Source organism: Streptomyces sp. NPDC043876, from assembly GCF_056435825.1.
This window is the reverse complement of sequence record NZ_JBWKDV010000010.1, coordinates 1-57,671: the sequence shown is the minus strand read 5'-3', so window position 1 is coordinate 57,671 and position 57,671 is coordinate 1. Positions and strand designations below refer to the sequence as shown.

Annotated in this window: 45 protein-coding genes; 30 read left to right on the top strand and 15 right to left on the bottom strand. The window is 73.3% G+C overall.

Annotated features, from left to right (window positions below; translation table 11 throughout):
- Positions 1-103 precede the first annotated feature (103 nt).
- From AC0693_RS28210 to AC0693_RS28200, 3 genes are read left to right on the top strand one after another with little or no spacing between them, the layout of a single operon-like run.
- Positions 104-1,156 carry a hypothetical protein gene (locus AC0693_RS28210; protein WP_478803212.1) on the top strand — a complete coding sequence of 351 codons (1,053 nt, stop codon included), beginning with the start codon at positions 104-106 and terminating at the stop codon, positions 1,154-1,156.
- Complete coding sequence (locus AC0693_RS28205) at positions 1,153-2,364, top strand: hypothetical protein (RefSeq protein WP_478803211.1); 1,212 nt, start codon at positions 1,153-1,155, stop codon at positions 2,362-2,364. Before AC0693_RS28210 ends, AC0693_RS28205 begins: the two co-directional genes overlap by 4 nt.
- A gap of 14 nt (positions 2,365-2,378) precedes the next feature.
- Positions 2,379-3,710: a hypothetical protein gene (locus AC0693_RS28200; protein WP_478803333.1), complete on the top strand. Its 1,332-nt coding sequence runs from the start codon at positions 2,379-2,381 to the stop codon at positions 3,708-3,710.
- Between the two features lie 85 nt (positions 3,711-3,795).
- On the opposite strand, the gene AC0693_RS28195 is transcribed toward AC0693_RS28200, so the two are convergent.
- On the bottom strand, positions 3,796-5,313 hold the full coding sequence (locus AC0693_RS28195) for a peptide MFS transporter (RefSeq protein ID WP_356409896.1): 1,518 nt from the start codon (positions 5,311-5,313) through the stop codon (positions 3,796-3,798).
- Positions 5,314-5,803: 490 nt separating this feature from the next.
- Here AC0693_RS28195 and AC0693_RS28190 point away from each other — a divergent pair, with 490 nt between their 5' ends.
- Both AC0693_RS28190 and AC0693_RS28185 read left to right on the top strand, forming a co-directional pair.
- Positions 5,804-6,481, top strand: coding sequence for a response regulator transcription factor (locus AC0693_RS28190; RefSeq protein ID WP_226734440.1), 678 nt, complete (start codon positions 5,804-5,806; stop codon positions 6,479-6,481).
- Between the two features lie 76 nt (positions 6,482-6,557).
- Positions 6,558-7,823: an ATP-binding protein gene (locus AC0693_RS28185; RefSeq protein WP_356409899.1), complete on the top strand. Its 1,266-nt coding sequence runs from the start codon at positions 6,558-6,560 to the stop codon at positions 7,821-7,823.
- On the opposite strand, the gene AC0693_RS28180 is transcribed toward AC0693_RS28185, so the two are convergent.
- Complete coding sequence (locus AC0693_RS28180) at positions 7,820-8,413, bottom strand: GtrA family protein (RefSeq protein WP_478803210.1); 594 nt, start codon at positions 8,411-8,413, stop codon at positions 7,820-7,822. The genes AC0693_RS28185 and AC0693_RS28180 overlap by 4 nt on opposite strands.
- A gap of 157 nt (positions 8,414-8,570) precedes the next feature.
- On the opposite strand from AC0693_RS28180, the gene AC0693_RS28175 reads away from it, so the two are divergent.
- The 4 genes from AC0693_RS28175 to AC0693_RS28160 all read left to right on the top strand — a co-directional run bounded on the left by AC0693_RS28175 (position 8,571) and on the right by AC0693_RS28160 (position 12,804).
- On the top strand, positions 8,571-9,740 hold the full coding sequence (locus AC0693_RS28175) for a 5-(carboxyamino)imidazole ribonucleotide synthase (protein WP_478803209.1): 1,170 nt from the start codon (positions 8,571-8,573) through the stop codon (positions 9,738-9,740).
- Positions 9,737-10,297, top strand: a complete 561-nt coding sequence (purE, locus tag AC0693_RS28170) for a 5-(carboxyamino)imidazole ribonucleotide mutase (protein ID WP_356409904.1) — start codon at positions 9,737-9,739, stop codon at positions 10,295-10,297. Before AC0693_RS28175 ends, purE begins: the two co-directional genes overlap by 4 nt.
- 26 nt (positions 10,298-10,323) lie before the next feature.
- Entirely contained in the window at positions 10,324-11,508 is a 1,185-nt protein-coding gene (locus AC0693_RS28165) for a dipeptidase (RefSeq protein WP_469319699.1), read from the top strand.
- A 162-nt stretch (positions 11,509-11,670) separates the two neighbouring features.
- Positions 11,671-12,804, top strand: coding sequence for a membrane dipeptidase (locus AC0693_RS28160; protein ID WP_478739836.1), 1,134 nt, complete (start codon positions 11,671-11,673; stop codon positions 12,802-12,804).
- Between the two features lie 23 nt (positions 12,805-12,827).
- On the opposite strand, the gene AC0693_RS28155 is transcribed toward AC0693_RS28160, so the two are convergent.
- The gene (locus tag AC0693_RS28155; RefSeq protein WP_356409909.1) at positions 12,828-14,168 is read right to left on the bottom strand and encodes a UDP-glucose dehydrogenase family protein; all 1,341 of its coding nucleotides are present in this window, start codon (positions 14,166-14,168) and stop codon (positions 12,828-12,830) included.
- A 216-nt stretch (positions 14,169-14,384) separates the two neighbouring features.
- Between AC0693_RS28155 and AC0693_RS28150 the strand changes: the two genes are divergently transcribed.
- The 3 genes from AC0693_RS28150 to AC0693_RS28140 all read left to right on the top strand — a co-directional run bounded on the left by AC0693_RS28150 (position 14,385) and on the right by AC0693_RS28140 (position 17,957).
- Complete coding sequence (locus AC0693_RS28150; protein ID WP_356409912.1) at positions 14,385-15,557, top strand: acyl-CoA dehydrogenase family protein; 1,173 nt, start codon at positions 14,385-14,387, stop codon at positions 15,555-15,557.
- A 446-nt stretch (positions 15,558-16,003) separates the two neighbouring features.
- A complete protein-coding gene (gene manB, locus AC0693_RS28145; RefSeq protein ID WP_356409915.1) occupies positions 16,004-17,086 on the top strand; it encodes a mannose-1-phosphate guanylyltransferase in 1,083 nt (360 codons plus the stop codon).
- 49 nt (positions 17,087-17,135) lie between these two features.
- Positions 17,136-17,957, top strand: a complete 822-nt coding sequence (locus AC0693_RS28140; protein ID WP_478803208.1) for a polyprenol monophosphomannose synthase — start codon at positions 17,136-17,138, stop codon at positions 17,955-17,957.
- A gap of 92 nt (positions 17,958-18,049) precedes the next feature.
- Here AC0693_RS28140 and AC0693_RS28135 read toward each other — a convergent pair whose 3' ends face one another.
- Positions 18,050-19,339, bottom strand: a complete 1,290-nt coding sequence (locus tag AC0693_RS28135; RefSeq protein ID WP_478803207.1) for an LCP family protein — start codon at positions 19,337-19,339, stop codon at positions 18,050-18,052.
- A gap of 105 nt (positions 19,340-19,444) precedes the next feature.
- On the opposite strand from AC0693_RS28135, the gene AC0693_RS28130 reads away from it, so the two are divergent.
- The 3 genes from AC0693_RS28130 to AC0693_RS28120 all read left to right on the top strand — a co-directional run bounded on the left by AC0693_RS28130 (position 19,445) and on the right by AC0693_RS28120 (position 23,134).
- A complete protein-coding gene (locus AC0693_RS28130; protein WP_356409924.1) occupies positions 19,445-20,002 on the top strand; it encodes an acyl-CoA thioesterase in 558 nt (185 codons plus the stop codon).
- Positions 20,003-20,261: 259 nt separating this feature from the next.
- A complete protein-coding gene (locus AC0693_RS28125; RefSeq protein WP_478803206.1) occupies positions 20,262-21,347 on the top strand; it encodes an acyltransferase family protein in 1,086 nt (361 codons plus the stop codon).
- Positions 21,348-21,616: 269 nt separating this feature from the next.
- Positions 21,617-23,134 carry a glycosyltransferase family 39 protein gene (locus AC0693_RS28120; RefSeq protein ID WP_478803205.1) on the top strand — a complete coding sequence of 506 codons (1,518 nt, stop codon included), beginning with the start codon at positions 21,617-21,619 and terminating at the stop codon, positions 23,132-23,134.
- A 31-nt stretch (positions 23,135-23,165) separates the two neighbouring features.
- Here AC0693_RS28120 and AC0693_RS28115 read toward each other — a convergent pair whose 3' ends face one another.
- Positions 23,166-24,647, bottom strand: coding sequence for an LCP family protein (locus tag AC0693_RS28115; protein WP_478803332.1), 1,482 nt, complete (start codon positions 24,645-24,647; stop codon positions 23,166-23,168).
- 159 nt (positions 24,648-24,806) lie between these two features.
- Here AC0693_RS28115 and AC0693_RS28110 point away from each other — a divergent pair, with 159 nt between their 5' ends.
- A complete protein-coding gene (locus AC0693_RS28110) occupies positions 24,807-25,835 on the top strand; it encodes a glycosyltransferase family 2 protein (RefSeq protein WP_478803204.1) in 1,029 nt (342 codons plus the stop codon).
- 73 nt (positions 25,836-25,908) lie between these two features.
- Here AC0693_RS28110 and AC0693_RS28105 read toward each other — a convergent pair whose 3' ends face one another.
- From AC0693_RS28105 to AC0693_RS28090, 4 genes are all read right to left on the bottom strand, one after another.
- Entirely contained in the window at positions 25,909-27,621 is a 1,713-nt protein-coding gene (locus tag AC0693_RS28105) for an LCP family protein (protein ID WP_478803203.1), read from the bottom strand.
- A gap of 95 nt (positions 27,622-27,716) precedes the next feature.
- Complete coding sequence (locus AC0693_RS28100; protein ID WP_478803202.1) at positions 27,717-29,501, bottom strand: LCP family protein; 1,785 nt, start codon at positions 29,499-29,501, stop codon at positions 27,717-27,719.
- 224 nt (positions 29,502-29,725) lie between these two features.
- The gene (locus AC0693_RS28095; protein ID WP_469319680.1) at positions 29,726-30,937 is read right to left on the bottom strand and encodes an LCP family protein; all 1,212 of its coding nucleotides are present in this window, start codon (positions 30,935-30,937) and stop codon (positions 29,726-29,728) included.
- Between the two features lie 183 nt (positions 30,938-31,120).
- Positions 31,121-31,870 (bottom strand): TIGR03089 family protein, encoded by a 750-nt coding sequence (locus tag AC0693_RS28090; protein ID WP_478803201.1) that lies wholly within the window; start codon positions 31,868-31,870, stop codon positions 31,121-31,123.
- Between the two features lie 138 nt (positions 31,871-32,008).
- Between AC0693_RS28090 and AC0693_RS28085 the strand changes: the two genes are divergently transcribed.
- Together AC0693_RS28085 and AC0693_RS28080 are read left to right on the top strand one after the other, a co-directional pair.
- Entirely contained in the window at positions 32,009-33,445 is a 1,437-nt protein-coding gene (locus AC0693_RS28085; protein WP_478803200.1) for a peptidoglycan recognition protein family protein, read from the top strand.
- A gap of 472 nt (positions 33,446-33,917) precedes the next feature.
- Positions 33,918-35,012 (top strand): DNA-3-methyladenine glycosylase family protein, encoded by a 1,095-nt coding sequence (locus AC0693_RS28080; protein ID WP_478803199.1) that lies wholly within the window; start codon positions 33,918-33,920, stop codon positions 35,010-35,012.
- Between the two features lie 56 nt (positions 35,013-35,068).
- Here the strand turns inward: AC0693_RS28080 and AC0693_RS28075 are convergent, their stop codons facing one another.
- The 3 genes from AC0693_RS28075 to AC0693_RS28065 all read right to left on the bottom strand — a co-directional run bounded on the left by AC0693_RS28075 (position 35,069) and on the right by AC0693_RS28065 (position 38,012).
- On the bottom strand, positions 35,069-36,394 hold the full coding sequence (locus tag AC0693_RS28075) for a coenzyme F420-0:L-glutamate ligase (protein WP_478803198.1): 1,326 nt from the start codon (positions 36,392-36,394) through the stop codon (positions 35,069-35,071).
- Positions 36,391-37,350 (bottom strand): 2-phospho-L-lactate transferase, encoded by a 960-nt coding sequence (gene cofD / locus AC0693_RS28070; protein ID WP_478803197.1) that lies wholly within the window; start codon positions 37,348-37,350, stop codon positions 36,391-36,393. Before cofD ends, AC0693_RS28075 begins: the two co-directional genes overlap by 4 nt.
- Positions 37,351-37,412: 62 nt before the next feature.
- Positions 37,413-38,012, bottom strand: coding sequence for a cysteine dioxygenase (locus AC0693_RS28065; RefSeq protein WP_469319686.1), 600 nt, complete (start codon positions 38,010-38,012; stop codon positions 37,413-37,415).
- 674 nt (positions 38,013-38,686) lie between these two features.
- On the opposite strand from AC0693_RS28065, the gene AC0693_RS28060 reads away from it, so the two are divergent.
- The 3 genes from AC0693_RS28060 (at position 38,687) to AC0693_RS28050 (ending at position 44,269) form a co-directional block, all read left to right on the top strand.
- Positions 38,687-38,950, top strand: coding sequence for a WhiB family transcriptional regulator (locus AC0693_RS28060; RefSeq protein WP_003983763.1), 264 nt, complete (start codon positions 38,687-38,689; stop codon positions 38,948-38,950).
- Positions 38,951-39,164: 214 nt separating this feature from the next.
- Positions 39,165-42,776: a glycosyltransferase family 2 protein gene (locus tag AC0693_RS28055; RefSeq protein WP_478803196.1), complete on the top strand. Its 3,612-nt coding sequence runs from the start codon at positions 39,165-39,167 to the stop codon at positions 42,774-42,776.
- A complete protein-coding gene (locus AC0693_RS28050; protein WP_478803195.1) occupies positions 42,773-44,269 on the top strand; it encodes a DUF5719 family protein in 1,497 nt (498 codons plus the stop codon). Before AC0693_RS28055 ends, AC0693_RS28050 begins: the two co-directional genes overlap by 4 nt.
- A gap of 64 nt (positions 44,270-44,333) precedes the next feature.
- Here AC0693_RS28050 and AC0693_RS28045 read toward each other — a convergent pair whose 3' ends face one another.
- The gene (locus AC0693_RS28045; RefSeq protein ID WP_468470076.1) at positions 44,334-44,807 is read right to left on the bottom strand and encodes a metallopeptidase family protein; all 474 of its coding nucleotides are present in this window, start codon (positions 44,805-44,807) and stop codon (positions 44,334-44,336) included.
- 63 nt (positions 44,808-44,870) lie between these two features.
- On the opposite strand from AC0693_RS28045, the gene AC0693_RS28040 reads away from it, so the two are divergent.
- From AC0693_RS28040 to AC0693_RS28015, 6 genes are all read left to right on the top strand, one after another.
- Positions 44,871-45,362, top strand: a complete 492-nt coding sequence (locus AC0693_RS28040) for a DUF3499 domain-containing protein (protein WP_356410028.1) — start codon at positions 44,871-44,873, stop codon at positions 45,360-45,362.
- 97 nt (positions 45,363-45,459) lie between these two features.
- A complete protein-coding gene (locus tag AC0693_RS28035; RefSeq protein ID WP_468470074.1) occupies positions 45,460-46,827 on the top strand; it encodes a phosphomannomutase/phosphoglucomutase in 1,368 nt (455 codons plus the stop codon).
- A gap of 123 nt (positions 46,828-46,950) precedes the next feature.
- Positions 46,951-47,136: a Trm112 family protein gene (locus AC0693_RS28030; RefSeq protein WP_469319689.1), complete on the top strand. Its 186-nt coding sequence runs from the start codon at positions 46,951-46,953 to the stop codon at positions 47,134-47,136.
- A 107-nt stretch (positions 47,137-47,243) separates the two neighbouring features.
- Positions 47,244-48,377, top strand: a complete 1,134-nt coding sequence (locus AC0693_RS28025) for an SIS domain-containing protein (RefSeq protein WP_356409971.1) — start codon at positions 47,244-47,246, stop codon at positions 48,375-48,377.
- Between the two features lie 42 nt (positions 48,378-48,419).
- Entirely contained in the window at positions 48,420-49,586 is a 1,167-nt protein-coding gene (gene manA / locus AC0693_RS28020) for a mannose-6-phosphate isomerase, class I (protein WP_356409973.1), read from the top strand.
- 93 nt (positions 49,587-49,679) lie between these two features.
- Positions 49,680-50,648, top strand: a complete 969-nt coding sequence (locus tag AC0693_RS28015) for a cation diffusion facilitator family transporter (protein ID WP_356409976.1) — start codon at positions 49,680-49,682, stop codon at positions 50,646-50,648.
- 73 nt (positions 50,649-50,721) lie between these two features.
- Here the strand turns inward: AC0693_RS28015 and AC0693_RS28010 are convergent, their stop codons facing one another.
- Positions 50,722-52,770 (bottom strand): fructose-specific PTS transporter subunit EIIC, encoded by a 2,049-nt coding sequence (locus tag AC0693_RS28010; protein ID WP_478803194.1) that lies wholly within the window; start codon positions 52,768-52,770, stop codon positions 50,722-50,724.
- A gap of 334 nt (positions 52,771-53,104) precedes the next feature.
- Here AC0693_RS28010 and ahcY point away from each other — a divergent pair, with 334 nt between their 5' ends.
- The gene (gene ahcY / locus AC0693_RS28005; protein WP_478803193.1) at positions 53,105-54,556 is read left to right on the top strand and encodes an adenosylhomocysteinase; all 1,452 of its coding nucleotides are present in this window, start codon (positions 53,105-53,107) and stop codon (positions 54,554-54,556) included.
- Positions 54,557-54,655: 99 nt separating this feature from the next.
- Positions 54,656-55,279 (top strand): hypothetical protein, encoded by a 624-nt coding sequence (locus tag AC0693_RS28000; RefSeq protein WP_478803192.1) that lies wholly within the window; start codon positions 54,656-54,658, stop codon positions 55,277-55,279.
- A 24-nt stretch (positions 55,280-55,303) separates the two neighbouring features.
- Here the strand turns inward: AC0693_RS28000 and AC0693_RS27995 are convergent, their stop codons facing one another.
- Positions 55,304-56,197, bottom strand: a complete 894-nt coding sequence (locus tag AC0693_RS27995) for an RDD family protein (RefSeq protein ID WP_356409988.1) — start codon at positions 56,195-56,197, stop codon at positions 55,304-55,306.
- Positions 56,198-56,300: 103 nt separating this feature from the next.
- Here AC0693_RS27995 and AC0693_RS27990 point away from each other — a divergent pair, with 103 nt between their 5' ends.
- On the top strand, positions 56,301-57,308 hold the full coding sequence (locus AC0693_RS27990) for a stage II sporulation protein M (RefSeq protein WP_469319695.1): 1,008 nt from the start codon (positions 56,301-56,303) through the stop codon (positions 57,306-57,308).
- The last annotated feature ends 363 nt before the right edge of the window (positions 57,309-57,671 follow it).

The window sequence follows — 57,671 nt, the reverse complement described above, 5'->3', positions numbered from 1 at the left end:
GCGGTCCGGGGGCGGTCCGAAGCGGTCCGGGGGCGTGCGGCAGCGGTCCGGGGGCGGGCCGAGGCGGTCCGGCGCGGGGGCCGGGCCGTCGCGTGCGCTCGCCGTGGCCGGGGTGCTCGGGGCGCTGCTCCTCGCCGTCCTGCCCTGCGCCGCCCCGGCGCGGGCGGCGGACCCCGGCTGGAGCGCCGCGCCCGCCGCGGGACCGGCCGCCCGCCCCGGCACCGAGCGCCCGTACTTCTACCTGGAGGGACCCCCCGGCGCCGTGCTGGAGGACCGGCTGGCCCTGGCCAACCCCACCGACCGGGAACACACCGTCACCCTGCGCGGGGCCGACGCCTACAACACCGGGACCGGCGCCCTCGCGGTGCGCCCGGCCGCGGAGTCCACGGCCGCCGGCTCCTGGATCAGCTTCGGCGCGAGCCGTACCGTCACGATCCCGCCGCGCACCCGCGCCGTGGTCCCCTTCACCGTCACCGTGCCGCCCTCCGCGCTGCCCGGCGACCACCCCGTCGCCGTCGTCGCGGCCGCATCCGGTCACGAGGCCGCCGTACGGGCCCACCTGCGCGTCAGCGGTCCGGCACTGGCCGCCCTCACCGTCGAGCACGCCGCGGTCAGCGGCAGCGGCGCGGCCGCCGTCATCCACTACACCCTGGTCAACCGCGGGAACGTCTCGCTCGCGCCCGAACTGTCGGTGCGCGCCGAAGGCCTGTTCGGCGAGGTGGCGGGCCGCACCGCGCGCACCCTGCCGGTGGAACTGCTGCCCGGCCAGCAGGTCGAGCTGAGCGAGCCCTGGCCCGGGGCACCGGTCCTCGACGACGTCGACCTCACCCTCACGGTCACCGCCCCCGGCGGCGCGCGGGCCACGGCCACCGCCTCCGCGTGGTTCGTGCCGTGGGGCCTGGTGCTGCGGACCGGCGCGGGGCTGCTCGGCCTCGCCGTCACGGCCCTGGCCGCGCACCTCCTCGTACGCACCCGGCGGGCCGCCCGCGCGGGGCCCCCCGACGGACCGCCGTCCGGTGCGCCGCCACCGCAGGACGACCGGCGCCCGGCGGCCGGGCCGTCCCGGTCCGGCGCCGTCCCCGGCCCGCGGGCCGGACCCGGATCCGATGCCGAACCCCCAGTGTCAGAAGACGAGTTGACGGGAGCGCCCAGGTGAGCACGCGGTACGAGACCCCGCTCCCGGCAGCCAGCCGCGGCCGCCCCCGCGCGCACCGGCGCGGGCCGGGCCGCTGGGCGGCGGCGCTGGTGGCCGCCGTGACCGGCGCCCTGCTGGTGCTGGCGGCCGTACCGGCCTGGTCCGCACCGGCGGCCGACGGCAAGGCCACCGCGACGCTCTCCCTCCAGGAGGTCGCCAAGGGCACCGAGGTGACCGTCACCGGCGCCGGCTGGCGGCCGAAGACCATGGTGATGCTCCTGTTCTGCGGGCAGAACATGATCGGCGGGACCAACAGCTGCGCCAACGCGGACGGCACCGCCGCCGGCGTCGACGAGGCCGGGCACTTCACCGCCCGGCTGCCGGTGGTGGGACCGCCCAAGCCCTGCCCCTGCGTGGTCGACGTGGCCTCCGTCAACGGGGACCAGTCCACCGTCGCCGTCCCCGTCAAGATCACCGACCATCCGGTGGCGGACCTGCCCCCGGAGTCCGGCACGGCCCGCCTCGCGATCCTCACCGGCGTCCGGCTGGAGGGCGACGACGGGATCCTGACCTGGTTCGGCGCCCCGCCGGGGCGCAGGTTCGTGGTCACCGTCGGCAACCTCGGCTCCGCCCCGGTCACCGACCCCGTCTTCCAGATCGGCACCGCCCACGGGGTGTTCGCGCCGACCTGGGAGGAACACCAGTGGAAGGGCACGATCCCGCCCGGCCAGAAGGCCCGGGTCGCGATCGACGTCTCGCTGGACGCGGGCGCGTACGGCGACTACACGCTCTCGCTGAAGTACGGCGAGAAGGTCCTGGCCACCCAGCCCTGGGGGGTGGACCGGCCGTACGGCGTCCTCGTCTTCTGGGGCCTGCTGTGCCTGGTGATCCCGGCCGCGGTGTTCCGGATCGGCATGGCCGTCGTCGACCGGGTCCGCCCGCGCGCCCCCGGCTCCGGCCGCCACCGCGTGCCCGCCGCGGAGCCCCGCGACCCGGCGAACGCCGTCACCGCGCGGCTGCCGCGCATCCCCGGCGCCGTACGCCGCCCGGCCGCCGCGGCGCGCCGCCCGGCGCCCGCGGCCCCACCGACCGCCACGGCCGTACTGCCGTGGTTCACCCCGGACGCCGCCGACGCTCCGGGCGCACCACCCGCACGGAAGTCCGCACCGACATCCGCACCGACATCCGCACCGTCAGAAGACCATCCGACAACGAAGGGAACGACGTGAAGACCCAACGGAGGATGAGCGCGGCCGGGGTCGCGCTGATGCTCGGCGGGGCGGGGATCCTGCTGGCGGCGACCCCCGCCCAGGCCGCCGAGATCACGTTCAAGACCGAGTGCATCCCGCCCGCCATCGCCAATCTCCCCCCGATCCAGGGCGAGACGACGGTGGAGATCACGGCGCCGGCGACCGCGAAGGTCGGTGACACCGTCGACATCACCTGGAAGACGGTCAAGGCGGCCTCGAAGAACCCGGACCTGCTGGACCTCAACAAGGACGTCGTCCAGCCCAGCGGCAACGTCACCGTCGGCGGGGCCCAGAGCGGCACCGTGGCGGTCCAGGGCCCGCGGCAGAACCCGCCGATCCCCAAGGGCGCCCAGATGGTGCTGCCGGACATGAAGGGCAAGCTCAAGATCGAGAAGGCGGGCGACATCACGCTCACGCCCGACAAGTACACGATCAACGTCAACCAGATCATGACCACCGAGACCAAGTGCTCGCCCAAGGAGACGGTGAAGCCCGGGGCGACCATCAAGGTCGCGGGCGGCGCCACCACGGGTGGCACGACCACGGGCGGGGCCACCACGGGCGGCGCCACGACGACAGGTGGAGCGACGACCACCGGCGGGGCCACCACCACCGGCGGGGCGACCACGACCGGCGGCGCCACGACCACCGGCGGGGCCACCACCGGCGGCGGCGGGGGCCAGACCGACTTCCCGGGCAAGGCCGTGGAGGTCGCCTACGACTGCGGAGCGGTCGTCCCCGGCGGCATCAAGACCCCGGTCACGATCAGCGCCAAGAAGAACGGCGGCGCCTACGCCCTGACCGTCAAGACCGCCAAGGGCGCCATGGCCAGCCCGATGGCCCTGCCCGCGGGGGCCCTCAAGCCCTCGATGAACATCAAGCTCGGCGGCGCCGACAGCGGCACGGTCAAGGTCTCCGGCCCGGCCAACGCCGAGCCGATCCCGGACAAGGCCCCCGTCAGCCTGAGCGACATGAGCGGCACCTACACCCCCGGCAAGTCCGGCAAGGTGACGCTCAGCCCCGACCAGCTGACCATCGACGTCACGATGGCCCCGGGCGCCACGCCCATCACCGTGCCCTGCAAGGCCTCCAGCACCGGCGTCTCCCTGGAGCTGGACACGGCGGCCCAGCCGGGCGGCTCCGGCGCCTCGGGCACGTCCGGCACCTCCGGCGGCAGCGCGGCGGCCGCCGGCGGCCTGGCCGAGACCGGCTCCTCCGACGAGGGCGGGATCAAGGCCCTGGCGCTGGTCGCCGGAACCGTGGTCCTGCTCGGCGGCGCGGTCTTCACCTTCACCCCGTGGCGCCGGCTGCGCGGCACGAGGTAACCCCGGCACCCGCCTGGGAACGCCGAACGGCCCGGCACACCGTGGTGGTGTGCCGGGCCGCTGCGTGCGCCGTGGGGGGCGTGCGTCAGTGCACGGTGCCCATCATCTTCTGGACCCTCTTGCGGTACGTGTAGACCGCGAAGCCGGCCAGGGCGGCGGCGAGCGCCTCGAAGGCGATCACCCCGGTGCCGTTCAGGTCGACCCCGCCGATGGACAGGAGGCTGGTGATGCAGTCACCGGCGGTGACCGCGAGGAACCAGACACCCATCATCTGGGAGGCGTACTTCTGCGGGGCCATCTTCGTGGTGACGGAGAGGCCGACCGGGGACACGCACAGCTCACCGATGGTCTGGATCATGTAGATCGAGACCAGCCACATCGGGGAGACCTTCGTGCCGTCGCCCGCCATGTTCATCGGGACGATGAAGACGAAGAAGGAGGCACCGATCAGGACCAGGCCCATCGCGAACTTCACGATGGTGTTCGGCTCCTGGTTCTTCTTCGCCAGCCAGACCCACAGCCAGGCGAAGACCGGCGCCAGCGCCATCACGAACAGCGGGTTCAGCGACTGGTACCAGGTGGCCGAGAAGCCGAAGCCGAAGACGCTGTCGGCGGTCTTGTCGTCGGCGAACAGGGAGAGCGTGGAGCCACCCTGGTCGTAGATCATCCAGAAGACCGCGGCGGCGATGAAGAACCAGATGTAGGCGGTCATCTTCGACTGCTCGGCACCCGACAGCTCCTTGTCGCGCTTGATGCGCGTCAGGACGGCGATCGGGATGAACAGGCCGGCCAGCGTCAGCGGGACCAGCGCCCAGTTCAGCGTGTACGCGCCGAGGGCGACGACGGCGCCGTAGAAGACGGCGATGCCCAGGACCGCGAAGGCGACCTTCGTGAGGACGGCCTTGCGCTCCTCCGGGGACAGCGGGTTCGGGACCAGGCTGCTCTTCGGGCTCAGGTGCTTGGTGCCGAGCAGGAACTGGGTGAGGCCCAGGCCCATGCCGACGGCGGCGAGGGCGAAGCCCAGGTGCCAGTTGTGCTCCTTGCCGACCGTGCCCACGACCAGCGGGGCGACGAAGGCGCCGAGGTTGATGCCGATGTAGAAGAGGGTGAAGCCACCGTCACGGCGCGGGTCCTCGGGACCGTTGTACAGGTGGCCGACCATCGTGGAGATGTTGGCCTTCAGCAGGCCGGAACCGGCCGCGACCAGGACCAGACCGACGAAGAACATCGCCTGGCCGGGAACGGCCAGGGACAGGTGACCCGCCATGATCACGAAACCGGCGATGGCGACCGTCTTGCGGGCGCCCCAGACACGGTCTCCGAACCATCCGCCCGGCATCGCCATGAGGTAGACCATGGAGACGTACACCGAGTAGATGGCCGTGGTCGTGGCCGCGGTCATGGCCAGACCGCCGCCCTGGCTGCCCGTGGCGGCGTCGGCGCCGCCCGAAACCAGGTAGTACACCAGGAGGGCGCGCATGCCGTAGTAGGAGAAGCGCTCCCACATCTCGGTCATGAACAGAGTGGCCAGGCCACGGGGGTGGCCGAAGAAGGTCTTCTCGGTGGACGGGTCCGCCGAGCCCTTCGTCAGGCTGGAAGCCATGGTCGATCCTTGCTTGATCGGGACGCTTCGCTTCGTGAGCGGAACAGCGCCCGGTGGGGGGTGGCCGGCACCGGCGACGCGTGTCCCACCCCACGCCCGGGGGTCTCACCGCCGGTGAGGCGGCAAAGGAACATCGGTCACCGGGATCCACACCCTGTCGCGCACCTTCGCACGCAGGGCCCGGCCCACAGGTCATTCACTGTCATCAAGCCCGATGAGGGCGGTCTCCATGGGAGCGCCTCGCCGGTCAGGACAGAAGTGGAGACCTTCGGCTCGCTTTTCGGCGCAAAGGTCCCCGGGGTAGTGCATCAGGCGTCTCGACACCATACGACACGACACAGCGGGATATGAATGGACTTGAGAGATGGATCACAGGTTTCCAGGGAACCGTTTGATCACATTCAAAGGCCGCGCGCACCCACAAGGGTAGATCCCCAGGGGTGCCCCGGTGCAGCCCTGCGGCCTCCCGGCGCGGACTACCATCACCCACATGACGCGTGTACTGCTCGCCGAGGACGACGCATCCATCTCGGAACCCCTGGCCCGCGCCCTGCGCCGGGAGGGGTACGAGGTCGAGGTCCGCGAGGACGGACCGACCGCGCTGGACGCGGGACTGCAGGGCGGCGTCGATCTTGTCGTCCTGGACCTGGGCCTGCCCGGGATGGACGGCCTGGAAGTCGCCCGCCGGCTGCGCGCCGAGGGCCACGGCTTCCCGATCCTGGTGCTGACCGCACGGGCCGACGAGGTCGACACCGTGGTCGGGCTGGACGCCGGGGCCGACGACTACGTCACCAAGCCCTTCCGGCTCGCCGAGCTGCTGGCCCGGGTCCGGGCCCTGCTCCGGCGCGGTGCCACCGAACCCGCGCAGCCCCCCGCCACCCACGGCGTGCGGATCGACGTCGAGTCGCACCGCGCCTGGATGGGGGAGGAGGAGCTCCAGCTCACGGCGAAGGAGTTCGACCTGCTGCGGGTCCTGGTCCGCGACGCGGGCCGGGTCGTCACCCGCGACCAGCTCATGCGCGAGGTGTGGGACACCACCTGGTGGTCCTCCACGAAGACCCTGGACATGCACATCTCCTGGCTGCGCAAGAAGCTGGGAGACGACGCCGCGAACCCGCGCTACATCGCGACCGTCCGGGGCGTCGGCTTCCGCTTCGAGAAGAGCTGACCGCACGGACCGGCCGCAGCCCGCGGCCGCCGCAACCGGCGGCCGCGGCGGCACCCGTTAGGGCATCCTCTAAGGCATGCGCCGCCGCCTGATCAACTCCACGCTCGCCGTGGTGCTCGTCGTCATCGCCGTCTTCGGGATCTCCCTGGTCATCGTGGAGACCCGGACCATCACCAGCAGTGCCCAGGACAGCGTCGAATCCGAGGCGCTGCGCCTCGTCGGCATCGTCGAGTCGAACGTGCTGGAGAAGAAGGCGATCGACGCCCGGTCGCTCGGCGAGCAGCTGGAGGCCGGGCGGCACGCCCGCATCCAGGTCCCCGGCCAGCCCCCGATCGAGATCGGCGCCCCCCTCGACGGCAGCGTCCTGCGCGGCGCCGCCAAGGGCGAGACGGGCGAGAGCGTGGTCGTCGAGGAGTCCCGCTCGACGGTCACCAAGGAGGTCGGGCGCACCCTCGTGGTCGTCGGCGCCGTCGCCCTGCTGGCCGTCGTGGCGGCCGTCCTGCTCGCCGTGCGCCAGGCCAACCGCCTGGCCTCCCCGCTCACCGACCTCGCCGAGACCGCCGAACGCCTGGGCTCGGGCGACCCGCGGCCGCGCCACAAGCGGTACGGGGTGCCCGAGCTGGACCGGGTCGCGGACGTCCTGGACGCCAGCGCGGAGCGGATCGGGCGGATGCTGACCGCCGAGCGGCGACTGGCCGCCGACGCGTCCCACCAGCTGCGGACCCCGCTGACCGCGCTGTCGATGCGGCTGGAGGAGATCACCGTCACGGACGACCTGGAGACCGTACGGGAAGAGGCCAGCATCGCCCTCACGCAGGTCGAGCGGCTCACGGACGTGGTGGAGCGGCTGCTGACGAACTCCCGCGACCCGCGCACGGGCTCGGCGGTCCCCTTCGACCTGGACGAGATCGTCAAGCAGCAGGTGGAGGAGTGGCGGCCGGCCTACCGCAGCGCCGGGCGGGCCATCGTGCGTTCGGGGAAGCAGGGGATGCGGGCCGTCGGCACGCCGGGCGCGGTGTCCCAGGTGCTGGCGACGCTGGTCGAGAACGCCCTCATGCACGGGGGCGGCACGGTCGCCCTGCGCACCCGGGTGACCGGGAACCAGTCGGTCATCGAGGTGACGGACGACGGCCCGGGCGTCCCCCCGGATCTGGGCAACCGGATCTTCGAGCGGGCGATCAGCGGGCGGAACTCCACGGGGATCGGCCTCGCGGTGGCCCGGGACCTCGCCGAGGCGGACGGCGGACGGCTCGAACTGCTCCAGGCGCAGCCGCCGGTCTTCGCCCTGTTCCTGAGCCGGACGGCCCCGGAAAGGGTGGAACAGGAACAGCCGGTGCGCTAGCGGGCGGCGGGCGCGGGGGTGACCGGAGCCGGGACGACGGCCGCGGCCGCCTCCACGACCGGCGCGTCCACGACCGGCGCGTCCGCGCCCTCGCGCTGCGCGGCGAGGACGGCCGTGGCACTCGCGTCCGTGGCGCTCGCGTCCGTGGTCTCGGGCAGGGCGCGGAACACCCAGGTCCGGTAGGACCAGAAGCGGAAGACGGTCGCGATGGCCATGCCGAGGAACTTGAATATGTTGCTCTGGAGGTCGCTGTCCCAGCCGAAGCCGTAGGTCGCCACGTAGAGCACGCCGCTCTCGATGACCATCCCGATCAGGCTGAACGCCACGAACAGGGTCATCTCGCGGCGCCGGCTGCCCCGGTCGCGGTCGCGGTAGGTGAAGTACCGGAACCCGATGTAGTTGCTGATGATGGCCACGACGATGGCTATGACGCTCGCGCGCACCACGGCCAGGTCGGTCGTGTGCCGGAGCAGGTTGAAGACGCCGAAGTTGACCAGCACGCCCAGACCGCCGACCGCGCCGAACTTCAGGACCTCCCGGCCGATGCCCCGGAAGCGTTCGGACAGCGTGACGTGCGTGGGCGTACTCATATGAGGGTTTCAGTCCTTGCCGGTCGAGGGTGCCAACCCATCCATGTTAAGTCTCGGTCCCCTGGAACGCGTGTGCCTTCCGACACCCGCCCGGCGCAGCGGGCGGGACGCGCGTAGACCTCGCCGGGCGACGCGAACCGGCCCGGGCGCCGTCCGTATGGCGGAATCCGGCCGATACCCTGGAGGAGTGACGTTCCCGGTAGTTGGCATGGTCGGCGGCGGGCAGCTCGCCCGCATGACCCACGAGGCGGGCATCCCCCTCGGCATCAGATTCAAGATCCTCAGCGACGGCCCCCAGGACTCGGCGGCCCAGGTCGTGAGCGATGTCGTCATCGGCGACTACCGCGACCTGGAGACCCTGCGCGCCTTCGCGCGCGGCTGCGACGTGATCACCTTCGATCACGAGCACGTCCCCACCGAGCACCTGCGGGCCCTGGAAGTGGACGGCATCCCCGTCCGCCCGGGCCCCGCCGCGCTCGTCCACGCCCAGGACAAGGGGGTGATGCGCGCCAAGCTCGACGAGATCGGCGCGCCCAGCCCCCGCCACCGGATCGTCAGCGATCCGGCGGACGCGGTGGCCTTCGCGGCCGAGGTCGGCGGCTTCCCCGTCATCCTCAAGACCGTCCGCGGCGGGTACGACGGCAAGGGCGTGTGGTTCGTCCGCACGCCCGAGGACGCCGAGGCGCCCTTCAAGGCGGGCGTCCCGGTCCTCGCCGAGGAGAAGGTGGACTACGTGCGCGAGCTGGCGGCGAACATCGTCCGCTCCCCGCACGGGCAGGCCGTGGCCTACCCCGTCGTCGAGTCCATCCAGGTGGACGGGGTCTGCGACACGGTGATCGCCCCCGCCCCGAACCTCTCCGAGGCCCTCGCGGGCGAGGCCCAGGCCCTCGCCCTGCGGATCGCGAGCGAACTCGACGTGACCGGCCACCTGGCCGTGGAGCTGTTCGAGACCACCGACGGCCGGATCCTGGTCAACGAACTGGCCATGCGCCCGCACAACTCCGGGCACTGGACCCAGGACGGCGCGATGACCTCCCAGTTCGCCAACCACGTACGGGCGGTCCTGGACCTCCCGCTCGGCGACCCGCGCCCGCGCGCCCGCTGGACGGTCATGGCGAACGTCCTGGGCGGCGACTACCCCGACATGTACGCGGCGTACCTGCACTGCATGGCGCACGACCCCCAGCTGAAGATCCACATGTACGGCAAGGACGTGAAGCCCGGCCGCAAGGTCGGCCACGTCAACACCTACGGCGACGACCTGGACGATGTGCTGGAGCGCGCACGTCACGCAGCCGGCTACCTCCGAGGGACGATCACCGAATGAGCTTCTCCGGCACCCCCGCCGCGACCCCGGCCCCGGCGGGCCCCGTCGTCGGCATCGTCATGGGATCCGACTCCGACTGGCCCGTCATGGAGGCCGCCGCGAAGGCGCTCGACGAGTTCGAGATCCCCTACGAGGTCGACGTCGTCTCGGCGCACCGGATGCCGCGCGAGATGATCGCGTACGGCGAGCAGGCCGCCGGGCGCGGGCTGAAGGCGGTCATCGCGGGCGCGGGCGGTGCCGCGCACCTGCCCGGGATGCTCGCCTCGGTGACCCCGCTGCCCGTGATCGGCGTACCCGTCCCGCTCAAGTACCTCGACGGCATGGACTCGCTGCTCTCGATCGTCCAGATGCCCGCCGGGGTTCCCGTCGCCACCGTCTCCGTCGGCGGCGCGCGCAACGCCGGACTGCTGGCCGTCCGCATCCTGGCCACCCAGGACCCGGAGCTGATGGCCCGCATGCGGGAGTTCCAGCAGGAACTGAACGACCAGGCCACCGAGAAGGGCAAGCGGCTGCGCACCAAGGTCGCGGGCGCCGACTCCTTCGGGTTCGGCAAGTGAGCGCGGCGCAGCGCCCGGCCGCCGCGCTGAGCCCGGAAGCGGCCCAGTGCCTGCCCCAGGCGCTGGACCTGCTCGCCGAGCACCCGGTCGTCGACGGCCACAACGACCTCCCCTGGGCGCTGCGCCACCAGGTCCGCTACGACCTGGACCGGCGGGACATCGCCGCCGACCAGTCCGCGCACCTGCACACCGACATCCCCCGGCTGCGCGCCGGCGGGGTCGGTGCCCAGTTCTGGTCCGTCTTCGTGCGCTCCGACTACGCGGGCGACGAGGCGGTCAGCGCCACCCTGGAGCAGATCGACGCGGTCGGCCAGCTGATCGAGCGCTACCCGCACGACCTGGTGCGGGCGCTCACGGCCGACGACATGGAGGCGGCGCGGGCGAACGGCCGGATCGCCTCCCTGATGGGCGCCGAGGGCGGCCACTCCATCAACAACTCGCTCGCCACCCTGCGCTCCCTGCACCGGCTCGGCGTGCGGTACATGACGCTCACCCACAACGACACCATCGACTGGGCCGACTCGGCGACCGACGAGCCCCGCCACGGCGGGCTGAGCGACTTCGGCCGCGAGGTCGTGCGCGAGATGAACCGCATCGGCATGCTGGTCGACCTCTCGCACGTGGCCGCCACCACCATGCGCGACGCGCTCGCCGTCTCCGAAGCGCCGGTGATCTTCTCGCACTCCTCCGCGCTGGCGGTCTGCGACCACCCGCGCAACATCCCGGACGACGTGCTCGCGCAGCTCCCCGCCAACGGGGGCGTGGCCATGGTCACCTTCGTGCCCAAGTTCATCCTCCCGGCCGCCGTCGCCTGGACCGCGGCCGCCGACGAGAACCTGCGCGCGCACGGGCTGCACCACCTGGACACCGGACCCGAGGCGATGGCCCTGCACCGCGCCTTCGAAGCGGCGAACCCGCGCCCGGTCGCCTCGGCGGCCACGGTCGCCGACCACCTGGACCACATGCGCGAGGTCGCGGGCGTGGACCACCTCGGCATCGGCGGCGACTACGACGGCACGGCCTTCACCCCGGCCGGCCTGGACGACGTGTCCGGCTACCCGAACCTGATCGCCGAGCTGCTGACCCGCGGCTGGTCGCGGGCCGACCTCGCGAAGCTGACCTGGTCGAACGCGGTACGGGCGCTGCGCGACGCGGAGTCGGTGGCGGCCGGGCTGTCGGCGCGGCGCGGACCGTCGAACGCGGTGCTGTAGCCCCGGGCGGCGGCGCGGGCCGCCGCCGTGAGGGTGGCGCGGGATCCCGCGCGGTGCTGTAGCCCCGGGCGGCGGCGCGGGGTCCCGGTCCCACACGTGGCCCGGGATCCCCGGTCCCGCGCCACCCGAACGCCACATCCGCCGCGTACCCGCGCGTCCCCCATGTCACGGTGGCAGCACTTCTCCCTCCCCGCTGCCGCCGAGACCGGAGCGAACGCCATGGCCGACCTGCAGGACGACCCCGCGCACGTGGGCTCCGCCCCCGCCGCGCCCGACGCCGCCGGAGCCGACCCCGCGGCCGCGCCCGGCACGGGAACGCCCGGAGCCCTCGACCGGGCCGCCGCGCTGCTGGCCGCCCACCCCGTCGCCGACGGGTGCAACACCCTGCTGTGGACGCTGCGCCAGAGCCCCTACCACGACGACCTCGGCACCCCCGAGGGCGGCGTGGACACCGACATCCCCCGGCTGCGGGCCGGCGCGGTCGGGGCCCAGTTCTGGTCGCTGTTCACCCCGGGGCGGGACCGGGTGCTCGTGGAGACCCTCGAACAGATCGACCTCGCGCAGCACCTGCTGCGGCGCCACCCCGACAGCCTGAGCCTCGCGCTGTGCGCGGACGACATGGCCGACGCGCGCAACCGCGGGCGGATCGCCTCGTTCCTCGGCCCGGCGCCCGGCCGCGCGCTGACCGACTCGCTCGCCACCCTGCGGGCCCTGCACGCGCTGGGCGTGCGCAGCCTGGCCCCGGCGGGCGCCGCCTGGGCCGACCAGGGGCTGACGGTCTTCGGCCACGAGGTGGTGCGGGAGCTGAACCGGCTCGCGGTCCTGATCGACCTGACCGGCTGCGAGGACGCGGTCGCGGTACAGATCGCGGGCGCCTCGAAGGCCCCGGTGCTGATCTCCCACACCGCGGCCGCCGCCGTCACCCCGCATCCCGGGAACGTCTCCGACGAGGTCCTGCTCGCCCTGCGGGCCGCGGGCGGCCTGTGCATGGTGACCTTCGCCTCCGCCCGCACCGGGGACTCGCTGCACGCGGTGGCGGACCACCTCGACCACGTACGGGCGGTGGCGGGCCCGCAGGCCGTCGGCCTCGGCGCGGCCTTCGGCGCCGAACCTCCGCTCCCGCGCCCGGCGGGCCTGACCGACCCCTCCGGCTACCCCCGCCTGATCGCGGAACTCCTGGACCGCGGCTGGACGGAACCGGACCTGGCCCTGCTGACCTGGGGCAACGCCCAACGCGTGCTGCGCGACGCGGAGTTCACCGCCCGCGCGGCCCACCACCGGCGCGGGGGCCCGTAGCCCCACCGGCCTGCGACCCCCGACTACGCCCGCGGGCGCCCCATGGCCCGGTAGGTCCAGCCCGCCGCGCGCCAGCGGGCGGAGTCGAGGGCGTTGCGGCCGTCCAGGATCAGCGGGACCGAGACCAGGGGGGTCAGGGCCGCCGGGTCCAGGTCGCGGAACTCGCTCCATTCGGTCAGGTGCAGGACGACGTCCGCGCCCGTCACCGCCGCGACGGCGGAGTCGGCGTACGCCAGGGTGGGGAAGACGCGGCGGGCGTTGTCCATGCCCTTGGGGTCGTAGACGGTGACCTGGCCGCCCTGGAGGTGGATCTGACCGGCCACGTTCAGCGCGGGCGAGTCCCGGACGTCGTCCGAGTCCGGCTTGAAGGTGGCCCCGAGGACGGCGACGCGCTTGCCGAGGAAGGACCCGCCGACCGCGTCCCGGGCCAGCTCGACCATGTGGCCGCGGCGGCGCATGTTGATCGAGTCGACCTCCCGCAGGAAGGTCAGCGCCTGGTCGGCGCCCAGCTCGCCGGCCCGGGCCATGAAGGCCCGGATGTCCTTCGGCAGGCAGCCGCCGCCGAAGCCGATCCCGGCACGCAGGAACTTGCGGCCGATCCGGTCGTCGTGCCCGATCGCCTCCGCCAGCTTCATCACGTCGCCGCCCGCGGCCTCGCACACCTCCGCCATCGCGTTGATGAAGGAGATCTTCGTGGCGAGGAAGGAGTTCGCGGCGGTCTTGACCAGCTCGGCCGTCGGGAAGTCGGTGACGACGAGCGGCGACCCCTCGCCGAGCGGGATCGCGTAGACCTCGCGCAGCAGCTTCTCCGCGGACTCGCCCTGCACGCCGACCACGATCCGGTCCGGGTGCAGGGTGTCCTGGACCGCGAAGCCCTCCCGCAGGAACTCCGGGTTCCAGGCCAGTTCCACGTCCCGGCCCGCCGGGGCCAGCTCCGCCAGCCGGGCCGCCAGCCGGACCGCCGAGCCCACCGGCACGGTGGACTTGCCGACGACCAGGGCGGGCCGGGTCAGGTGCGGGGCCAGCGACTCGATCGCGGAGTCGACGTACGACATGTCGCAGGCGTACTCGCCGTGCTTCTGCGGAGTGTTCACGCAGACGAAGTGGACGTCGCCGAAGGCGCCGACCTCTTCCCAGGAGGTGGTGAAGCGCAGCCGCCCGCTCGACCCCGGCAGCCCGGCGACGTGCGCGCCGAGCAGCTCCTCCAGCCCCGGTTCGTACATCGGGACGCGGCCCGCGGCCAGCATCTCGATCTTCTCCGGGACGATGTCCAGCCCGAGCACCTCGAAGCCCAGTTCGGCCATGGCAGCGGCGTGGGTGGCGCCGAGATAGCCGGTACCGATCACAGTGATCTTGGGGGCCATGCGTGCTCCAGGGGTGCGGGGCCGATTGCGGCAACCGAGCATAGTCGGGCGGGGACGGGGGGACGCTCCTCCGTGTCCCCGGCGTGCGGCGGCCTCCCCGTACCGGCTGTCACGCAACTCACGTGCGGCCCACGTATCCGTGACCGGGCCGGGACACTAAGCTCAGGGTTACTTAACGGTAGTTAGCATCACGCATCACCTTGGGGAGTGAGAGTCTTGGCGGGTTCTGCCGACTTCGACCTGTACCGCCCGGCCGAGGAGCACGACATGCTCCGCGAGTCGGTCCGCTCGCTCGCCGAGGCCAAGATCCTGCCGTTCGCGGCCGCGGTCGACGAGGAGTCCCGCTTCCCGCAGGAGGCCCTCGACGCGCTCGTCGCCAGCGACCTGCACGCCGTCCACGTCCCCGAGTCCTACGGCGGCGCGGGCGCCGACGCGCTGGCGACCGTCATCGTGATCGAGGAAGTGGCCCGCGTCTGCGCCTCCTCCTCCCTCATCCCGGCCGTCAACAAGCTCGGCTCGCTCCCGGTGATCCTCTCCGGCTCCGAGGAGCTGAAGGCGAAGTACCTGGGCCCGCTGGCCAAGGGCGACGCGATGTTCTCGTACGCGCTCTCGGAGCCCGACGCGGGCTCGGACGCGGCCGGCATGAAGACGCGCGCGGTGCGCGACGGCGACTTCTGGGTGCTCAACGGCGTGAAGCGCTGGATCACCAACGCGGGCGTCTCCGAGTACTACACGGTGATGGCCGTCACCGACCCGGAGAAGCGCTCCAAGGGCATCAGCGCCTTCGTCGTCGAGAAGTCGGACGAAGGCGTCTCCTTCGGCGCCCCGGAGAAGAAGCTCGGCATCAAGGGCTCGCCGACCCGCGAGGTCTACCTCGACAACGTGCGCATCCCGGCCGACCGCATGATCGGCGCCGAGGGCACCGGCTTCGCCACCGCCATGAAGACCCTGGACCACACCCGCATCACCATCGCGGCGCAGGCGCTCGGCATCGCGCAGGGCGCCCTGGACTACGCCAAGGGCTACGTCCAGGAGCGCAAGCAGTTCGGCAAGCCGATCGGCGACTTCCAGGGCGTGCAGTTCATGCTCGCGGACATGGCCATGAAGCTGGAGGCCGCCCGCCAGCTGACGTACGCGGCCGCCGCCCGCTCCGAGCGCGTCTCCGGCGGGGGCCCCCACGAGGACCTCACCTTCTTCGGCGCCGCGGCCAAGTGCTTCGCCTCCGACGTCGCCATGGAGATCACCACGGACGCCGTCCAGCTCCTCGGCGGCTACGGCTACACGCGCGACTACCCGGTGGAGCGCATGATGCGCGACGCGAAGATCACGCAAATTTATGAAGGCACGAACCAGGTCCAGCGGATCGTCATGGCCCGCAACCTGCCGTAGCGGCGCGGCAGCCACGCAGTCCGCGCCACCACGGCGGCCCCCGCGCGAGCGCGCCGGGGGCCGCCGTGCGGCGTACCGCGGCGCGGCCGGCTGCGCGGGGCCCGGTGCCGCGGCCGCCCCGCGGGTACCGGCTCGCTAACGATCCGGTTCCGGCGCGGGCCGTACGCGGGCCCGGGTGGCCCGGGACCGGCGCGGCGGGTGAGCGGCCGTCACCAAGGCCTGCGCCGGGGTGAGTTGGGCCCGTCCGCGGGCCGGGCGGTGCGTCGCGTGGGCGCGGGAATTCCCGGGAAGGGAACCAACCGGTCCGGTGGATCGTCCTGGTACGTAACCTCCCATAAACAGTGCCGTGGCCGCAGGGGTTCCCCGGGCGCCGCCTCCGGCCTCCGCACGTCCCCGGGTGGGCTAAATTTGAACCTTCGTGTGCCCGTACCTGTTGGGGAGAAAAAATGACGGAAGCGATCCTGCTGGTCGGTGGGCAGGGGACGCGACTGCGCCCCGTCACGGTGAACACCCCCAAGCCGATGGTTCCGGCCGCCGGTGTGCCGTTCCTCGCCCACCAGATAGCCAGGGCCGCCGACGCCGGTGTCACGCACATCGTGATGGCCACCTGCTACCTGGCCGAAGTGTTCGAGCCCTACTTCGGTGACGGTTCCGCTTTCGGTGTCCACCTCGAATACGTCGTCGAGGACGAGCCCCTCGGCACCGGTGGCGCGATCCGCAACGCCGCTCGGCTGCTGACCGGCGGCGCCGACGAGCCCGTCCTGGTCTTCAACGGCGACATCCTGACCGGCCTGGACATCCGCGGCCTGGTCGATTCCCACCGGGCCGCCGACGCGGACGTCTCCCTGCACCTGGTGCGGGTCGAGGACCCGCGCGCCTTCGGCCTGGTCCCCACCGACTCCGAGGGGCGGGTGCTGGCCTTCACCGAGAAGCCGCAGACCCCGGAGGAGATCGTCACCGACCAGATCAACGCCGGCTGCTACGTCTTCCGCCGTTCCGTCATCGACTCCATTCCGGCCGGTCGGCCGGTCTCCGTCGAGCGCGAGACCTTCCCCGGCCTCCTCGCCTCCGGCGCCAAGCTGTACGGCAAGACCGAGGACACCTACTGGCTGGACCTCGGCAAGCCCGAGTCCTTCGTCCAGGCATCCGCCGATCTCGTCCGCGGCGTCGTCCACTCCCCGGCCGTTCCCGGCCCGCGCGGCGAGGCGCTGGTCCTCCCCGGCGCCCGGGTGGCGGAGGACGCCAAGGTTGCGGGAGGTACCGTGGTGGGTGCCGGTGCCCGGATCGAATCGGGCGCCGTCGTACTGGGCTCCATCGTGCTGGACGGCGCCACCATCGGGCCGGACGCGCACGTGACCGCCAGTCTGATCGGTGCCGGCGCCGCCGTGGGCGCGCGCACGGTGCTGGACGGCGCCGTGATCGGCGACGGTGCGCTGGTGGGGGCTGACAACGAACTTCGTGCCGGGGTGCGGGTGTGGTGTGAGGCAGAGCTGCCTGACGCCGCCGTGCGCTTCTCCTCGGACCGGTGATTGCGGCCGGGTGCACGCGTACCGACCGACTTCAGTGAGGCATAACCCTGTGATAGGCGAGCAGAAGACTCCCCGCGAGAGCGCGGCCGCGGCCGCGACCGCTTCCACCACGCTGCCCGACGCGTGGGCGCACACCCCGCTGACCGTGGTCATGCCCACGTACAACGAGGCGGGCAACCTGCCGGGCATGGTCGAGCTGCTGATGGGCCTGGACCTGCCGGGTCTGCGCCTGCTGGTCGTCGACGACTCCTCGCCCGACGGCACCGGCAAGATCGCCGAAGACCTCGCCGAGGGGCACCTCGCCGAGGACGGCTCCCCGCGCATGTCGGTCCTGCACCGCACCACGAAGGACGGCCTCGGCCGCGCCTACGCCGCGGGCATGACCAAGGCCGTCGAGGACGGCGCCCACTACGTCCTCCAGATGGACGCCGACGGCTCGCATCCCTCCGGCAAGATCGCCGAGATGCTGGGTGTGGCCATGTCCACCGGTGCCGGGCTCGTCGTCGGCAGCCGCTACGTCCCCGGCGGCACCCTGTCCGACGCCTGGGGCGCCCACCGCAAGCTGCTCTCCCGCTGGGCCAACGCCTACGCGAGCACCATCCTGGGCACCCGCGTCCGCGACATCACGGGCGGCTTCAACATGTGGAGCGCCGAGGCGCTGCGCGCCATCGACCTCGCGTCGGTCGGCAGCGCGGGCTACAGCTTCCAGGTGGAGATGAAGTTCAAGGCGCTGCGCCGCGACTTCCAGGTCATGGAGGTGCCGATCCACTTCGAGGACCGCACCGTCGGCGAGTCCAAGATGAACCTCGCGGTCCAGCTGGAGTCCATCGCCATGCCGTGGAAGCTGCGCGCCCGCGCCGGCAAGCGCTGACCCGGTCGCACTCCGGACGCACTGCGTACGCAGCGAAGGGCCCGCGGACACCGTCCGCGGGCCCTTCGCCGTGTCCGGTCGGGCACGGGACTCTAGTTGGCCGTCACCGTGACCTTCTGGTCGTTCTGGATCTGCTTGACCAGCTGCTGCACCTTGGTCTTGTCCCAGATGAGGTTGCCGCCCCGCTCACCGGAGATCGGCATGTTCATCGAGACGCCGTCGCCGCCGCTGATGCCCTTCATCGCGAAGAACATCTCGCCCAGGTCGAACAGGCCCATGTCCTTGTCCACGATCAGGGTGTCCAGGCCCGCGCCCAGCGTCGGGTACAGCCGGAAGGGGTTCAGGACGGTGCCCGGCGTGGCCGCCTGGTGGGCCAGGGTCGACAGGAACTTCTGTTGGTTCTTGGTGCGCGCCAGGTCCGACTCGGCGAAGGCGTAGCGGGTGCGGACGAAGGCCAGGGCCTGCTGGCCGTTGAGGGTCTGCTCGCCCGCCTTGAAGTCGGCGCCGGACTTCTCGTCCTTGAAGCCCTTCTCGATGTTCATGTCGACGCCGCCGAGCGCGTCCACGATGTTCGCGAAGCCCGCGAAGCCGATCTCCGCGTAGTGGTCGATGCGCAGACCGGTGTTGAACTCCACCGTGCGCACCAGCAGTTCGGGCCCGTCGTCGGCGTACGCGGCGTTCAGCTTCTCCCGCTTGCCCTTGCCCGCGAACTTCTTGCCGGACTGCGAGCCGACGAAGGAGGGGATCTCCACGTCCGAGTCGCGCGGCAGCGAGACCATGGTGTTGCCGCTGGAGCAGGCCGCCAGGATCATCATCGAGTCGGTCCGCTTGCCCTCGGCCGAGCCGGTGTGCAGCTTCTTCTTGTCCTCGGCGGACAGGCCTTCGCGGCTGTCGGAACCGACGATGAGGTACGTCGTGCAGTCGCCCTCCTTGGGGCGCTCGATGACCTTGGAGAGGTCGACCTCCCGGCGCACCTTGGAGTCGGCCCAGAAGTAGGTGCCGACGGTGGTCACGACGAGCGCCGAGACCAGCACGATGGAGCCGATCTTGATCCGCTTGCGCCAGTCCGGGGCCGGTCCCGGGGCGCGGCCCGGCCGCCCGCCCGGCCCTCCGGGGCCGCCGGGGCCGTGGGGCGCGGGGGATCCGTAGACCTGCCCGGTGTTGTACCCGCTGTCGTAGCCGCCGTCGTACGACGGCTGCTGCTGGGGCGGTACGCCGTACCCGGGCGGCGCCTGCGCGGGGCGGCCCTGCTGGGGTACGGGGGGCTGCCGGCGCTGGACGTGCGGCAGGCGCTGGGCGTCCTCGGGACGCGCCTGGGCGCCGCCGCGTCCGTACCGGTCGTCGCGGTTCTCGTTCCGCCGCCCATCAGGCCAGTCATTCATGGGACAAGGATGCCTGGCAGCCGGGGGCGCGGGACAGGGCGGGCGGGGGATCGTACCGGTGCTGTTGCACAGCTGATGCATCCGCGACGGCTTTAAGGTGGCGGTATGACAGACACACCGGCCGTGCGGGACGAGCGGGGCGCGCAGACGCCCGGCAAGCCGATCTCGGCCTCGCGGACCACCCTCAGCCACATCATGACGGCCAACGACACCAATCTCCTCGGCACGGTGCACGGCGGCGTGATCATGAAGCTGGTGGACGACGCGGCGGGCGCCGTCGCCGGACGGCACTCCGGCGGCCCCGCGGTCACCGCCTCCATGGACGAGATGGCCTTCCTCGCGCCGGTCCGCGTCGGCGACCTCGTGCACGTGAAGGCGCAGTGCAACTGGACCGGCCGCTCCTCCATGGAGATCGGCGTACGGGTCCTGGCCGAGCGGTGGAACGAGTCGACCCCCGCCACCCAGGTCGGCAGCGCCTACCTCGTCTTCACCGCCGTCGACGCCGAGGGCAAGCCGCGCACCGTGCCGCCGGTGATCCCGGAGACCGACCAGGACCGGCGCCGCTACCAGGAGGCCGAGATCCGCCGCACCCACCGCCTCGCCCGCCGCCGGGCGATCATGGCGCTGCGCGAGGAGAGGACGGCCCAGGGCCTGGACGCCTGAGGCGGGCGGAACGGGGTGTTCCCGGTCACTTGGGCCGTGCACCGCCTGTGGGTCCGTGGCGGATCCCCGTAAAGTGTCGCGGACGTCCGCGGCTCGTCCGGCGGACCGGAACCCGGCTCTCCTGCCCTCCTGCCTACAGTCGGCCTCGCCGCGGAGTTGTCTTCACATGTCGACCGTCACACCGCCCCCGCCCCTGCGGGAGGCCGTTCCCGCCCCGCCGGACCGAGGCCCGAGGGGACCCCGGCGTCCCCGTCTCTACGTGCTCGACGGACTGCGCCTGATCGCGGCGCTCTCGGTGGTCGCCTTCCACTGGACCGGAGTCAACATCCACCCCGAGGTCTGGGGCCAGCGGGCCCAGACGGTGATGCCGACGGCCCACCGGTTCGGGGCCTACGGCTGGATGGGCGTCCAGCTGTTCTTCCTCATCAGCGGTTTCGTCATCTGCATGTCCTGCTGGGGGCGCTCGCCGCGGGACTACTTCACCTCCCGCGTGGTGCGCCTCTACCCCGCCTACTGGGTGGGCATCGTCATCACCACCCTCGTGGTGAACTTCGCGTCCACGGTCCGCGCCGCCCGCCGCCCGATGAGCCTCAGCGACGTGCTGACCAACCTCACGATGCTGGAACGCCCGCTCGGCGTCACCGAGGCGGACGGCGTCTACTGGACCCTCTGGATCGAGCTGCGCTTCTACCTGCTGTTCGCCGTCGTCGCGGTGATGGGCCTGACGTACCGCCGGGTGCTCGCCTTCTGCGGCATCTGGACGATCCTGGCCGTCATCACGCCCGGTACGGGCAGCAAGCTGATGGACACCGTCTTCATGCCGCAGGACGCCCCGTACTTCATCGCGGGCGTGGCCATGTACCTGATCTACCGCTTCGGCGTGAACCCGATGCTGCTCGGAGTGGTCGCCTTCTCCTGGCTGTTCGCGCAGAACCGGCTGCACATCACCGTCGGCTCCTACGAGTACGAGGTCCACCACACCCTGTCCTGGCCGGTCATGGCCGTCATCTCGGGCGCGAGCTTCCTGGTCATGCTCGCCGTCTCGATGGGCGCCCTCAACTGGATCCGCTGGAAGTGGCTGACGGTGGCGGGCGCGCTGACGTACCCCGTGTACCTGCTCCACCAGGAGCTGGGCTGGGCCATGATCCGCTGGGGCCGCGACCACGGCATCGCCCCGTACCCGCTGCTCGCGATGTGCCTGGCCGTGATCCTCTCGCTGGCCTGGCTCGTCCACCGGTACGCCGAACGCCCGCTGTCCGCGTGGCTCAAGCGGCTGCTGGACGGGGCCCGGGGCCTCCAGGGCGCGCTCCCGAAGAGCGACCCGCCGGTCCGGGCCCGCGCCTAGGGCGTGTTTTAAAAGTAGCGCCGGGCGCCCGGAGGGCGCGGGCCTGCGGCGTCTGGTGCCGTGCATCGCAAGGCGGAGGGGCGCCCGTGTACTGGAGTACTCGGGCGCCCCGACAACGCGGCGAGGTGCGGTGCCAGGCGTCGCAGGCCAGGCGGGACTTTTAAAACACGCCCTAGGGCTCCCCGGGGCGGCGGCGCCGCCCCGGGTTGGGCTCCGGCTCCACCCCTCACTTACTCTGGATCGTTGACCGATCCGGAAGGCCTGAGCAGATGACCACCAGCAGTACGGCCGTCGTGCCCGACACCGGCTCCGGACGGGAGCCGTCGGCCGCCGGACGGGCAGGGGCGGCCCGCGCGCCGCGCGCCTCCCGCTTCGACTGGGTGTGGGCGGCGCTGCTGACCTTCGCGGTCGCCACCATAGGCAGCGGCAACGCCCAGCCCTGGCGCGACGAGTTCGCCAGCTGGAACGCTGCCCTCCGCGACACCGACGACCTCCTCGGGATGCTCGGCCACGTCGACGCCGTCTCCGGTGCGTACTACCTGATCCTGCACGGCTGGGTCTCGGTCTTCGGCGACTCCGAGGCCATGCTGCGGATGCCGTCGGCCCTGGCCATGGCCGGGGCGGCGGCCTTCGTCGTCCTGACGGCCCGCCATCTCTTCGACCGACGCACCGCCGTCTTCGCCGGGCTGCTCTTCGCCCTGCTGCCGGCCGTCTCCAAGTACGGCCAGGAGGCCCGTTCCTACGCCTTCGTCGTCCTCGCGGTCGCCGCGGCCACCTGGCTGCTGCTGCGGGCGCTCGACCGGCCCACGGTGGCGCGCTGGCTGCCGTACTCCCTCGCGGTGGCCGCGGCGGGCCTCTTCCACGTGGTCTCCCTGCTCTTCCTGCTGCCCCACACGATGATCGTGGTGCTGCGCTGGTGGCGCGCCCGCGCCTGGCGGCTGCCCGTCACCTTCGCGGCCGCGGTCGTGGTCGGCCTGCTGCCGGTGATCCCGCTGGCGCTGCTGGGCCAGCGCCAGGTCGGCCGCCAGATCAGCTGGCTGAAGGTCCCGCACCTGCGCGGCATCGCGGACCTGTGGACCAACCTCTTCGCCTCCCCGCTGGTCGCCCTCGGCATGGTCGCGGCCGCGCTGCTGCCGCTGGCCTGGAGCCGCGGCCGGCGCCCCGCCGTCGAGATCGGTCTGGTGGCCGCCGTCCCGATCGCCGTCGCCTTCGTGATCTCGCAGGGCAGCACGTCGTACTTCCTGGACCGCTACCTGCTCTTCACGCTGCCCGCCTGGGTGGTGCTCGCCGCGGCCGGCCTGGCGGCGCTGCGCCCGCGGGTGGTCGGTGCGGCCGGTCTCGCCCTGCTGATCCTGCTCGGCGCCGCGGACCAGCGGCAGCTGCGGACGAAGTACGTGAAGGACCGCACCGACGGCCGGGCCGTGGCCGAGATCATCGGCAAGGACTACCGGCCCGGCGACGGCTTCGTCCCGGTCCGGGGCTCCGACCGCGTCTACATGATCGACTTCACGGTCGAGTACTACCTGCCCCCGCGGGTCCGGCTCAAGGACGTCTTCGCCCAGCGCTCCGCGGTCGCGAGCGACGACCTCTTCCCCGTCGAGTGCGACCGCCCGGTCGTCTGCCTGGACGGGACCCGGCGGGTGTGGGTCGTCACCTGGAGCGGTACGGCCAACCCGTACCACAAGCTTCCCGAGCCGCAGGAGAAGGCGCTCAAGGACCACTACAAGGTGGTCAGGACCACGAAGGCGGGCAACCTCCAGGTCAGCCTGGTCGAGCGGAACCGCTGACCGGGGGCCCGGCCTTGGCCCCGCCCTCCGCTCAGCCCCCGCACACCACCTGGTCGCCCGTCACCACGCCGAACTCGCCCTGGTAGGGGTCCTCGGCGCGGACCGGGACCACCTTCTTGTAGTCCGCGCCCGCCGTCACGATCAGGGTCCGCCCCTGGCCGGCCACCGCCCGCAGTTCGATGCCGGGCAGCGCCGCCGCCACCGTCCGCGCCGAGCGGTCCCAGCGCGGGTCGTAGGTGACCACCGTGCGCTTGACCTCGCGGCTGGCCGCGTTCCCGGGGGCGCGGGTGGTGTCGAAGCCGGTGGCCCGCAACGCCTCGTCGACGCGGCCGCCCATGCCGTCGATCCGGGTGCCGTTCTCCACCTGGATCCGGATCTGCTGGGGGGCCACGTCCACCGGTACGGCGGCCGGCGCCGCCGCCCGCCCCGGCGCGGCGGCCGGCCGGGCCGGGGCGAGCGGGCGGTCGTCGCGCAGCGCGGCGAACACCTTGGCGGCCTTCGGCCCGTCCCACTTGACCGTGTCGCCGAGGCCCTTCACCGGGAACGAGGCGTCGCCGACCGGTACGGACGCGAACTCGGAGGAGGACGGCGAGAAGCCCCGCATCGCCTGACCCAGCGCCAGCATCTGCTCGGAGCCGAAGCCCGGGTCGGCCCGCACCGAACCCAGCAGCGTCGAGCTGACCTGCTTGAACTGCACCGGGTTCAGCAGCATCCCGCCGTTGGCGGACTGCTTGATCAGCGCCGCGACGAACCGCTGCTGGCGCTGCATCCGGCCCAGGTCGGCGGCCCCGTCCACATGGCGCGAACGGACGTACTGCAGGGCCTGGCCGCCGGTCAGGCGGTGGGTGCCGGGCTGGAGGTCCAGGCCGGTGTAGGAGTCCCGCATCGTCTTGGCGGTGCAGATCTCCACCCCGCCGATCGCGTCGACCGTCTTCATGAAGCTGGTGAAGTCGACCTCCAGGTAGTGGTCGATCTTCACCCGGGTCATGTTCTCCACGGTGCGCACGGTCAGGTTGGGGCCGCCCTCCGCGTAGGCGGCGTTCAGCTTCACCGGGTGCGCGCGGTGGGTCTTGCCGGTCGCGGGGTCGGTGTGTTCGGGGATCTCGGCGTAGCTGTCGCGGGGCAGGCTCACCACGCTGGCCCGTCCCCGGTCGGCCGAGATGTGCACCAGCATGATCGTGTCGGTGCAGTGGCAGGGCGCCCCGCCCAGCTTGTAGTCGCGCTTCTGGTCGGAGCTGATCTTGTCCCGGCCATCGGTGCCGACGAGCAGGAAGTTCACGCCGTGCCCGGCCTGGGGGCGGTTCTTCATGTCCTTGAAGGGGTCCACCCGCTCGATCCCGGTGTCCAGGCCGGTCATCACCGCGTGGCCGATCGCCCCGGAGCCCAGGACCACCACCGAGACGGTCGCCGCCAGCCGCACGCCCCAGCGCGGCGGGTGAGGGCGCCGGGCGGGGCCGCCGCGCCGGGGGCGCTGCGGTGGTGCGGGACGGGGAGAGCGGTGCGGGTGGGGCACGGGGGACACGGGGGACACCTCCGCGGCGCAAAGCAGGGGGCAGATTCGCCAGAACAGTAGGCCCATACGATCAGCGACTGACCGTACCGATCGTCCGGCGCGCACCCGGTTCCCCCGTACGCGGTAACGTGACACCGATACCCGACCTTGAAGGACCACATGCCGACCCAGCAGCCCGCCGTCTCGGTGATCATGCCGGTGCTCAACGAGGAGCGCCATCTGCGCGACTCCGTCCGGCACATCCTGGGGCAGGACTATGCGGGCGAGATGGAGGTGGTGATCGCGCTCGGCCCGTCCACGGACCGGACCGACGAGATCGCCGCACAGCTCGTCAGCGAAGACCCGCGCGTCCACACCGTTCCGAACCCCACCGGCCGCACGCCCGCCGCCCTCAATGCCGCCATCAAGGCCTCGCGTCACCCGATCGTGGTACGGGTCGACGGGCACGGCATGCTCTCCCCGGACTACATCGCCACCGCCGTGCGGCTCCTGGAGGAGACCGGCGCGCAGAACGTCGGCGGCATCATGCACGCCGAGGGCGAGAACGCCTGGGAAGACGCCGTCGCCGCCGCGATGACCTCGAAGATCGGTGTCGGCAACGCGGCCTTCCACACCGGCGGCGAGGCGGGTCCCGCCGACACCGTCTACCTCGGCGTGTTCCGCCGCGAGGCGCTGGAGCGCGCGGGCGGCTACAACGTGGAGTTCATCCGCGCCCAGGACTGGGAGCTGAACTTCCGCATCCGCGAGGCCGGCGGACTGATCTGGTTCTCGCCCGAGCTGAAGGTCCAGTACCGCCCGCGGCCCTCCGTGCGGGCGCTGGCCAAGCAGTACAAGGACTACGGGCGCTGGCGCCGCGTGGTGGCCCGCTACCACGCCGGCTCGATCAACCTGCGCTACCTCGCCCCGCCGACCGCGCTCGTCGCGATCGCCGCGGGCGCGGTGGCGGGCGCGACGCTCACCCCCTGGGCCTTCGTGGTCCCGGCGGGCTACCTGGCCGCGATCACCGCGGGCTCCGTCCCGGCGGGCCGGGGGCTGTCGCCGAAGGCCCGGGTCCGGATCCCGGTCGCCCTGGCCACCATGCACATGTGCTGGGGCTTCGGCTTCCTGACCAGCCCGCGCTCGCTGGCGGCCAAGGTCATCGCGAGCCGCCGCCCGTCGGTGCGCGAGGACGCCCCGGCGGCGCCGTAGGACGCGCCCGCACCACACGACGCAGGGGCCCGGCGGATGCGATCCGCCGGGCCCCTGCGCCGTGTGGGAGCGGCTACCAGGTGAAGCCCTCCTGGATCGCCATGCACTCCTTGTCGTTGTCGCCGTTCAGCGGGCGCGCCGAGTCCGGGGCCTTGTTCAGGGCCGGGGGAGCGGCGGCCGGGGCGTCGCCCTTGCGCCAGTCCTTGCCCACGAACAGGGTGATCCCGGTGACGTCGGTGGAGCGCTGCACGGCGCCCGCGGGCAGGCCGAGCGCGGTGGCCACGGCCTGCGCGTCACCGGCCTGGTCCAGGCCCGCGTAGCGGATCACCGTGGTGTCCTCGCCGGCGACCTGGGTGTCGGACCGGGCCCGGGTGAAGCCCTTGCCCGCCAGCAGCGCGGTGACCTCGGTCGAGCGGCCCTTGACCATGGCGCTCTCGCCGTTCTTGCCGCCGGTCGCGTTGCGCACCAGGACCGGGATCTGGGCGGGCGGCGCGGCCGGGTCGGCGGCGGGCTGCGAGGGAGCGGGCGCCGCGGACGCGGCGGCCCCCGGCTGGCCCCTGCCGTCGAGGGCGACGTCGTCGCGGACCATCTTGAACAGTTCCTCGGCCTCGACCGGCTTCGGCTCGACCCGGCCCTCCTCGCGGGTGCTGTACACCCACGGCATGGTGGTCATCGTGATCCGGCCCGGGGGGACCTTCTTCAGTTCCATGCTGAGGTCGAACAGCTTGTCGATCTTGTTCAGCCCGGTGTCGACGACCATGGCCTTGATCGCCGCCTGCGCCAGGCTGTTCAGCTTCACCGGGTTGGTGAGCTTGGCGTTCTTGCGGAACTCGCGGGCCATGGAGTTCATGTACATGTGCTGGGCGTGCGTACGGCCGATGTCGGTGCCGTCCTCGAAGCCGTAGCGGGTGCGCAGCCACTGGAGGGCCTGCTCGCCCTGGATGACGTTCTCGCCCTTGGTCAGCTTCAGGCCCGAGCCGTGGCCCTCACTGGTGTGCGAGTACACGTTCTGCTGGACGCATACCGGGACGCCGCCGATGGCGTCCGCCATCGCGACCACGCCCTTGAAGTCGATCAGCATGAAGTGGTCGATCGGGATGCCGGTCAGCTCCTGCCAGGCCGCGACCGTGCAGCCGGGGCCGCCGCGGTTGAGGGACTCGTTGGTCTGCACGAGCCTCGTGCTGGCCTGGTAGACCTTGCCGTCCGTGTCGGTGCACTTCGGCATCTTGATCATCGTGTCGCGCGGCATCGAGACGACCGACATGTTCGTGCGGTCCGCGGACAGGTGCAGCAGCATCTGCACGTCCGCCAGCGGCGGCCCGTCGAAGGTGTCCCTGGCCCCGCCGAGGGCCTGGTTCTCCTTGTCGTTGCGCGCGTCGGAGCCGATGAGCAGGATGTTCAGGGGGATCTGGCCGAAGGCGTTCGGCTTGGACCCGCCGAGCTTGCTGTCGCCCAGGTTCAGCGCGTCCGTCTGGATGCTGCCGTTCATGTAGCGGTAGTACAGGTATCCGGCGCCGGCCGTCCCGAGTATGACGAAGGCCAGCACCGAGGCCACCCAGCGCAGCGCGCGTCTGCGGCCCCTGCGCGGCGGTCCCGACGGGCCGCGTCTGCGGCGGGCGCGTGCGCCCGGGCCGTCGCCGCCGGGGGTGTCGCCACCGGTGGCGTCGCCGCTCCCCGGGCCGCGCCGCCGACGGGGTACCGCGCCGGGCGCGTCACCGCTGCCGCCGGATATGCCGCCGGTGGCCCCGGAGGGCGCACCCTCCCCGCGCACGTTGCTGTGCGTCACACGTACCCCCCTCAAGATCCTGTTCGTCAGGCATTGTGCCGGTCATTGCTGTGGAGGTCCCCCGCGGGACCCGCCATCGGGCCCCGTGGGCCCCGTTATCGGGCGCAGACCGCCTTGTCGGCCTCGACCCGCTGGACGCCCTCCGGCGTCTGCTGCGGCGCCGTGAGCGACACCCCCGCCCCCTTGAAGTCCGCGCCGAGCGTGAGCTTCATCGGGGTCTTCGGCGGCGCGTCCGCCGTGCCGGGCTTCAGGGCCGCCGCGGGCAGGCCCATCATGTCGGCGAGCGCCCGGGCCTGGTCGGCCTGGTTGGGCGCGTACTCCAGCGTGGTCCGTTCGAGCTTCGCGGGCGCGTTGCCCAGGTTGCTCGACTTCTCCACGCCCTTGGAATTCTGCAGCCACGCCAAGGTGGTGGAGGCGGACCCCTGCGGCCCGCCGCCGTTGGCGACGTTCACCCGGACATCGGCGGCCGGCGCGCGGTTGCCCTGGAGCAGCGCGTCCTGCTTGTTCTTGGCGTCCGCCGCGGCGGCCTTCTCCTTCTGCTCCACGGCGGTCAGCGAGACGTCCCCGCGGATCATCTGGAGCAGCGGGTCGGCCTGCCCCGGATTGACCACCACGGTCGCCTTGACCCGCTCGGCCGGATTGTCGAGCACCGGCAGCGTGGTGAAGGTGACGTTCTTGGGGTTGATCCCCTTCAACTCCCCGGCCAGCGCGGTGAGCTGGGAGATGGAGCCCATGCCCTTGTCGACCTTGAGCGCCTTCGTGGCCGCCTCCGCGAGCGCGAACAGCTTCTTGGGGCTGCTCAGCGTGTCCTTCGACTTCATCTCGCGGATCATCGAACTCAGGAACTGCTGCTGGGTCTTGATCCGGTCCAGGTCGCTCTCGTTGCCGAAGGAATGCCGGGTACGGACGAAGGCGAGCGCCTGCTCCCCGTCGAGCCGGTGCTCGCCGGCCGACAGGTCCAGTTTCGAGTCCCGGTCCTTGACGGCCTTGTCCAGGCAGACCGGGACTCCGCCGACCGCGGTGCTCAGCGTCTTGACCGCGTTGAAGTCCGCCATCAGGAAGTGGTCGACCGGGATCCCGGTCAGCTCCTGCACCGTGCGCATGGTGCAGCCCGGGTCGCGGCCCTCCTGGCCGAGGCTCGTGTTGAAGCGCACCCCGCGCTCGGCGGGGATGGTCTTCGTCGAGCCGTCGCTCTGCCGCGTGGGGCAGCTGGGGATGTTGGTGATCAGGTCGCGCGGGATGGACAGCGCCGTGGCGTTCGTCCGGTCCTTGGACACGTGGAAGAGGAACGTGGTGTCCGCGTGCCCGGGGCTGTCGGAGTCGCCGTAGCCCTGGTTGCCGTCACCGGTCCGCTTGTCGGTGCCGATGATCAGGAGGTTGATCGGCTGGTCCTTCTGGAAGCCGTTGCGGCCCGCACCGAGGGTGTCGGTGGTCTGGATGTTGCCGTTCAGGTGGTCGTAGTACAGGTATCCCGCCAGCGAGCCGCCCACCAGCAGGAACGCCAGCGAGCCGCCGACGACGACCAGCCCCTTGCGCGGGCCGCGGCCGCCACCGCCGCCGGCCGCCTTGCGGCCGCCGCGCCGCCCGCTGCCGGAACCCTCGCCGCGCCGCGGTTTGGGGACCGCGGGGGAGGTGGCCGTCGGGGAGGTGGCCGTCGGGGAGGTGGCCGCGGGGACCGCGGCGGACCGGCCCGGGCGGGCGGAACGCTGCGCGGCGCGCTGGGCCGAGAAGGGTGCGCGGGCTCTTCGCGGGGAGGTCAGGGAAGGCTGCTGCGCAGCGGAGCGGTCCAGTCGCAGCTCGTAGTCGCCCGTTCGGGGGTCGATGACCCACTGGTCGGCGGGGTCGGCTTCATCTGCTCGCCCACGGCTGTGCGCATCCACGGTTGCTCGAATCCTCCGTCGGGTGCCTCGCGACGCGCCTCCCCCCAGGCGCCCGGTCAACGATCCGGCTGCTGGTGTGCGGTCTCTGGCCAGCCCGCGCACCGGATCGCTCACCTTATCCGCCCAGTTCGCCCTCAAACCATGCTGGTGACAAATTCCACCCCCCTTATAACCGGGCAATCCCCTCAACCCGCTCGGTTCGGACACCGGCTTTTGGGATTGCTTTACCGGCAGGTAGCCCTGCCCGCCGTCGTGCCCGTGAAGGTGGGGACGGGAGAGGCGCTCGCGCCGGTTCCCGTGCTCGGCGCCGGCGTCCCGCCGCCCTCGGCCGCCCCCTCGCCCGCGGCCCGTTCCCGCTGATCAGCCGGGGCGGGCGGGACCACGGTGACGGGCCGGTCCGTCCGCAGCTGACGGAAGAGCCGGGCCGCCTCCGGCTCGGCCAGTTCGTCCCGGTTCGGGTCGGCGCCGTAGGGCTTGCGGGGTACGGTCAGGAAGTTGATCCGGTCGGTGGGTATGTCCCGTATGCCGCGCACCAGTTCGTACAGCCCGCGCAGCGAGGCGAGCCCCGGGTCCGTGGTCACCGAGGACGTCGCCGCGTCCAGCAGCGGGTAGAGCCGGCCCGGATTGAGCAACACCCCGTCGCTCTGCACCTTCTTGACCAGCGATCCGAGGAACTCCTGCTGGCGGGCCATCCGTTCGGTGTCGCTGCCGTCGCCCAGGCTGTGCCGCGCGCGGACGAACCCGAGCGCCTGCTCACCCTGGAGGACCTGCCGCCCGGCGGGCAGTTTCAGCCGGGCCTCGGGGTCGTCGATCGGCTCCTTGAGGCAGACCTCGACCCCGCCGACCGCGCCGACCACCCTCTTGAACCCGCCGAAGTCCACCACCACGTGGTGGTCGACCCGGATGCCGGTCAGCTTCTCGACCGTACGGACCGTGCAGCCGGCCCCGCCCCACTCGAAGGCCCAGTTGAACTGGGCGAGCTGCTCCGTGGTGCGCGTCCCGTCCGGTTTCAGACAGCTCGGCACGGTCGTCATCAGGTCCCGCGGCAGCGACACCGCCGTCGCGCTGCGCCGGTCCGCGGGCAGGTGCAGCAGGATCGCGGTGTCCGAGCGCTGGGTGCCGCGGTCGTGCCCGTACTTCGCGTTCTCCTTGCCGGAGCGCGAGTCGGAGCCGATCAGCAGGATGTTCTGCGCGCCGTCCACGACGTGCACGGGGCGCTCGCGGTCGTAGCGGCGCAGCTCCGCGGCGGCGGAGGTGTCCGCCTTGATGTTGCCTTCCAGCTTGCGGTAGACCCACCAGCCGGTGGCGGCCCCCGCCAGGACCAGCAGCACCAGCCCGAGGCCGATCCAGCGCAGCAGCCGGCGGCGCCGGCGCGGGGGCGGCGTCGCGCCCGTCTCCGCACCGGTGTCCCCGGGTATGCCTGCGCCGTCGGTCACGTCCGTGTCCGTCCCTCACCGCTGGGCGACGGCCGCTCAGGGGTGGGTACGCGGCCTACGCCGATCCTGCCCCCGGGTCGCCGGGGCGGCCCGGGGGCAGGGGTCCGTACTGGGCCATGTGGGTGACAAATCGCGCGTTCCCGCAGGTGGGCGGAGCGGGTGGCGGGGCCATTGCCCGGCCGCTCACGCGGTGTGCGTGACGCGCTCGCTCTCGGTCCGCTGGGCCAGCCCGTCCGGTGACAGCCGGTCCAGGTGGCGGCAGAGCACCACCGACCCGCCCGCGGCCAGCGGCGCGAACAGGCCCGCCGACAGCCCCTCCCAGGTGTCGAAGCCCTGCCCCGACAGCAGCCGGGAGCCCTCGGCCAGCTCGAGCCGGGCCGCGTCCGCCCGGGCCAGGTCCACCAGTTCCGCGGCCGACAGCGTCCGGCCCCCGACGCTCAGCGCCGCCCCCGCCGGATCGACCGGCACGAAGGGGGCGAACCGGTCGCCCTGCCCCGGCACCTCCACCGCGTAGTCCGCGAACCCCGCCGGGGGCTGCGGGAAGCGCCCGCCCAGCGGCCGCAGCGCCAGCGCCACCCGCTCACCGGAACAGGCCCGCGCCTCCTCCAGCGTGTCCGGCCCGCTCACCACGAGGTCCGCGTCGGCCGGATCCCCGCCCACCACGACCTCCACGCCGACCGAGGCGCAGGCGAGCAGCCACACGGCGCTCTGCCAGTGCGCGGGCAGCAGCAGCGCGAGCCGGTCACCGGGCTCGGCGCCGAGGTCGCCCTGGAGCAGATTGGCGGTCTTGGCCACCCAATTGGCGAAGGTGGCGACGGACAATTCGACGCGCTCGCCCGTCGCGTCGTCGTAGAAGGTGACGAGGGGGCGGCCCGGATCGGCGGCGAGCGCGGATCGCAGCAGGTCGGCAGGGGTGCGGTCAGTGGTGTTCACCCGGCTCAGGCTACGCGGGGCGCTGCGCCGTACGGCGGCCATACCCCTCCCCCGTACGGAGGAAGCCACGCGCCCCGGACCCGACGATCCGTCAGTTCTCGGATGGCGGGCCGTCAGCAGCGCGTCCAGCATCCATTTATGCGTGGATTCCTTGCTTCCTCGATCGGCGTCGCGACCGCGGCCGCACTGTCCCTCCCGCTCACCCTCGCCCTCCCCACGGCGGCGGCGGCCTCGACCGCGACGGCGGCGTCCCCCGTGACCCCGGCCGCCCCGGCCGGGTCCACCCAGTCGCTGCCCCTGGTCCCGCTCACGCCCGCGTCCGACCGGGACACCGGCGTACCCGGCATGAGCGCCTCCCCCCGCCTCCCCGAGACCAAGGGGCTGCCCGCGCGCGACGTGGGGACCTTCTCCCTGGTCGGCGTCGTCTGGGACGACGCGGCCACCCAGCTGACCGGCACCGTCCAGGTCCGGACCCGCTCCGCCCGCACGGCCGCCTGGTCCGACTGGCAGGACGTCGAGACCCACAACAGCGAGCACGCCGCCGACCCGGACGCCGCCGAACGCGCCGGGGGCCGGGTCCGGGGCAGCACCGCCCCGCTGTGGGTCGGCGAGTCCGACGGCGTCGAAGTCCGCGTCCGGGCCGAACCGGGCGACCGGACGGCCGCGGCCCAGCTGCCCGCCGGGATGCGGATCGAGCTGGTCGACCCGGGCGCCGCGCCGCGGACGCCGCCCGAGGGCGACGCCAAGAACGGTTCGGCGCCGCTGGGCGACGACAAGGGCGAGACCCAGGCCGGCATCCCGGGCCTGCCCGGCACGCCCGCGCTCAGCATGGAGGCGGCCGAGTCCTCGGCGGCCAACGTGCCGCTCGCGCCGCTCGGCGCCACCGCGATCCCGGCGCTGAACAAGGCCGACTCCACCGCCGACGCCGTCCTCGCGAGCGAGGGGACGCTCAGCCCGGCGGCCCGTCCCTACATCGGGCCGCGCCCCGCCATCGTCACCCGGCGCGGCTGGGGCGCCGACGAGCGGCTGCGCGAACCGGGGTTCGTGTACACGAACACCGTCAAGGCGGCCTTCGTCCACCACACCGCCTCGGGCAACAACTACGCCTGCCGGGACGCCCCGGCGGTGCTGCGCAGCCTGTACCGCTACCACGTGGTCAGCAGCGGCTGGCGCGACATCGGCTACAACTTCGCCGTCGACAAGTGCGGCACGGTGTACGAGGGCCGGGCGGGCGGGGTCACCAAGGCGGTGCAGGGCGCGCACACCATGGGGTTCAACACGGACAGCATGGGCATCGCGGTGATCGGCACCTTCAGCGACGCGCAGCCGCCGGCCGCCGCCGTGAACGCGGTCGCGCGGCTGACGGCCTGGAAGCTGGGGCTCTTCGGGGCGAACCCGCTGTCGAAGACGACGCTCCGGTCGGGCGGCGGCAACCTGTACCGCAAGGGCACCAACGTCCGGCTGAACGTGATCTCCGGCCACCGGGACGGCTTCGCCACGGAGTGCCCCGGCCGCCTGCTGTACGGCAAGCTCCCCACCGCCCGCTCCTCGGCGGCCCGCCTCCAGGGCCGCTGAACCCCTGACCGTGCCGGAGCCACCCTCCCGGCCGCGGGCCAGGTCCCACCCGGCCGGGCCCTTCCCGGCCGCTGTCCGAGCGCGGGCTCGCGGTGCCTCCGGCGGGCCCTCAATCGCCGGGCGGGCTTAAACGGCAGCCCGGGTCGGCGATGTCCCGCCCGTCGGGCGGCCGGGGTGGCCCGACGGGAGTGGGGCCCGCAGCCGGGGCCATCCAGCCTCGCCGGCGTTTGAGGCGCGGGTCCGGGCGGAGCCCGGGGGTCGTCTGGGCTGCGGGTTCGTGGTGCCTCCGGCGGGCCCTCAATCGCCGGGCGGGCTTGAGTGGCCGTCCGGGGTCGGCGATGTGCCGGCTCGGATGGTGGCCCGCAGCCGGGGCCATCCAGCCTCGCCGGCGTTTGAGGCGCGGGTCCGGGCGGAGGCCGGGTTCGGGAAGGGGCGGGGAGGGGAACGGCCCCCGCAGGGCTACGCTCGACCCATGGCCGGCCGCTTCGATCCCCTCACCCGCACCGCGATCCGCGGCGGCCGCACCCACCTCCCCGAGCCCCCGGACGCAGTCCGACCCGCCGAAGCCGACCCCGGGGCCGCAGCCGAACCCCCCGCCACAGCCGAAGCCGTACCGGCGCCCGCAGCCCACACAGCGCCGGCGCAGGGCCGGGAGCGCGTGTGGGGAGACGGCGCCGGGCTCGACGTCGGGCTCATCCTCGGGCCGCTCCGCCGCGGCCCCGGCGACCCCACCTTCCGGACCGCCCCCGACGGGGCCGTCTGGCTGGGGATCCGTACCCCCGCCGGCCCCGCCACCCTCCGCGTGGCGAAGGCGACGGGCGCGGACCAGGTCAGCGGAACCGCCTGGGGCCCCGGCACGGAGTGGGTCCTCGACCGCCTGCCCGCCCTCCTCGGCGCCGAGGACGACGCCACCGCCTTCGTCCCCCGGCACCGCCTCGTGCACCTGAGCCACCGCCGCCGCCCCGGCCTGCGGCTGACCCGGACCGGGCTGGTCCTCCAGGTCCTGATCCCCACGGTCCTGGAGCAGAAGGTCACCGCCGACGAGGCCTACCGCGCCTGGCGCCGCCTCGTGCGGCAGTACGGCGAGCGGGCCCCGGGCCCGCACCCGGACCTGTACGTGATGCCCGACGCCCGCACCTGGGCGCTGATCCCGTCCTGGGACTGGCACAAGGCGGGCGTCGACTCGAAACGTTCTGCCACCATCGTCCGCGCGGCGCGCGTCGCCCCCCGCATGGAGGAGGCGGCCTCCATGGACCTCCCGGCCGCCGCCGCGCGCCTGGAGGCGGTCCCCGGCATCGGCCCCTGGACCTCCGCCGAGACGCTCCAGCGCAGCAACGGCGCCGCCGACGCCGTCACCACGGGCGATCTGCACCTGCCGGGCATCATCGGCTACTCCCTGACCGGCGACCGGGACGCCGACGACGCGGTGATGCTGGAGCTGCTGGCCCCGTACGCCGACCAGGGCACTGGCCAGCGCCACCGCGCCGCACGCCTGATCCTGCTCGGGGGCCGCACCCCGCCCCGCCGCGCCCCCCGGATGTACCGCAACGACATCGGGCTGATCTGAGGGCCGCCGGGCGCCGGGGACGGCCCCGGCCCGGCGCACCGGTCAGCGCAGTACCGTCAGCGCACCTCGATGAAGTCCGCCGCGTCCCGCTCCGCCCGCTCCCGCGGCGCCCCCGCCGCGTGGCCGACCGCCACCACACCCATCGGGTCCCAGTCGTCCGGCAGCGCCAGCACCTCCCGCACCACGTCCCGGCAGAACATCGTCGAGGACACCCACGCCGAGCCCAGCCGCTCCCCGGCCAGCGCGACCAGGAAGTTCTGCACGCCCGCGCCCATCGCGACCACGAACATCTCCCGCTCCGCCGCGTCCCGCCGGGCGTGCCCGTAGTGGTGCGCGCCGTCCGTCACCAGGCAGGGCACCACCAGGTAGGGCGCCGCGCGCAGCACGTCCCCGCGCCGCACCCGCTTCGCGATCGACTCCGCGGACCTGCCGTCCCGCCGCAGGTCCGCGATCCACGCGTCCCGCATCGCGTCCAGCAGCTCCAGACGGGCCGCGGCCGACTCCAGCAGGACGAACCGCCACGGCGTCGTGTGGTGCGGCGCGGGGGCGGTGACGGCCGCCGCGACGGCCCGGCGCACGGCGCCCGGGTCCACCGGCTCGGCGGTGAACTCCCGTACGGTCCGGCGCCCGTGCACGGCTTCCCGTACCGCTTCCGAGGTCCCCAGCCGGAACATGTCGTCGGCGGCGGAGCGGACCAGTTCGCGCGCGTCGCCGTCCCCGCCGACCAGGTGGCCCAGGCCCCGCACGACGGCCACCGGCAGCCCGGCCGCCTTGCCCTTGACCAGGTCACCGGCCGCGGCCAGCTCGTCGGCGGTGGCCACTACGGTCGCGCTGAGCGGATTGCCGTGGGCGTCGCTGCCGCCGCGCAGGTCGTCCAGGACGCGGACCCCGGCGGCGCCGATCGCGACGTCCGTCAGGCCGGTGCGCCAGGGCCGCCCGAAGGTGTCGGTGACCAGGACCCCGACGTCGACCCCCAGGGCCTCGCGCAGTCCTTCGCGGACCGCGCGGGCCGAGGCGTCCGGGTCCAGGGGCAGCAGCAGGACGGTGCCCGGCGCCGTGTTCGAGGCGTCGACCCCGGCGGCGGCCATGACCAGGCCCTGCCGGTTCTCGACGATGCGCAGGGCGCCGCGGCGCGCGACGACCCGGACGGTCTCGGCGTCGATGGCCTCCTCGCGGGAGGAGGCGGTGACGATCCGGCCCTCCGCCTTGGAGACGATCTTCGAGGTGACGAGCAGGACGTCCCCGTCGCGCAGGTCCGGCGCGGCGCCCGCGATCAGCTTCGCCAGGTCGTCGCCGGGCCGCACCTCCGGCAGCCCGGCCACCGCCCGCACCGCGTAGGAGGGGACGTCCGCGGGGTCGTACGGGGGGACGTCCGCCCTCACCGGGAGGCCTCGGCCAGGTCCAGCGCGGCCCGGGCCATCGCCGTGGTGGCGGCGAGGTCGGTCATCAGCAGCGGCACCGCGCGGCAGGTGATCCCGGCGGCCTCGACCTCGGCGGTCGCGTCCGCGTCCGAGGTGTTGACGAGCCAGCCGTCGAGCAGCCCGGTGCCGTAGTGCAGGGCGACCGCGGCGGCCGTGGACTCGACGCCGACCGCGGCCAGCACCTTGTCCGCCATCCCGCGCACGGGCGCGCCCCCGACGATGGGGGAGAGGCCGACCACGGGCGCCCCGGCGGCGGCCACGGCCTCGCGGATCCCGGGCACGGCGAGGATGGTGCCGATCGAGACGACCGGGTTGGACGGCGGGAAGACGATCACGTCGGCGGCCGCGAGGGCCTCCAGGACGCCGGGCGCGGGCTTGGCCTGCTCGGCCCCGACCGGTACGACGGCCTCCGCCGCCACCGCGGCGCGCAGCCGGACCCAGTACTCCTGGAAGTGGACGACCTTCCGCTCGCCGGTGGCCGCCTCCGTGATCGCGACGTGCGTCTCGACCCGGTCGTCGGACATCGGCAGCAGCCGCACCCCGGGCTGCCAGCGGTCGCACAGCGCCTCGGTGACGGCGCTCAGCGGGTAGCCCGCCGAGAGCATCTGGGTCCGCACGATGTGGGTCGCGAAGTCGCGGTCGCCGAGGCCGAACCAGTCCGGTCCGACCCCGTAGGCGGCGAGTTCCTCCTTGACGGTGAAGGACTCGTCGGTGCGGCCCCAGCCCTGGTCCTCGTTGATGCCACCGCCGAGGGTGTACATCACCGTGTCCAAGTCGGGGCACACCTTGAGCCCGAACAGGTGAATGTCGTCACCGGTGTTGCCGATGACCGTGATGTCCGCGTCGGGCTCGGCCGACTTGAGTCCCCGGAGGAAACGGGCGCCGCCGATGCCGCCGGCCAGTACAACAATGCGCATGCGGACAGTCTGTCAGCCGTGATCCGTCCCGCGCGGGGCGGTGGTCCGGCGGGGCGGGACCCTCAGGCCGAGACGGTGCTGCGGTCCGCCGGGGAGCAGGCGTGGGCGGCGGCGCGGGCGCCTTCGCGCCGGGGCATCTCGGTCAGGCCGGGGAAGTACACGTGCAGGCTGACCGCGCCGTCGAGGGCGTCGTTGACCACCTCGTGGGCGTAGCCCGGGGCGAAGACGCGCTGGCTGCCGGCGGCGAGGGTGCGCGGCCCGCGGTCGGTGTGCTCGGTGAGCTCGCCCTCCAGGACGGTGAGCACGCCGGAGGACGGTCCGTGGTCGTGGGCGCCGCTGCCCTGGCCGGGGACCCAGCTGAGCAGCCACACCTCGTAGCCGGGGCCGGTGCGCAGCCGGTGGTACCAGCGGGTGGTGGCGTCGTACTCGACGAGGTGCTCCCACTGGGAGCGGTCCCCGGCGATCGAGCGGGCGAGCCCGGCGAACTCGGCGACGGTGGCCGGGTGCTCGCGCGGGGGCTGGAGGAGGTGCTGGACGGCGAGGATATCGCCCGCGATCTGGAGGTCGCTCTCGACGGGCGGGCCCGTTCGGGGGACGTCGGCGGCCGGGGGCTGCTGCGGGCCGCGGACCTGCGGGGCGTTCGGGGTGTTCGTCGCGTTCATTGCGGAGGTACCTCGACGGATGTCAGTGGCGCGATCGCGCGGGCGGTTGCTGGAGGTGCGAAGCCGGTGCTCGGGGAAGCCGAAGCTCCGCGGGCATCAACAGCTGCAACAGCAACAGCGAACCTGGGCAGCACGCAGGAACCCACGAATGGGGGTCCGGGTGGCGGCTGCGGGCGCTGACATGGAAACAAGGAGAGCGGGTGACCGGGGAGGCTGTCAACCCAATGTCTGGTTTGGCCGAAAAGTTTCACCTCATCCGGTTGCGGTGTCCGGAGAAAGGTTTGTGCACCCCCTGACCGGGGATGTGGCGGGGCATCCGCACCCGATCGCGCCGGGGCGGGGCCCCCGACCCCGTCACCTCGTGACCGGAATGTGATCTGCGCCGCTTCCGTGACCGAAACGCAACCCTCGCCGCGAGGGGCGCGTCGATCTTGGGGAAGGCGAGGGGCGGGGCTCTCCGGTCACCATCCGTCCGTACGTGTGGCATGTGTCGCGATTTTTGGCGATATCAACACTTTCTGCATACGCTTGGTTCCGCAGAGTGAATAAGGGGCCCAATAGCAGATCTCGGCTTGACTGCACAGGAGGCCCTCCTTGTAATTTCACTCGTGTCGTTCCGTAGCCATCGGTGACGACCACACCACGGGGACGCGAAGACAGAGCGAGGGGCGCACATGACCGAGCTGTTTCAGGAACTGCTGGTCGAGGAGGCGGACGAGGAGCTCGGCTGGCAGGAGCGCGCACTGTGCGCCCAGACCGACCCCGAATCCTTCTTTCCCGAGAAGGGCGGCTCCACCCGCGAGGCCAAGAAGGTCTGCCTCGCCTGTGAGGTCCGCTCCGAATGCCTTGAGTACGCACTCGCCAACGACGAGCGGTTCGGTATCTGGGGCGGACTCTCCGAGCGCGAGCGCCGCCGGCTGAAAAAGGCCGCCGTCTGATTGCGGCGATACGTCCCGGCATACGCCCTCGGGCGTGCCGGACCGGGGCGGTACGCGCACCACGCCGCACGGGTACCAGAGCAAACGGTCCGCCTCCTGCACCTTCCCCGCTGGAGGCGGACCGCTGTGTTCCCAGCCGTTAGTGTGGGGCGCTGTCCAGCAGCCTCCGAGGGCACACCACCCCCGGACCCCCGGCCGGAGGGCCCGTACCGCGATGTCCCTGCACAGCCACTCGTCGGCCTCCCCCCACGGGCCCGCCGTCCCCGAGTTCCCCCGGCACGTCGTCACCGCGGTCGTCGTCGCCCACGACGGTGCCCGCTGGCTGCCCCGGACCCTCTCCGGACTGCTCGGCCAGGAACGGCCCGCCCAGAACCACGTCGCCGCCGACAACGGCAGCTCCGACGACTCCGCGCGCCTGCTCGCCGAAGCCTTCGGCGACGACCGGGTCCTGCACCTCGCCCGCCGCACCGGATTCGGCACGGCCGTCGACGAAGCCGCCCGCTCCGCGGGCGTCCTCACCCCCGAGGACCTGCCCTACCTCAAGCGCCCCAGCGGCTGGGACCCCGTCAGCCGCACCTGGCAGGACGAGAACTACGACCTCCCCGAACTGCCGTACGGCGAACCCGTCCAGTGGCTCTGGCTGCTCCACGACGACTGCGCCCCCGCCCCCGACGCGCTCGCCGAACTCCTGCGCGTCGCCGAGGAGAACCCCGAGGCCGCCGTCATCGGCCCCAAGCTGCGCGGCTGGTACGACGGCAAGCAGCTCCTCGAAGCGGGCGTCAGCATCGCCCGCAGCGGCCGCCGTTGGACCGGCCTGGACCGCCGCGAACAGGACCAGGGCCAGCACGACCAGGTCCGCCCCGTGCTCTCCGTCTCCACCGCCGGCATGCTGGTGCGCCGCGACGTCTACGACGCGCTCGGCGGCTTCGACCGCAGACTGCCCCTGATGCGCGACGACGTCGACCTGTGCTGGCGCGCCCAGAGCGCCGGGCACACCGTCCTCGTCGCCCCCGACGCCGTGCTGCGCCACGCCGAGGCTTCCGCCCGCGAACGCCGCACCGTCGACTGCGCCGGCCGCTCCGCCGTCAGCCCCCACCGCGTCGACAAGGCGGGCGCCACCTACACGGTGCTCGTCAACTCCTCCGCCCGCGCCCTGCCCTACGTCCTGCTGCGCATCCTGCTCGGCACCGCCCTGCGCACCCTCGCCTACCTCGTCGGCAAGGCCCCCGGCCAGGCCGTCGACGAAGTCGCGGGCCTGCTCGGCACCCTGCTGCGCCCCGGCCGCATCCTCGGCGCCCGCGGCCGCCGCGGCCGCCCCGCCGTCCCCGCCGCCGAACTGCGCCCGCTCTTCCCGCCGCCCGGCGCCACCCTGCGCGCCAACGTCGAACAGCTCGCCGGATACTTCGGCGCCGACCGCGACAGCGAACCGGGCGGCGCCGGCAGGCACGGCGGAGCCGTCGAATCCGGCCCCGGCGGCGACGACGCCGACTTCCTGGAGATCGAGCAGTTCGCGCGCCTCAAGCGGATCGCCCGCAAGCCCGCGCCCGTCCTCTTCGCCCTCCTGCTCCTCGCCTCCCTCGTCGCCTGCCGCGCCCTCCTCGGCGGCGGCTCCCTCATGGGCGGCGCGCTGCTCCCCGCCCCCGACGGGGCCCTCGCCCTCTGGCACGCCTACACCGACGACTGGCACCCCGTCGGCACCGGCACCACCGCGGGCGCGCCCCCCTACCTCGCCGTCCTCGGCGCCCTGGCCACCCTGCTGTTCGGCTCCACCCAGACCGCGCTGACCCTGCTGCTGGTCTGCTCGGTCCCGCTCGCCGGACTCAGCGCCTACTTCGCCTCCCGGCCCCTCGTCGGCTCCCGGCTGCTGCGCGCCTGGGCCGCCGTCGCCTACGCCTTCCTGCCCGCCGTCACCGGAGCGCTGGCCACCGGTCGCCTCGGCACCGCCGTCCTGGCCGTCCTGCTGCCGCTCCTCGCCCGCTGCGCCGTCGCCGCCTCCGGCCTCGCGGACCACGACGGCGACGGCGCCGGGGGCGGCTGGCGCGCGGTGTGGACGTACACCCTGCTGCTGAGCGCGGGAACCGCCTTCACCCCGGTCATCTGGCCCTTCGCCGCCGTCCTCGGACTCGCCGCGCTGGCCGTGCGCCGCGCCGCGTGGAAGACGTACGCCCCGCGCCTCGCCGCCGCGCTCGCCGTGCCCCTGCTGGTCCTCGCGCCCTGGTCGCTGACCCTCTTCACGCACCCCGCCGGCTTCCTGCGCGAGGCGGGCCTGCCCTACGGATCCGGCGCCGCCTCCGCCCTCGACCTGCTCGGCGCGAGCCCCGGCGGCCCCCGCGCCACCGCCGGACTCCTGCTCCTCGGCATCGTCCTCGCGGCGCTGGCCGCCCTGCTGCGCGACGAGCGCCGCTTCGCCGTCGGCGTCGCCTGGGCCGCCGCGCTCGCCGCGCTGCTCCTCGCCGTCCTGGTCAACCGCACCGCCTGGGCCGGACCCGCCACCCTCGTCTACGGCCTGGCCCTGCTCGCCGCCGCCGCCCTCGGCGCCGACGGCGCCAAGGAGCGCGTCGCCGCCCGCAGCTTCGGCTGGCGCCAGCCGCTCGCCGCGCTCGTCGCCCTCGCCGCCGCCGCGGGCCCGCTGCTGCTCGCCGCGGGCTGGATGCTCGGCGGGGCCGACGGCCCGCTGGAACGCCGCGATCCCGTCCAGGTGCCCGCCTTCGTCGCCGAGGAGAGCGGCACCCGCGACCAGGCCCGCACCCTCGTCCTCGGCGGCGGCTCGCCCGCCCGCGTCGACTACACCCTGGTCCGCGGCTCCGGCGGCCGCCTCGGCGACGCCGAACCGGCCGCCGCGGCCGGCGGCGACACCCGCCTCGGCAAGGTGGTCTCCAGCCTGGTCGCCGGCTCCGGCGCCGACCAGAGCGCCCAGCTCGGCGGCTTCGCGATCCGCTACGTCCTGGTCCGCGACGGCGCCCCCCAGCAGGTCCGCCGGGTCCTGGACGCCACCCCGGGCCTGAGCCGCCTCAGCCAGCTCGACGGCGACGCGCTGTGGCGGGTCGACCGGCAGGTCGCCCGCGCCGTGATCGTCCCCGGCAAGCCCGGCGAGGCCCCCATCCCGGTGGCCTCCGGACCCGTCGAGGCCCACACCAAGATCCCGGCGGGCGAGGCCGGACGCGTCCTGCGCATCGCCGACCGGGCCGTCCCCGGCTGGCGCGCCACCCTCGACGGCAAGCCGCTGAAGGCCAGGACGCTCGACGGCTGGGCCCAGGGCTTCGAACTGCCCGCCGCGGGCGGCCGCCTCGACCTGGTCCACACCGACTCCCTGGCCGGCACCGCCTGGCACTGGACCCAGGGCGCACTCGCCGTCCTGCTCCTGGTGATGGCCCTGCCGGGCCGCCGCCGCAGCCTGGACGACGACCTGCCGGACGAGGAGGGCGCCGTACCGGCCCAGCCCGGACCGGCCGAAGCGGGCGAGGGCCGCCGCGCCCGCCGCCTGCGCGCGGAGGCCGCGCCCCCGGCCGAGCCCGCCGCCCCCGAGGCGGTCGCCGACCCGTACGCCCAGATCCCGGCGCAGCAGGAGTACGTCCAGGACCCGTACGCCGGGGAGTACGCGCCCCAGGACCCGGTCTACGCCGACCAGGGCTACGCCCCCGGTTACGGGCAGCAGCCCGACCCGCACTACGGCCACCCCCCGCAGCCCGCGCCGCCGTACGACCCGTACGCGCAGCACTACCCGCCCCAGCAGCCCCCGCAGCAGCCGTACCCGTACGACGAACACGTCCGGTACGACGCCTACGGACAGCCCATCCAGCACCCGGACGGGAGCCCCCAGCAGTGAAGCGCGCCCCCCTGACCCTCGCGGCCGTCACCGCGGCCCTCGCCGCCGTCACGGGCGTCGCCTTCCTCACCGCGCCCGCCGCCCCGGCCGCCGCCGACGCCAAGGCCCGGCAGCAGTCCGCGGCCCGGCTCCCCGTCGAACGCTCCACCCTGGTCTGCCCCGCGCCCAGCACCTCCGACATCGCCGAGACCACCTACACGGCGATCACCCCGGGCAAGGCGCAGCCGCAGGGCAAGGGCGCCGCCCGGCTCACCGGCGCCACCAAGGACGCCAAGCCGTTCCTGGAACCCAAGACCCCCGGCGCCCCCGTCGGTGCCACCTCCAGCGGCGCCGAGGCCCCCGCGCTCACCGGCACCGCCGACGGGTTCCTCGCCCCCGGCTGGACCGCCCAGCAGACCACCCAGGTCGCCGTGGGCCAGGCGCGCGGCCTGCTCGGGGTCGCCTGCACCGCCCCCGGCACCGAGTTCTGGTTCCCCGGCACCAGCACCGCCAAGGGCCGCCAGGACTACGTCCACCTCACGAACGCGGACGACACCCCCGCCGTCGTCGACATCCAGCTCTTCGGCCCCGAGGGCGCCCTGAAGACCGAGCCGGGCGCCGGCGAGAACATCAAGATCGGCCCGAAGTCCAGCGTCCCGGTGCTGCTGTCCACCCTCGCGCCGGGCGCCCAGAGCGGCGACCTCACCACCCGCGTGACCACCCGCTCGGGCCGCGTCGGCGCCTCGGTCCAGGTCGCGGAGGAGGGGGTCGGCGCCGACTGGCTGCCCGCCTCCACCGACCCGGCGGGCTCGCTGGTCCTGCCCGGGATCCCGGCCGACGCCACCTCCGTCCGGCTGATCGCCTACGCGCCCGGCGAGGAGGACGCCGACCTGCGGCTGCGGCTCGCCGGACCCGGCGCCTCGATCACCCCGGCCGGCAACGAACAACTGCACGTCAAGGGCGGCATGTCGGCGAGCGTCGACCTCAAGGACGTCACCCGCGGCGAAGCCGGTTCACTCGTCCTGACCCCCTCCGACGGCAAGAAGGCCGTCCCGGTGGTCGCCGCGCTCCGGGTGGTCCGCGGCAGCGGGGCCAAGCAGGAACTGGGCTTCATCGCCGCCGCGGGCCCGGTCGGCGCCCGCGCCACCGTCGCCGACAACCGCACCGACACGGGCGCGACCACCGTGTCCCTGACCGTGCCCTCCGGCGCGGCCGACGCGAAGGTCCGCATCACCGCCTCCCCGGGCACCCAGGGCGGCGAGGCGGCGGTCAGGGAGTTCACCGTCAAGGCGGGCACCACCCTGGCGCTCCCGCAGCCCCCGGCCCCGGCGGGCGGCAAGGGCTCCTACGCGCTGAGCCTCGAAACCCTCTCGGGCGGCCCGGTCCACGCGGCCCGCACGCTGTCCCTGCCGCACGAGGGCATCGCGATGTTCACCGTCCAGACCTTCGCGGACGACCACGGCGCGGTACCGGTGCCCCGGGCCGTCCAGGACCTCTCGGTCCTCTTCGACTGAGGCGCCGCCCGGGGCCGCGGGACCACCGTCCCGCGCCCCGCGGCGCCCGGGCGCGCCGGTGCGCCTACTCCGGTCCGTCCTGCCCGTACCGCGGATCCACCGTCTCGGGCGTCAGTCCCAGCAGCTCCGCCACCTGCTCCACCACGATCTCGTGCACCAGCAGCGCCCGCTCGTCCCGCGACTTCGTCCGGATCTCGACGGGCCGGCGGTACACCACGATCCGCCCGGGCCGCCCGTCCGCCGGGGAGACCATCCCGCCCAGCGGGACCGCCTCGTCGTTCCAGCCGCCGTCCGGGCCGCCCGGCGGCGCCGGCACCTCGCCCACCAGGAACTCCACGTCCGCCAGCTGCGGCCAGTGCCGCTCCAGCCGCTCGACCGAGTCCCGTACGAGATCCCCGAACAACTCCGCCCGGCTCGCCGACAGCGGCACCTGCGGGGGAGCGAGCGGTCCGCGCATCCCCCGCCCGTGCCGGTCGCGCCGTCGCGTCCGCGGTTCCTGAGGAGGTCCATCGGCAGGAGGAGTCAGAGGGGTGTCCATCACCCTCGCAGGGTAGCCCTCGGCGCCGCGCCGGGGGCCCGACCCGGGCGCCCCCCGGCCGGGATCCGGTCACGACACGGCACCCGGCCGCGGCGGTGTCGTCGCGGCCCGGTCAAGAGTGCGGTACCGTCCAACGTCGTGAGCCCTGTACGTCGCTGTTCTCGCACCGCGTGCGGCCGCCCTGCCGTCGCGACACTGACGTACGTCTACGCCGATTCGACCGCAGTCCTCGGCCCGCTCGCCACCTACGCCGAACCCCACTGCTACGACCTGTGCGCCGAGCACTCGGAGCGCCTCACCGCGCCCCGCGGCTGGGACGTCGTACGGCTGTCGGACGGCGGCGCGCCCTCCCGGCCCAGCGGGGACGACCTCGAAGCCCTCGCCAACGCCGTCCGCGAGGCGGCCCGCCCGCACGAACGCGCGGACCGGCCCGCCGGCTCCCCGGGCGTCGGCCCCCAGGGCACCGGCGGAGCGAATGGCTCCGCCGCTCCCGGGCAGACGAGCGGTCCCGCACGGCGGGGCCACCTGCGGGTCCTGCGCTCCCCGGAGTCCTGACCCGCCGCGCCCCCGGCCGTTACCCGATCGCCGGAAGGGCCGCCCGCCGTGCAGGGTAGGTTTGGTGCCCCGTACAGAACCCTCAGGAGGGCAGGCAGTGGCTGCTGATCTTTCGAACATCGTCAAGGCGTACGACGTCCGGGGCGTCGTCCCGGACGAGTGGGACGAGCGTTTGGCGGAGCTGTTCGGCGCGGCCTTCGTCGAGGTGACGGACGCCTCGGCGATCGTCGTCGGCCACGACATGCGGCCCTCCTCGCCCGGCCTGTCGGGCGCCTTCGCCCGCGGCGCCGCGGCCCGCGGAGTCGACGTCACCCTGATCGGGCTGTGCTCCACGGACCAGCTGTACTACGCCTCCGGCCTGCTCGACCTGCCCGGCGCCATGTTCACCGCCTCGCACAACCCGGCCCAGTACAACGGCATCAAGCTGTGCCGCGCGGGCGCCGCCCCCGTCGGCCAGGACACCGGCCTCGCGCAGATCCGCGAACTCGTCGAGAAGTGGTCCGACGAAGGCGCCCCCGAGAGCGCCCCCGTCGCCGCGGGCACCATCACCGAGCGCGACACCCTCGCCGGCTACGCCGCGCACCTCAAGGGCCTGGTCGACCTCACCTCGATCCGTCCCCTCAAGGTCGTCGTCGACGCGGGCAACGGCATGGGCGGCCACACCGTCCCGACCGTCTTCGACGGCCTCCCGCTGGACCTCGTCCCGATGTACTTCGAGCTCGACGGGACCTTCCCGAACCACGAGGCCAACCCCCTCGACCCGAAGAACATCGTCGACCTCCAGGCCCGCGTCCTCGCCGAGGGCGCCGACCTCGGCCTCGCCTTCGACGGCGACGCCGACCGCTGCTTCGTCGTCGACGAGCGGGGCGAGGGCGTCTCGCCCTCCGCGATCACCGCCCTCGTCGCGGCCCGCGAGCTGGCCCGCAACGGCGGCACCGGCACCGTGATCCACAACCTCATCACCTCCTGGTCCGTCCCCGAGGTCGTCCGCGAGAACGGCGGCACCCCCGTCCGCACCCGCGTCGGCCACTCCTTCATCAAGCAGGAGATGGCCAAGTCCGGCGCCATCTTCGGCGGCGAGCACTCGGCGCACTACTACTTCAAGGACTTCTGGAACGCGGACACCGGCATGCTCGCCGCGCTCCACGTCCTCGCCGCCCTCGGCGGCCAGCAGGGCACGCTCTCCGAGCTGGTCGCCTCCTACGACCGCTACCGCGGCTCCGGCGAGATCAACTCCACCGTCGCCGACCAGGCCGGCCGGATGGCGGCCGTCAAGGCCGCGTACGCCGCCCGGGACGGCGTGGAGACCGACGAGCTCGACGGCCTCACCGTCAGCGCCGCCGACTGGTGGTTCAACCTGCGGCCCTCCAACACCGAGCCGCTGCTGCGCCTGAACGTCGAGGCCCGCGACACCGAGACCCTGAACGCGGTCCGCGACGAGGTACTGGCGCTCGTCCGCGCCTGAGCCGCGAGAGCACCGCACCACGGGCCGGAGGGCCCGCACCCCCTCCACCCACCGCCGGGCCGCGCACGTCGCGGCCCGGCGGTACGCTGACCTGGCCCAATCCGCATGTTGAAGGGACGCCCCATGCCGCTCGAAGCCGGCCTTCTGGAGATCCTCGCCTGTCCCGCCTGCCACGCGCCGCTGCGCGACCGGTCGGCCGACGCAGACGCCCCCGAACTGATCTGCACCGGCCAGGACTGCGCTCTCGCGTACCCCGTGCGCGACGGCATCCCCGTCCTCCTCGTCGACGAGGCCCGCCGCCCCGCCTGACACCGGGCCGCGGCCCCGGACCGTCGAAGAGATCGGCAATACGGGCCCCGGCTTCCCTCCGGGCGCTACGTTGGGCCCGCAACGCCCCTCAGAGACCGGAGGCCGCCATGCTCGACGACTCGCTCCTCGACGCGCCCGAGGAGCTGGCCCGCGCCGACCGCAGCGGCCTGCTCCGCGGCGCCGCGGACGCCGGAGCCAGGGTCCGCACCGCCGTACGGCACGCGGCCGAGGCCGGGCTGGACGACCTGCGCCCCGACGGACGGCCGCGCGCCGTCATGATCGCGGGCCCCGGCACCGCCGCCACCGGCGTCGCCGACCTGATCGCCGCCCTCGCGGGCGCCGTGGCCCCCGTCACCCGGCTGCACCCCGCGGGCGTGGCCCCCGCCGCAGGGGCCATGCGCTGGACCCTGCCCGGCTGGGCCGGCCCGGTGGACCTGCTGCTCCTCACCACCACCGACGGCACCGAACCCGGCCTCGAAGCCCTCGTCGACCAGGCCTACCGGCGCGGCTGCACCGTCGTCGCCGTGGCCCCCGAGCGCTCCCCGCTCAGCGAGGCCGTCCTCGGCGCGCACGGGCTCTTCGTCCCCATGGCCAAGGCGCCCTACCAGGAGTACGACGAGAGCGCGGCCGCCGGACCCGGCGCCCTGTGGGCGCTGCTGACCCCGCTGCTCGTCCTCCTCGACAAGCTCGGCCTGGTCAGCGCCGCCCCCGCCACCCTCCAGCTGGTCGCCGACCGCCTCGACCGCACCGCCGAACGCTGCGGGCCCGCCATCGCGACGTACGGCAACCCGGCCAAGACCCTCGCCTCCGAACTCGCCGACTGCCTCGCCCTGGTCTGGAGCGAGGGCTCCGGCGCGGGCCCGGCAGGCCGCCGCTTCGCCGCCACCCTCGCCGAACTGGCGGGCCGCCCCGCGATGGCCGCCGAACTGCCCGAGGCGCTGCCCGCCCACGGCACCCTGCTCGCGGGCGCCCTCGCCGCCGGCGCCGACCCCGACGACTTCTTCCGTGACCGGGTGGAGGAGCCCCAGGCCCTGCACGCCCGGGTCGTCCTGCTGCGCGACCGGCCCGCCGGCGGACTCACCGCCGCGCCCGCCGCGCGCGAACTCGCCCACAGCCACGACACGGCGATCAGCGAGATCGAACCGGAGGAGGGCTGCGACCTCGAACAGCTCGCCGAACTCCTCGCCGTCACGGACTTCGCCACCGCGTACCTCGCCCTGGCCACCAGGGGACGTACCTGAGGGGCAACCGCCCCGCCCTCCTCCCAGGAAGACGAAAGACCGATGGACCGCCTCACGAACACGATCCGCCCCTACGCCTGGGGCTCGCCCACCGCCATCCCGGCGCTGCTCGGCACCGAGCCCACCGGTGAGCCGCAGGCCGAGATGTGGATGGGCGCCCACCCCGGCGCCCCCTCACGGCTCGACCGCGGGGCGGACGGCGGGACGACCCTGTCCGCGGTCATCGACGCCGACCCCGAGGGCGAACTGGGCGCGGCCACCGTCGCCAAGTTCGGCCCGCGGCTGCCCTTCCTGCTCAAGCTCCTCGCCGCCGGCGCCCCGCTCTCCCTCCAGGTCCACCCCGACCTCGCCCAGGCCGAGGAGGGCTTCGCCGACGAGCAGCGCCGGGGCGTGCCGATCGACGCGGGCCACCGCAACTACAAGGACCCCAACCACAAGCCCGAGATGCTCTGCGCCCTCACCCCCTTCGACGGACTGTGCGGCTTCCGCCCGCCGGAGGAGGCCGCCGACCTGCTCGCCGGCCTGGAGGTGGACAGCCTCAAGCCGTACGTCGACCTGCTGCGCGCCCACCCGCGCGAGGCGGCGCTGCGCGAGGTGCTCACCGCCGTCCTGAGCGCCGACCGCGCCGAGATGGCCCGTACGGTCACCGAGACCGCGGCCGCCGCCGAGCGCCTGGGCGGCCCGTACGCGCCGTACGTCACGCTCGCCCGCGAGTTCCCCGGCGACCCCGGCGTGATCGCGGCCATGCTGCTCAACCACTTCCGGCTCCAGCCCGGCGAGGCCGTGTTCCTCGGCGCCGGAGTCCCGCACGCCTACCTCGACGGCCTCGGCGTGGAACTCCTCGCCAACTCCGACAACGTGCTGCGCGCCGGGCTCACCCCCAAGCACGTCGACGTCCCGGAGCTGCTGAGGGTCGTCCGCTTCGAACCCGGCGAACCGGGCGTGCTGCGCCCCGAGGACGACGGCGACGGCGAAGAGGTCTACGCGACCCCCATCGACGAGTTCCGTCTCTCCCGCTTCGTCCTCGCCCCCGGCGGCGCCCCCCGGCCCCTCCCGGCCGCCGCCCCGCAGATCCTGCTGTGCACCGCGGGCGCCCCGCGCGCCGGCGAACTGACCCTGGCCCCGGGTGACTCGGTCTTCGTGCCCGCAGGCGAAACGACCAGCTTGTCCGGAACGGGTACGGTCTTCCGTGCCACGGTGGTGCTCTGACGCACCGTCCGTGACGATGGCTGCGACAATGGTCGGCCGTACCACGGCGCCCCGGCCAGGGCCGCCGTACCGAGGAAGGGAAGTCCCCCCACCATGAGCGCGTCGGGCGGTACCAAGGCGATCGTGGCGGCACTCGCCGCCAATCTCGCCATCGCTGTAGCCAAGTTCGTGGCGTTCCTCTTCAGCGGCTCGTCGTCGATGCTCGCGGAAAGCGTCCACTCGCTGGCGGACTCCGGGAACCAGGGGCTGCTGCTCCTGGGCGGGAAGAAGGCCCAGCGCGAGGCGACGCCGCAACACCCCTTCGGCTACGGCCGCGAGCGGTACATCTACGCCTTCCTCGTCTCCATCGTGCTCTTCACCGTCGGCGGCATGTTCGCCATCTACGAGGGCATCGAGAAGATCAAGGAACCGCACGCCATCGACCACTGGTACTGGCCGGTCGGCGTCCTGGTCTTCGCGATCATCGCGGAGTCCTACTCCTTCCACACCGCGATCAAGGAGTCGAACGAGATCCGCGGCTCGCTGTCGTGGGGCCAGTTCATCCGGCGCGCCAAGGCCCCCGAACTGCCCGTCGTCCTCCTGGAGGACTTCGGCGCGCTGATCGGCCTGGTCCTCGCCCTCGGCGGCGTCGGCATCGCCCTGGCCACCGGCGACGGCGTCTGGGACGGCATCGGCACCCTGTGCATCGGCGCCCTGCTCATCGGCATCGCGATCATCCTGGCCGCCGAGACCAAGTCCCTGCTCCTCGGCGAGGCCGCCGGGGCCGACCAGGTCGAGCTGATCAAGACCGCCCTGGTCGACGGCGACACCGTCACCGGCGTCATCCACATGCGCACGCTCCACCTCGGCCCGGAGGAACTCCTGGTCGCGGCCAAGATCGCCGTCCAGCACGACGACACCGCCACCGAGGTCGCCCGCGCCATCGACGCCGCCGAGGAACGCATCCGCGCGGCCGTCCCGATCGCCCGCGTGATCTACCTGGAGCCGGACATCTACGACGCCGAGGCGGCGGCCCGCGGCGCCGACCCGGCCGCCACCCCGGGCGGCCCGGCCGCCCACTGACGGCCCCGACGCGTACGGGCCCCCCGCACCGATGGTGCGGGGGGCTCGTGCGTTCCGGCGGCCGGGGCGCGCCCTACCGGATCTCGCGGAGCACCTCCAGGACGGCCGGCCCGTCCGGCGCCGACTGGAGCCGGTCGCGGAAGCCGGGATCCATCAGCTTGCGCGACAGCAGCGCCAGGATCCGCAGGTGCTCGTCGCCCGCCGCCGCCCGCGGTACCGCGATCATGAAGAGCAGCCGCGCCTTCGTCCCGTCGAGGGCGCCCCATTCGATGCCCCCGGCGGACCGGGCGAAGCCGACCGTGGGGCGGCTGACCGCGTCCGTCTTGGCGTGCGGGATCGCGATCGACTCGCCGAGCCCCGTGGTCCCCTGGGCCTCGCGGGCGAGCACGGCCCGCACCAGCTCCTCGGTGTCCCGGACGTTGCCGGTGCCCGCCAGCATCGCCGCCATCTCGCGGATCGCCGCCTCCTTGCCCTCGGCGGCCAGCTCGGTCTTCACCGTCCGCCCGGTCAGGTACCCGGAGAGCACCTCCGGCTCCCGGCCCGCCACGGCCACGGGGGGCGTGGCCGCGGGAGGCGCGGCGGCGGGGGCCGCCCGGGGAGCCCGTACGGCCGTTCCGGGGCCCGCGGCACCGGGGCTCGCGCCGGCATCCCCACCGGCCGCGGCGCCGCTCGTGCCGCGCTCCTTCAGCCCGATGAGCGCGTTCGTCGTGAGCGCGGTGACCACCGTGCCCGCCGCGATGGCGATCAGGAACCAGGCCCAGCCGCTGATCGCGCCGAGCGCGGCGACGACGGGGCCGCCGTGCGGCACGTGGTCGCCCACGCCCGCCACCCCCGCGATCGCACCGGCGACCGCGCCTCCGAGCATGTTCGCCGGAATGACGACCGCCGGCCGCGCCGCCGCGAAGGGGATGGCGCCCTCCGAGATGCCGAACATCCCCATGAAGAGGGCCGCCATGCCGGTGTCGCGCTCCTGCTCGGAGTACAGCCCGCGGCGCAGCAGCGTCGCCAGGCCCTGGCCGAGCGGCATGACCGGAATGGCCGCCGCGCACATGCCCATGACCGCGTAGTTCCCGGACGCGATCAGGCCCGTACCGAAGAGGAACGCCGTCTTGTTGACCGGCCCGCCCATGTCGAAGGCGATCATCAGCCCGAGCAGCGCGCCGAGCAGGACCGCGCTGGTGCCGGTCATCCCGGACAGCCAGTCGGTGAGGTTCTCGAACACCCAGGAGATCGGCCTGCCGATGACGTAGATGAAGAACAGGCCGAGCGCGGTCGTCGCGACGACCGGGATCACGATGATCGGCATGATCGGCCGGACCACCTTCGGAACCCTGACCTTCTTGATCCACAGGACCAGGTAACCGGCCAGGAAGCCCGTGACGATGGCCCCGATGAAGCCCGCGCCCGCCTTCGAGCCGTACAGCGCGCCGGTGTTCGCGATGAAGCCGCCGATCATGCCCGGCACCAGCGCGGGCCGGTCGCCGATGGCGTGGGCGATGTACCCGGACAGGACCGGGATCATCAGGGTGAAGCCGAGGACGCCGATCTGGAAGACGTGGTCCCAGAAGGTGCCGGGGGTCACCGCGTAACCGCTCTCCGTGGCGTGACCGCCCAGGGCCAGCGCGACGGCGATCAGCAGCCCGCCGACCACCACGAAGGGGATCATGTACGAGACGCCGTTCATCAGCGCCTTGTACGCGAGGCTGCGCTCCCTGCCCCCGCTCCCGCCCCCGACCGCACCGGCCGCGGCCGACCCGCCCGCCTGCACCGGCGCGCTGCGCACGCGCCCGATCAGCTCCTCCGGCCGGTGGATGCCGTCCGCGACGCCCGTGGCCAGGACGCGCTTGCCCGCGAAGCGCGCGCGGTCCACCTCCTTGTCGGCGGCGATGATGATCCCGTCCGCCTCTCTGACATCGTTGTCAGTCAGGACGTTCTCGGCTCCGATGGACCCCTGCGTCTCCACCTTCATGTCGACACCGAGGCGCCCGGCCGCCTGCCGCAGCTTCTCCGCGGCCATGTAGGTGTGCGCGATCCCCGTGGGGCACGCGGTCACGGCGAGCAGCTTCGGGCGCTCGCGCCCGCTCTCGCCCCCGCCGCCCGCCGGGCCTGCCGGACTGGTCACTGGTGTCTCCTCACGCCGTGGACCGCGCGTACGTTCCGATCCGCCACCGGCATCCTCCCCCGGGCGGGGGGCACGCCAAAAGTCCGGAAGACCCGGAAAGCGCCCGCCGGACGGCCCCGATCGGGGCACGGAAGATCCACGGCCCACTGGGGCACGCTCGGCCGATCGGTGTAGATTCGTCATCAGTGTCAGGCGTCGCCGCTGATGGCGGTCGGGCGGTCCTCGTGACCGGCCGTGGGGAGAGAGGGCCTCCGACGGACTGTTCCCTGTGCGCCGGCCCGCCGGTGCACGGCTCAGCCGTACCCACCTCTCGAAACCACGAGGAGCAGCCCGCATGACTGCCGACTTCACCGACTTCAAGGTCGCCGACCTCTCCCTCGCCGCCTTCGGCCGCAAGGAGATCACCCTCGCCGAGCACGAGATGCCCGGCCTGATGTCGATCCGCGCCGAGTACGCCGAGACCCAGCCGCTCGCGGGCGCCCGGATCACCGGCTCCCTGCACATGACGGTCCAGACCGCCGTGCTGATCGAGACCCTCGTCGCGCTCGGCGCCGACGTCCGCTGGGCGTCCTGCAACATCTTCTCGACCCAGGACCACGCGGCCGCCGCCATCGCGGTCGGCCCGACCGGCACCCCCGAGGCCCCGGCCGGCGTCCCCGTCTTCGCCTGGAAGGGCGAGACGCTGGAGGAGTACTGGTGGTGCACGGAGCAGGCGCTGACCTGGCCGAACACCCCCACCGGCGGCCCGAACATGATCCTCGACGACGGTGGTGACGCCACCCTCCTCGTCCACAAGGGCGTCGAGTTCGAGAAGGCCGGCGCGGCCCCGGACCCGTCGACGGCGGACTCCGAGGAGTACGCGCACATCCTCACCCTGCTGAACCGCACGCTCGGCGAGGCCCCGCAGAAGTGGACGCAGCTCGCGTCCGAGATCCGCGGCGTCACGGAGGAGACCACCACCGGTGTCCACCGCCTGTACGAGATGATGCAGGAGGGCACCCTGCTCTTCCCCGCGATCAACGTGAACGACGCCGTCACCAAGTCGAAGTTCGACAACAAGTACGGCTGCCGCCACTCCCTGATCGACGGCATCAACCGCGCCACCGACGTCCTCATCGGCGGCAAGGTCGCGGTCGTCTTCGGCTACGGCGACGTCGGCAAGGGCTGCGCCGAGTCGCTGCGCGGCCAGGGCGCGCGCGTCATCGTCACCGAGATCGACCCGATCTGCGCGCTCCAGGCCGCCATGGACGGCTACCAGGTCGCCCGTCTGGAAGACGTGGTCGAGACCGCCGACATCTTCATCACCACGACCGGCAACAAGGACATCATCATGGCCGCCGACATGGCCAAGATGAAGCACCAGGCCATCGTGGGCAACATCGGCCACTTCGACAACGAGATCGACATGGCCGGCCTCGCGAAGATCCCCGGCATCGTCAAGGACGAGGTCAAGCCCCAGGTCCACACCTGGAAGTTCCCCGACGGCAAGGTCCTCATCGTCCTGTCCGAGGGCCGCCTGCTGAACCTGGGCAACGCCACCGGTCACCCGTCCTTCGTCATGTCCAACTCCTTCGCGGACCAGACCCTGGCCCAGATCGAGCTGTTCACGAAGCAGGCCGAGTACCCGACCGACGTCTACGTCCTCCCCAAGCACCTGGACGAGAAGGTGGCCCGCCTGCACCTCGACGCCCTCGGCGTCCGCCTGACCACCCTGCGCCCGGAGCAGGCCGCCTACATCGGCGTCCCGGTCGAGGGCCCGTTCAAGCCGGACCACTACCGCTACTGATCCTCAAGAGGACCGGCAGCGCACGACGACGACGGACAGGCCCCCGGCAGCACTGCCGGGGGCCTGCCCCGTATCCGCACCCGCCCCGAAAGTTGAGCCATGCCGCGCGGCCGCTACTCGCTCCACGACACGCACGACCACACCCCGCTCGGCGAGGAGCACTTCCACTGCGCGCCGGGCCCCTCCGGCTGGCGCTACGTCGCCCAGCTCACCACCCCGGACGGCGGCCACCGGGGCTCCATCGACCTCGCCGTGGACGAGCTGGGCCGCCCGATCCGGATGGAGCTGAACGCGTCGGGCTGGCAGGTGCGCGGGGCCGCGATCGACGGGGTCACCTGGGTCCGTACCGACCCCACCGGCAGCGCCGCCACCGAGGGCAACGTCCGCGCCCCGGGCTTCACCGGCACCTCGCCGGCCTTCCTCGTCTCCACGGCCCGCCTGCTGCGCCTCGCGCCGGGCGGCCCCGCCACCCGGGTCCGCCTGGTGGCCCTCACCGACCCGGTGCTCGCGCCCCGCACCGTCGACCAGGCCTGGCAGCTGACCGAGCGCGCCCAACACCCCACGGACAGCGGCCCGCTGGTGGTGGACACCTACCGGATCAGCGCCCTCGACACGGGCGAGGTGCACACGGTCCACCTCGCCGGGGACGTCGTCCTCTCGGCCCCCGGCATCGAACTGGAACACCTGGAGACCCCGCCCTCGGCCTTCCCGGCCGGCGACTGAGCGGGACCGGGAGGCGGGAACGGTCTATGCCGGTGGGGCGAAGCCGCCGGCCCGCGGCGCCGGTGGCTCCGCGGGCGGCGCGGACGCGACGGGCGGCGGGGGAGCGTACGCCCCGTACCCCGGGGCCGGCGCCTGCGGCGCGTAAGACCGGGGAACGGCGGCAGCGGCAGGGCGCCCGAAGGCCCGCGCCGCGTCGCGCGACTGCCGCTCGTGCACCACGGCCGCCAGGTACGCGGCGGCCGGGATCCCCGGCGGCGGGGGCGTCCCGGTACGGGCCACCAGGTCGTCGGCCAGCCGTACCGCCATCCCCGCGCCCACCTGCGGGTCCAGCTGGCCCATGCGCGTCAGGTACTGGCGGATCGCCAGCCACAGCCCGTCCGGTACGCCGGACAGGTCCAGCCCGGTGAACCGGCCGGCCAGCCCCGGCGGGGGAGGCGGCACGGGCACCACCCCGGCCCCCGGCACCCGCTCGCGGACCACCAGCGTCCCCGCGAAGACGTCCCCGAGCCGCCGGCCCCGCTCCGAGACCAGCGAGGCGGTGCAGGCCACGATCCCCGCGGTGCCCAGCAGCTCGACCGCGCCCATCGCCCCGCGCACCAGCGCGTGCCGGAAGCGGATCGGCCCGCCGTCGTCGCGCACCACGCGCAGCCCGCACGCCAGCTTCCCGAGCGACCGCCCGTGGCTCAGCGTCTCCACCGCGACCGGCACGCCGATCATGAACAGCAGGAAGCCCGCCACCATCACCGCGGCCATGGCCGCCGCGTCCAGGGAGGCGACGGCGAAGATCAGACCGATGTTGATCAACTGATAGCCGGTGAAGTACACGGCCAGATCGAGGACGAACGCCAGCCCCCGGCTCGGCACCCTCGCGGGCCTCAGCCCCAGGACGACCGCGTCCCCCGTCACCAGATCGCTCACCGCTGCACATCCTTCACGTGACCTGCCCCGCCCCTTGTTCATCAAGTCTGCCAAGCTGACCACAGTAGGAGCAGGGAACCTGGGGCAGGGGAGCGGTAACCGGATGGATCTCGACGTCTTCGTGGCCGCGCACCGTGCGGAATGGGACCGCCTCGACGTGCTCCTGCGCCGCGGCCGCCGCCTCACCGGAGCCGAGGCCGACGAACTCGTCGCCCTCTACCAGCGCACCTCGACGCACCTCTCCCTGATCCAGTCCAGCGCGCCCGACCCGATGCTCACGGGCCGCCTCACCCAGCTCGTCGCGCGCGCCCGCGCGACGGTGACCGGTGCCCGCCGGGCCGGCTGGCGGGACGTGGCGCGCTTCTTCACCGCCGGTTTCCCGGCGGCGGTCTACCGCAGCCGCCGCTGGTGGATACCCACCGCCGTGCTCTCGACCGCCCTGGCCGCGCTCATCGGCTGGTGGATAGCCGCCCACCCGGAGGTCCAGGCCGCGATCGGAGCGCCGGAGCACCTGCGCGAGATGACCCGCCCCGGCGGTCAGTACGAGACGTACTACTCCAGCCACCCGGCGGCCTCGTTCGCCGCCCAGGTCTGGACGAACAACGCGCAGGCCGTCGCGATCTGCCTGGTCTTCGGCGCCTTCCTCGGCATCCCGGTGCTGTGGATCCTCTTCGAGAACATGCTCAACCTCGGGGTCGGCATCGGCCTCATGTCCTCGGCCGGCCGCCTCGACATCTTCCTCGGCCTGATCCTCCCGCACGGCCTGCTCGAACTGACGGCGGTCTTCGTCGCCGCGGGTACGGGCCTGCGCCTCGGCTGGACGGTCATCGACCCGGGCCCCCGCACCCGGCGCGAGGCCCTCGCGGAGCAGGGCCGCTCGGCGCTCGGCATGGCCCTCGGCCTGGCGGCGGTCCTGTTCGTCGCGGGCACGCTCGAAGGCTTCGTCACCCCCTCCGGCCTGCCCACATGGGCCCGCATCGGCATCGGCGTCGTGGTGGAGGCCCTGTTCCTGACGTACGTCTACGTCCTCGGTGGGCGCGCCGCCCGCGCGGGCGAGGTGGGCGACGTCGAAGCCGCCGACCAGAGCGCGACCCTCCCGACCGCCGCCTGATGTGCGGACCGGGCAGCTGAGCTGCTAGTCTCCTCGTCGTCCCGCAAACGCCGTTGACACGGCCGCTGTGGGGAGGTAGATTCGAACGGTTGCCTCGAACTGGACAAGTTCGGCAGCGATGGTTTAAAGTCTCTCTAGCCCCCTCCAGGAATTACATTCCCTTTTCGGGGGCACAAGCCGACCTCTTTTCAGGACGTGAACGCCGGGAAAACCGGTGGAAAACTTCTGATAGAGTCGGAATCGCCGGAAAGGGAAACGCGAAAGCGGGAACCTGGAAAGCGAAAAGCAGGATCCCGCTTCGACCGGGAATCGGACACGAAAGAGTCTGATAGAGTCGGAAACGAAGAACGAAGCCCGGAGGAA

What these genes read in the sequence shown, in the direction of transcription:
- AC0693_RS28200 (WP_478803333.1), top strand. Translation starts at nt 2,379, where the DNA reads ATGAGCGCGGCCGGGGTCGCGCTGATGCTCGGCGGGGCGGGGATCCTG.
- AC0693_RS28195 (WP_356409896.1), bottom strand. Translation starts at nt 5,313, where the DNA reads ATGGCTTCCAGCCTGACGAAGGGCTCGGCGGACCCGTCCACCGAGAAG.
- AC0693_RS28190 (WP_226734440.1), top strand. Translation starts at nt 5,804, where the DNA reads ATGACGCGTGTACTGCTCGCCGAGGACGACGCATCCATCTCGGAACCC.
- AC0693_RS28185 (WP_356409899.1), top strand. Translation starts at nt 6,558, where the DNA reads ATGCGCCGCCGCCTGATCAACTCCACGCTCGCCGTGGTGCTCGTCGTC.
- AC0693_RS28180 (WP_478803210.1), bottom strand. Translation starts at nt 8,413, where the DNA reads ATGAGTACGCCCACGCACGTCACGCTGTCCGAACGCTTCCGGGGCATC.
- AC0693_RS28175 (WP_478803209.1), top strand. Translation starts at nt 8,571, where the DNA reads ATGGCGGAATCCGGCCGATACCCTGGAGGAGTGACGTTCCCGGTAGTT.
- purE (WP_356409904.1), top strand. Translation starts at nt 9,737, where the DNA reads ATGAGCTTCTCCGGCACCCCCGCCGCGACCCCGGCCCCGGCGGGCCCC.
- AC0693_RS28160 (WP_478739836.1), top strand. Translation starts at nt 11,671, where the DNA reads ATGTCACGGTGGCAGCACTTCTCCCTCCCCGCTGCCGCCGAGACCGGA.
- AC0693_RS28155 (WP_356409909.1), bottom strand. Translation starts at nt 14,168, where the DNA reads ATGGCCCCCAAGATCACTGTGATCGGTACCGGCTATCTCGGCGCCACC.
- manB (WP_356409915.1), top strand. Translation starts at nt 16,004, where the DNA reads ATGACGGAAGCGATCCTGCTGGTCGGTGGGCAGGGGACGCGACTGCGC.
- AC0693_RS28135 (WP_478803207.1), bottom strand. Translation starts at nt 19,339, where the DNA reads ATGAATGACTGGCCTGATGGGCGGCGGAACGAGAACCGCGACGACCGG.
- AC0693_RS28130 (WP_356409924.1), top strand. Translation starts at nt 19,445, where the DNA reads ATGACAGACACACCGGCCGTGCGGGACGAGCGGGGCGCGCAGACGCCC.
- AC0693_RS28120 (WP_478803205.1), top strand. Translation starts at nt 21,617, where the DNA reads ATGACCACCAGCAGTACGGCCGTCGTGCCCGACACCGGCTCCGGACGG.
- AC0693_RS28110 (WP_478803204.1), top strand. Translation starts at nt 24,807, where the DNA reads ATGCCGACCCAGCAGCCCGCCGTCTCGGTGATCATGCCGGTGCTCAAC.
- AC0693_RS28085 (WP_478803200.1), top strand. Translation starts at nt 32,009, where the DNA reads ATGCGTGGATTCCTTGCTTCCTCGATCGGCGTCGCGACCGCGGCCGCA.
- AC0693_RS28080 (WP_478803199.1), top strand. Translation starts at nt 33,918, where the DNA reads ATGGCCGGCCGCTTCGATCCCCTCACCCGCACCGCGATCCGCGGCGGC.
- cofD (WP_478803197.1), bottom strand. Translation starts at nt 37,350, where the DNA reads ATGCGCATTGTTGTACTGGCCGGCGGCATCGGCGGCGCCCGTTTCCTC.
- AC0693_RS28065 (WP_469319686.1), bottom strand. Translation starts at nt 38,012, where the DNA reads ATGAACGCGACGAACACCCCGAACGCCCCGCAGGTCCGCGGCCCGCAG.
- AC0693_RS28060 (WP_003983763.1), top strand. Translation starts at nt 38,687, where the DNA reads ATGACCGAGCTGTTTCAGGAACTGCTGGTCGAGGAGGCGGACGAGGAG.
- AC0693_RS28055 (WP_478803196.1), top strand. Translation starts at nt 39,165, where the DNA reads ATGTCCCTGCACAGCCACTCGTCGGCCTCCCCCCACGGGCCCGCCGTC.
- AC0693_RS28045 (WP_468470076.1), bottom strand. Translation starts at nt 44,807, where the DNA reads ATGGACACCCCTCTGACTCCTCCTGCCGATGGACCTCCTCAGGAACCG.
- AC0693_RS28030 (WP_469319689.1), top strand. Translation starts at nt 46,951, where the DNA reads ATGCCGCTCGAAGCCGGCCTTCTGGAGATCCTCGCCTGTCCCGCCTGC.
- AC0693_RS28025 (WP_356409971.1), top strand. Translation starts at nt 47,244, where the DNA reads ATGCTCGACGACTCGCTCCTCGACGCGCCCGAGGAGCTGGCCCGCGCC.
- manA (WP_356409973.1), top strand. Translation starts at nt 48,420, where the DNA reads ATGGACCGCCTCACGAACACGATCCGCCCCTACGCCTGGGGCTCGCCC.
- AC0693_RS28015 (WP_356409976.1), top strand. Translation starts at nt 49,680, where the DNA reads ATGAGCGCGTCGGGCGGTACCAAGGCGATCGTGGCGGCACTCGCCGCC.
- ahcY (WP_478803193.1), top strand. Translation starts at nt 53,105, where the DNA reads ATGACTGCCGACTTCACCGACTTCAAGGTCGCCGACCTCTCCCTCGCC.
- AC0693_RS28000 (WP_478803192.1), top strand. Translation starts at nt 54,656, where the DNA reads ATGCCGCGCGGCCGCTACTCGCTCCACGACACGCACGACCACACCCCG.
- AC0693_RS27990 (WP_469319695.1), top strand. Translation starts at nt 56,301, where the DNA reads ATGGATCTCGACGTCTTCGTGGCCGCGCACCGTGCGGAATGGGACCGC.